Genomic DNA, 47,729 nt, shown 5'->3' with positions numbered 1-47,729 from the left:
ATACTGTACGGATCAGACAAGCAGATATTCTGGTACTGCGATCCATACATGAGAGCCCAGATCAACATGGATCAGGGCGGTGCGATCGTTGACCTCAGACCATACGCTGCAAAGCTCAACTGGCCTGTAGGTATCGGAACTCCACATGTTCAGGATGCTTCATATCCATTCCTGATCCAGGAGAAGTACAGAGCAGGATATTTCACACACTATGCTGGAGAGGGTACTGTAAGAAGTGCCAAGATCAGCTACAAGGGTGAAGAGGTCGACCTCTGTCTGTGCAGAACAAAGGCAACATTCTCGCAGGAGGGAAGCACAAGAATCCTTACACTTGACCCGGTTGACATCGAGTTCTACGATCTGACAGTTAAACTTCAGACAAAGATATATTTTGAGGAGGGTTCATCCAAGATAAGACATGAAAGAACTATCCTCGAGATGAGCAACCCTGATGCAGAGGTTGAGATCAATGAGTACATGGTGGCATGCTACGGTACAACAGAGTACCCAGAGGACATGACAGGAATCACTCTCACAGCAAAGAATGCTTCAGAGAGCAAGTCACTCACATATGAGTACAAGTGCAGAGAAGAGGATCTCGCAGGCGCCGATGAGGTGTCAGCAGTTATACCTGCGATCGAGACAAAGGCTGCCATGGGAGCATCAGGCAGTGACGCAACAGGATATTTCAAAGAGGGATATGCGTTCTCGCCAATGTTCACTCTCGGGTTTACAAAGACACTTAAGGATAAGGAGGTATTTTCAACATGGCTCAGTCTGGAAAAGGCAAATTAAATTACAGATGTCCAATGTGTTTTATGAGAGATCTGGATATAGATATGTTCTATGATAAGGACAAGAAGGAATACTACTGTATCCGTTGTCAGTATGTTGGACCAGAGGAGGACGTTCTGGCAAAGAACGAGCTCATCAGAATAAAATATGGAAGAATGTATGACAGGATTACATTTGACGACTAGGTGACAGATGTCATCTTGATAGAAGGCCGCCGACAGATGAAGATGAACTGGTACATCAGGGGTATGCAGAACATTTTTCTTCGGCGGCTGTTCTTGGTTATAACAGGTAGTAAAATAAATGCAGGTGAAGGAGACAAAAATATGGCAGATTATATAAAGGGCGTGGATCTCTCCGCTGTTGCCGAGGTTGAAGAGCTGGGTGCGAAATATTATGACAATGGTGTGCAGGGAGATATATTTGACATACTTAAGAACTATGGTGTGAATTCTGTGAGACTTCGTCTGTGGAATGATCCGTACACGGAGGACGGCGTACCTTATGGTGCGGGCACAAATGACCTTGAGGTATACAAGAAACTCGCGAAGCGCGCTATGGATCATGGAATGAGCATTCTGCTTGATTATCACTACAGTGATTTCTGGGCTGACCCGGGCAAGCAGAGGGTGCCCAAGGCGTGGAGAGGCATGGATGCGGATCAGCTTGAGCAGGCTGTGTACGACTACACAAGGGAGACTCTTTTAGAGATGAAAGATGCGGGCGTTTTACCTCAGCTTGTTCAGGTTGGAAACGAGCTTACAAACGGACTGATGTGGCCGCTGGGACAGAAGCCGGAGTATGACAATATCGCGAAGTTTGTGAGCGCAGGAATAAGGGCGGTCAGATCGGTTGGCTCTGATATTCCGGTCATGATACATCTCGACAATGGTGGCAACAATCCTATGTATGTGGACTGGTTTGACCACTACATGGAAAGAGGAGAAAATTTTGATATAATTGGAATGTCGTATTATCCGTTCTGGCATGGAACCATGAAGGATCTGGAGGCAAATATGCGGGATATGGCGGATAGATATGGCAAAAAGATAGTTATTGCTGAGGTTTCCATGGGATTTACCATGGAGGACTATGCTGACTATGAGAAACTGGGGCCTGACGATAGAAAGGGCTATGCCACAAAACCTTCACTGGTGGAGAATCTTGACTACTCTATGACACCTGAGGGACAGGCGGAATTTATGAACGACATAATGAAACTGATAGATGATGTTCCTGGTGGCGATGGCTTTTATTATTGGGAGGCAGGCTGGATACCAGTACCGGGAAGCGGCTGGGCTACGGAAGGTGCTCTGTCATATATAGAGGAGTCTGGACCATGCGGAAATGAATGGGCAAATCAGGCACTTTTTGATTATGACGGACATGCTCTGCCGGCACTTAAGACTATACGTGATTACAAGCCGCTGCACAGCGACTATCCACTTAAGTAAATTATGGGGACGGAGGTGTCTGTCCCCTCCGTCCCCGTGGTTTCTGATAGTAAAGTACATATTTTTGATACATTTGGATATGTTTTGGTTGGGCGGGTCTGTGTATAATATATACAGATGCGCCCTTTTAATATATTTGGCAAATTTACAGATGGGGGACAGGACGGGTTGTTCTGATTGATCAGGAGGTAAGGTATGAAAAAAGTAGCATTGTTCATGGATGGCTGGAAGAGGTATTTCACCTATGCCTGGCCGCTTGGATTTATGCAGAAGATAAAGGAAGCCAGGGCTGATGTGAATTTGTACATATTCAACAGCAATGGCAATTGGAACAGGGACGACGGTTACAGCTATGGAGAATACAATATATACAATCTTCCGGAGCTGACAGACTTTGATGGGATCATAATATCTGTCAACAATATCAAATATCCGGAAGTCACGGCGGAACTGCTGGACAGGATAAGGAAGAGCGGAGTTCCGGCTATAAGCCTCGAGACTGCTTTTGACGGTCTGCATTTTGTGGGTATAGACAATTATGATGCCATGTATGACATGACTCGGCATATGATAGAGAAACACGGTGCGAAGAAGGTGTGGTATCTTGCCGGACCGAAGGACAACTATGAGGCTCAGGAGAGATGTCGGGCATTCAGGGACTGTATGGATGAATATGGCCTGACTGTGGATGATGAGGATGTCCTGTTTGGAGATTTTGGTTTCAATGACGGTGTGACGGGCTTTGAGGAGCTGCTCAGAGCACATGGACATACGTGTATAAAACACGAGAAGGACGGACCGGATTACGGCGGCCCTGCGGAGGTGTACGGTGAGATAACCAGTGGCAGTTTTGCGGATTCTGCTCCGGATGCCGAGGCTTCGAATAATGAGGAGATGGATGATAGAAGGCTGGAAGAACGAGAGATAGTGAGGAAGATCCTTCCAGATGCAATAATCTGTGCAAATGACAACCTGGCTGTGGGTGTGTGCAACAGAGCTGAAGCACTTGGACTTTCAGTGCCAAATGATTTTAAGGTTACAGGATTCGACAACTTTGATAAAGCAGCGTACTATACGCCGCGTATAACAACGGTGAGCAGGATCCGTGAGAAGATCGGAGCTGCGGCTGCAGAGATCATGCTGAATATCTGGGCGAGAAACAATCCGGATACCAGCTCTTATATAGATTATAATTGTATATTTACGGAGAGCTGTGGCTGTGGCGCGGATGCTATGCTGAACGGCAGACAGTACCTGAAGAATTATATAATGGGAGTTGTGGAACGCGAGGAGATAGATGAGAGCACACTGGATTTCACGCATTTGCTCAGCAAATGCAAGGATTACAGTGAACTGTATCCGTGCGTTCAGTCCTCATATTCACAGGCAGAGTGTAAGAAATGCGTTATGGTTGTCGACAGATCTCTTGTGGAGATGGGGGGAGCTGGACCGACTCTCTCAGCAGCATACGATGAGGATGTATTTGCTGTGAAAGGCTATCCTCAGAGAATGCAGATCGTGTACAGGCAGGGCATAGCGGATGACGGTGACGATACATACCATAGTATGTTTCCTCTTTTGGATGATGAGACAGGCGGCAATATATTTTTATTTGCGCCATTTCATTTCGGAGAAAAGGCAGTTGGGTTCTGCTGTGTCGAAAATGGATATTACCTCATGGATAAGCAGCTTTGGTCAACTGTAATGAGCGAAGTGAATGTAGCCATGATAAACCTGTTCAACAAATGGAGGCTAGAGCAGATCAATCAGGAGCTTACGGCGATATCCATAAAGGATCCACTTACCCAGATATATAACAGGGAAGGTATGAGACAGATCGCCGCAAAGGCATTTGACAAGGCTGCGGGTCAGGGCAGGGCACTTCTCATAATGTTTGCCGATATGGACAAGCTCAAATATATAAATGACACTTATGGTCACGAGTACGGAGACAAAGCCATAAGGAGTGCCGCAAGAGCCGTAGCAGGCGGAGGCGGAATAAGCAGTATTCCGGTTAGATATGGCGGAGATGAATTTGTATCCATATCTATATACGATGAGGCGGAACCTCCTGAGGAAAGAAAGACGGCAATCCTTGAGAAAGCCAGGGAGATAGCGTCGCAGGAGAAACTTCCATTTGCCCTGGAGTTTAGTATAGGTTATGTTATAACAGCCCCGGATGGTGATAAAACCCTTGAGGAGTATGTGAGGGAAGCGGATCACAGCATGTATCAGGAGAAGATACAGAGAAGGGTAAGCAGATAATAATAAAAAATTATCAAAAAATGGAGAATCAGGTCTTATGTGCTGATTCTCTATTTTCATTTAGTATGTTATAATTAACTGTCATTATGATAGTTTGCGCAAGCACAGCTGTCGCAATGCTCATTATATCATGATTCGCACCTACGGTGCTTTTCGTTGCTGTCGCAACTATCATGATCCAATTCGCCGCTCGCCAATCATGCAAGCATGTTGGCTCACTTGCGCTCATTATATCATGTGGACACAACGTGGATTATTTATATTAGATAATTAGGATCAAAAGGAGGATATACAATGCTTAAGAATGTAACAGACACAGTATTTTATGTGGGTGTGGATGACAAGAACATAGACCTGTTCGAGAATCAGTACATCGTGCCAAACGGAATAGCGTACAACTCATATGTCATCATGGACGAGAAGATCGCTATCATGGACATGGTGGATGCAAAGTGTGCAGACCAGTGGTTTGCAAATGTGGCAGAGGTGCTTGGCGACAGAAAGCCGGATTATCTCATCATATCCCATCTTGAGCCGGATCATTCCGCCAATCTTGGTGATGTGCTTGCGAAGTATCCGGATATCAAGATCGTATCAAATGCCAAGCTTTTCGGAATGCTTCCAAATTTCTTCGAGGTTCCTGTGGCTGACAGAAGCGTGACAGTTGCGGAGGGACAGACACTCTCACTTGGAAGCCATACGCTCCAGTTCTTCATGGCTCCTATGGTCCACTGGCCTGAGGTTATGGTCACATATGAACAGAGTGAGAAGATACTCTTCTCAGCGGATGCATTTGGCAAGTTCGGCACTCTGGATACCGACGAGGACTGGGCATGCGAGGCGAGAAGATATTACTTCAATATAGTAGGAAAGTATGGAATGCCTGTACAGGCACTTCTGAAGAAGGCAGCAGGACTGGATATCCAGAAGATATGTGCACTCCACGGACCAATCCTCACAGAGAATCTTGAATATTACATCGGAAAATATCAGTTGTGGTCAACATACACACCTGAGGATGAGGGAATCTTCATCGCATACTGCAGTCTCCATGGCAACACAGAGAAGGCTGCAAAGAAACTGGCGGAGATACTTGAGGCAAAGGGTGCGCCAAAGGTTGCGATATCAGACCTCTCAAGGGATGATATGGCAGAGTGTATAGAGGATGCGTTCAGATACGACAGACTGGTTCTGGCAGCCCCAACATATGATGGCGGTGTGATGCCTGTCATGGCGGATTTCATCAACCACCTGAAGATGAAGGCGTACCAGAAGAGAAAAGTGGCATTCATTGAGAATGGTTCGTGGGCTCCAATGGCAGCCAAGCTCATGAAGGAACAGATGTCAGCGATGAAGGATATAGAGATCGTGGACGAGCACGTGACCATAAGGTCTGCGTTCAAGCAGTCGGATGTGGCAGCACTCGAGGCTTTGGCTGGAAAACTGTTATAAGAGATAAGGATAATAAACATAAAGTAAGTCTGAAACCGACTTACATACGTAGTTATTATTCATCTAACAGGTGAGTTGTCACAATAAAGTTGTTACACAGAGTTGCTATACATATCGTGAGCAGGGAATTTGAACCCGCCGGTCCTTAGGTGGCGCTGTGAGGCGGCACCTTAGTACCGCTGCAGGGCGAAATAAGCGGAAGCGACCCAGCGAATGATATGTATAGTAGCTCTGTGTTCAAAGATAGAATTGGCAACTCACCGTCCTATCAATAATGTAAGGAAGGTGTAAGACATGGCTAAGTCCATGGTTTCCGGTAAGCCCCTCAGTCTGATGCTGCAGTTTGCCACCCCGCTCTTGCTCGGCAATCTGCTCCAGCAGACGTACAACATAATAGATGCGGCTATTGTGGGGCAGATACTGGGAGATAAGGCTCTGGCGGGAGTTGGAGCAAGCAGCAGTATACAGTTTCTGGTTCTGGGATTCTGTATGGGCTGTTGCACAGGATTTGGTGTTCCTGTTGCAAAGTTTTTTGGTGCAAATAATCTGCACAAGATGAGAAAGTATATATTTAACGGCGCGGTGCTGACGGGCATCATAGCGTTGATGGTCACGATTGTATGTTCGGTGTGCTGTAATCAGATACTTCATCTGCTTTCGGTTCCGCAGGATATATATGACAAGGCATATGCTTATCTTATAGTTATATTCCTAGGAATTCCGTTCACACTCATGTACAACTATCTGTCAAGTGTGCTCAGGTCTCTGGGAGACAGCAGAACGCCGTTCGTGTTTCTGGCGTTCTCGGCAATACTCAACATATTCCTTGACCTGTTCTGTATAGTTGTCCTCAAATGGGACTGCGCCGGTGCGGCTATAGCAACCATCACGGCACAGGCGGTGAGTGGAATATTGTGTCTTGTATATATCTTCAAGAAGGTTCAGATCATGCATCTTGAGGCGGAGGACAGGGAGATAGAGGGCTCTGCAGTGAAGGAACTTCTTGTCATGGGAATTCCGACAGGCCTGCAGTTTTCCATAACCGCCATAGGAAGTATGGTCATGCAGTCTGCAAATAACAAGCTGGGAAGTGTGTATGTGTCAGGCTTCACAGCCGGTATGAGGATAAAGCAGTTCACTATGTGTCCATTTGATGCGTTTGCAACGGCGGCATCTGTGTTCTGCAGCCAGAACCTTGGCGCCGGACAGGCAAAGCGTATAAAGCAGGGCTTGTGGCAGGCGATTGCTGTTGCAGTTGGATACGGTATAGTCGCAGGACTTGTGATGATAATATTTGGAAGACCGCTCTCCATGATATTTGTCAAGAAGAGCGCAGTGGATGTGCTTGACGCATCTGCGAAATACCTCAGATGTATGGGATTTTTCTACTGGAGTCTCGGTATATTGAACGTGGCGCGTATGGTGACACAGGGACTTGGATATTCCGGTCGGGCTATATTTTCAGGTGTTACAGAGATGGCGGCCAGGATCATAGTGAGCCTGGGATTTGTCGGAACATTTGGATTCACGGCCATCTGCTTTGCTGATCAGACGGCATGGGTCACCGCGACTATTTACATATTGCCGACATGCCTTTACTGTGTGAAGAAGTCTACGGCGAAGATTGCGGCGGCGACGTAGTTGTATATTGTTATGGATAATTGGAAGTAAGAAAAAACACCTCGGTTTGAGGTGTTTTTTTAAGTATTCTTAAAACTAATAAATATAAAGTTCAGTTGGTGACGATAGGTCACCAACTGGTAATATTTTGTAACCGTTTTATTTGTGCCAGTGCAATGAGAAGGTTGATATCGAGATTACTATAATATACAACAATACATTAAATCATAAATTTGTTGACTTCATCATTTATCTCAAATTTAGTTTCTTTGTCTGAAAGTCCAATATCTATCATGCCACGGCCGTCAAGTTCATCGCCAGGAAATAATATCTCTAAGTGCTTACCTTGTAACAGGCATCCGAGATCCTCTTTTGAAATCGATATATTGACGTATCTCTTGCTTTCCTTTGCAACTTCAGCATTTGCCATGAAACTTCCGTCGTTTGAATTTTTTATATTATATTCAGGTTTGCTCATATTGATCGTCTCCTTGCTGTTATGTAATAATGCCATATTTAGGTATATCACTTCTTATTGTTATCATCAAGCAGTTTGGGAGCGTTTTACATATTGCTTTGAGTCAAAACTATCGGTCAAACCGTCAAATGTGTCAACTCTCAACAGGAACAGTGGAGGAAGTATTCCCACTTTGACATATCCATATATTCATTATAAAATTAACCTGATTTTAATTTTTCTCATATTTTAGATTAATCATCGGTTGGTATAGTAACAACATCAGTTGATGATATCAGCAACAAACGATAAGAAAGATGACAGATCATCGGAAGACGATGAAAATAAGATAATGAGAAAGGGTGTAAAGATCATGGATAAACTGGAAAAGGTAGAAAAGTTAAGAGAAAAAACAGGTGTAAGTTACGAAGATGCGAAGAATGCGCTTGAGGCGTGTGATTACGATCTGCTGGATGCGATCATTTATCTGGAGAAGCTGGACAAGGTGAAAGCCCCTGAGGTGGAGAGCTTTACCACAGGCGCAGAGCAGCAGACATCAACAGAGTTCGAGCAGGCACAGCAGAAATATACAAATGACTGCAATAAAGTGACGTTTGGACAGATGATGGACAAATTTTTCAAATGGTGCGGCAAGGTGTTAAAGAAGAGTGTGGACAGCACATTCATAGTAGAACGCAGAGGCCAGACCATGATAAACGTTCCGGTTCTGGTGCTTGTGATCGCACTCATACTTGCATTCTGGGTAGTGCTTCCACTTCTTGTTGTAGGTCTCTTCTGTGAGTGCAGGTACCATTTTGAAGGAATTGGTGACATCAACGTAAACCTTAATAGCGCATGTGACAAAGTAGCCGACTCAGTAGACAACCTTAAGTCCGACGTCAATAACAAGTAATCAGAAAGATATATAAAAACAATATCAACACAGAATAAAAAGCTATATGTAATAAAAACAACATATATATCAAGTTGGTATAAACTGAAAAAGAAAAATATTAAAAGTAAAAACAGACATAAAAAAGATGAAAACAGGAATATCTTTTACCGATATTCTGTTAATTACCAGCTGATATAGTTTGGTTTTGAGAATGTAATGTCTGTGAAATATACCTCTGCAATGGGTAGCCGTGGCGACTGAGCTTTGGTGCTTCTTGCCGAGGCATATTTCACAGGCTTACTTCAAAACCAAACTATATCAGCGTCCGTCATAAAAGAAAGGAAAAAGATATGGCACAGAAGATTCTCATTGTGGAGGATGAAGAGAAAATTGCAAGATTTGTGGAGCTGGAGCTGCTGCATGAGGGATACGAGGCGGAGAAGGTATTTGATGGAAGAACAGGGTTGGACAAAGCTCTGTCCGGTGGCTTCGACCTCGTGGTGCTGGATGTGATGCTTCCGGGACTCAACGGTCTGGAGGTGCTTCGAAGAATCCGCAAGGAGAGTGATGTGCCGGTCATCATGCTGACCGCGAGAGATGCGGTCATGGACAAGGTATCTGGTCTTGATGCCGGTGCAGACGATTATCTCACCAAGCCATTTGCCATAGAGGAGCTGCTTGCCAGGATAAGGGTTGCGTTGAAGAGACGCGGAGTTGCGGAGGTTCACACACACAGGATAGAGATCCGTGGAGTGTGCATGGACACCGACAGACATGAGGTCACAGTGTGCGGCGAGATAGTTGAGCTGACAAACAGGGAATTTGAGCTGCTCAGGACGCTCATGGAAAACAAGGACATCGTGATGGACAGGGAGAAATTGCTCAGTGCAGTGTGCGGATACGATTACCTTGGAGAGACAAACATCATAGATGTGTATGTGAGGTATCTGAGAACAAAGATAGATGACAGATTTGGAGTTAAGCTGATCACCACCGTCAGAGGTGTCGGATATGTTATCAGAGAATGACCATTTTGGATGCCAGGATAGAGCAGATAGATATGTGACAAGCCAGCAACGCATGGCACGGATACGCACAGATAGAGAGAAAATACATGGGAAAGAAAACTAACGAAAACAAAAGAATGTCATCGATAGCCAGAAGGATAAATATGAGCTTCTGGCTAAAAGAACTGGGCAATGTGATACTTATAGATATCGTCATTGCCTTTCTTATTGTAAGCGCATTTGCCGTGTGGGGAAGAAAGCAGCTTCCACAGGGCGTGGGCGGAATGAGATATTACGTTGAGAAAAATGAAGATGGCGGAGCGTATGAATATATAATAGAAGGGTCAGATGAGAAGAAGTACAGATATGACGTTAAGATCCTTTGGGATATCATAGAGCTTCCGGGCATTATATTGCTGGGGATGGAGACTATAGTGTTGTTTGCTGCGTTGTTCAGGACAGCGGATGTCAGAAGGAGATTAAAGCCGTTGAACGATCTGGCAGTTACGGCGGAAAAGCTCAGCAAAGAGCCGATGGATCACAATAAGATAGACGATCTGGAGAAAGCCATATCACACCTGTCTGCGGATGATGACGAGCAGGTTATACACACCGGAGACAAGGATCTCCAGAGCATAGAGATCGCGCTCAACAATCTGCTCAGAAATATGAAGGAAAATGAGAAACGTCAGATGAGATTCGTGTCGGATGCTTCCCACGAGCTCAGGACGCCTATTGCGGTGATCCAGGGATATGTGAATATGCTCGACCGATGGGGTAAGGAGGACGAACAGGTTCTGGAAGAGTCCATAGAGGCGCTGAAAAATGAATCCCAGCACATGAAGGAGCTTGTGGAACAGTTGTTATTCCTTGCAAGGGGCGACAGTGGAAGGCAGCACCTGAACATGGAGAAAACCGATCTCAACCGCATGGTAAGTGAAGTGTGGGAGGAGTCCATGATGATAGACGAGAGCCACAGATATGAGTTCCGTGGTACTGAGAATGAGGCGTGTGTGCTCGGCGATGTGGCGATGATCAAGCAGTCCGTCAGGATATTTGTCCAGAACGCGGCGAAGTATTCTGAACCCGGCACGGCCATAATACTCGGTGTAAAAGAGGAGCCCGGTTATGTCAGTTATATGATAGAGGACGAGGGAACCGGAATGAATCCGGGCGATCTGGCTCATATATTTGACAGATTTTACCGCTCGGATGAGGCCCGGAATAATGAGACCGGAGGCTCAGGTCTTGGCTTGTCCATCGCTAAATGGATAGTTGATGCCCACGGAGGTACCATACAGGTAATATCCAGAGCGGATATAGGATCAAGATTTGTTGTGAGGTTTCCTAAAATTGCTTAAAAAGAGAGGTTGCATATATTTATTGGTAATCTGAGTATCTGTGGTTGCTGAACAATCCCAGAATACAGCCTGCACTTCCTAAAATTATGTATTCTTTCATAAAAGAGGCGAGAGTCTTAACTGAGTGAACATCAATATACCATGGTATGATAGCATTAAAGAGATTTCCTCCGCTAAGAGACAGGATGATCAGTGTAAATGATAAAATGATGGCTATGGTGATGTTCTTCGCTGTATATACTGTGCCGTAATATAAACCGCAGAAGCAATATATTATAATAAGATTTTTGGCTATAAATCTTTCTGGGTAGAGAATTGTCCTGAAGAACAACAACGATGTTATGGCACACATTAATAAAGACAGGTATAAAAATGGAATAATTGTTTCTACCCATTTTATTCTGTGGGCTATGTAAAAAAGTTCCCGGCTTGGGCTATATACAAACGGCATAAAGGTTATTGTATATAGCAGCATAACGCACACAGGATATGCTATGCAGTAACACTGTTGCAGTGCGTTTTCTTTATCCTGCAGATCAAGGGGTTTCATCATCATAAAGCCCGTAATAGCAGCTAAAACAGCTATAATTACACAGAGTATCATTCCCTTACGCAATATAAATAGTGAGTTATGTATTCTTTGCACCATAGTTACACTCCGTTCCTGTAAGACTTAAGAATATACATGTATCCATCTTCCAAAGTGGGATCAGCTGATGCAGGCTCTGAGGTATCAATAGAAGGGGAAGCCAAAAGCCTGGTCATGGCTGTTTTGATTCCGTCTGTAGTGTCTTTTGCAATTATATAGCCTTGATCGATAATTTCTATATAATCACACAAAAACTCCGCATCGTCTACGATGTGTGTGGATATAATAATTATCTTGTCATCACAATTGGTTTGTTTTATAAGATCCCTGAATCTGAGTCTTTCCTCAGGATCAAGACCTGCTGTCGGTTCATCGCATATTATTATAGGGGGATTGCCAAGAAAAGCCTGGGCGATTCCAACACGTCTCACCATTCCGCCAGACAGAGTATGAGCCTTTTTGTCAATATAACTTGATAAATTGACACTTTCTATAACTGATTCGATGTCTTCATCAAGACTACATGATGAAATACCCTTGGAAAATGCAATATAACGCATACATTCTCTTACGGTCATTCCGGGAAAAAGACCAAATTTCTGAGGCAGATACCCGATATCAACAGAATGTATATTTGCTCCGTTCAGGAGAATGCTTCCGGTAGCTGATGGATATAACCCAATAAGGGATCTCATGAATGTGGTTTTGCCGGCACCATTAGGACCGAGTAGTCCGTGTACTCCTGATTCAAAATTACAGTTTAAATTGTGAAGAATTGTGTTCCCTCCCAAAGTAGTTGTCATATTTTTTATTTCCAGCATAATAATCCCCCTTTATCTGAACGGATACAAGTTACTTTATTCTGTTGTTTCAGTGATGCCAAGTTCGTCGTATACATCTTCCTGAATCTTTTGAAGTTCCTCATCGGTGAGAATTGAATCAATATTGTACCAATTACCTGTCTGTATATAATTGGTGTAGTAAATATCCAAATTACCTGCAGCATCAAACATCACCATGTCAGAACCGTACATATATGCATTTCTGTGTATTGGTTGTATCAGGATTGTTTTCCCGATAAGGGAATAATCAGTTGCCTTTTCTTCAGGTGTATAGTTTATATATTTTTTTATCTGGCTTGTTATGTAGTGGTTTCGACTCGGATCGGTGTCCGCGCCAATATATGGGAAAATGTATCGCACATTATCAATAATCTGTTCTCTCCAAAATATGCCGGAAACAATGCTTAGCTGATCACTGAAACCACTGAACGTGTCACCGGACAAGCTGAGATTGCTATACGTAGTAAAATCAGAGTATATGGATACTGTGAACCTGCTCAGATCCTTAGGAAGCTGGCAATATCCGTTTTGAAATAAGTCTCCATTTCCAGCAATTGGGTAATACGGGAAGTTCCCAGGAAGATATGCACCATTTTCCCCTGTGTAGCAAATATTGTAGGATTTTCCTGTATACTTTATGTATATGGATGAGAGATTGCCGGCTTCGTTGTATATGCATAGCTTATTCCCATTTCTGCTATAGCGGATAGCATTATCCTTATCATCTGCTATATAGTCGATATTGTAATCTTTACAGAGTATAAAATGGTATTCAGGGAGACTGGTGTCTGATAGCTGCATATACATATCTGCGATCAAATTCTTCCTTATGTCAAAATGTATGTTATACTCTGTAACATAAAAATCTATTTCCTTTGTTGGAGTAAGTAATTCCTGTTCATTTGCAAATAAATCCGAGGAATCGTCTGCGTATCCAGGGTTACTACCATTATATGGGATGTTGCAGATATAAATAAAGGAAAACGAGCATAACACTGAAAATATGGTGGCAAAAATCAAAGATAACTTCTTGTATCTGAAGAAATTTGTGATCAAATATACGGAGATCACGCCAAATACTATATACAAAGGTTTGGACAGAAAATGTATATTTACAGGAATTAAAGCTGCTTCATCTGGAATATAAGTAAGAGAAGCACAGAATATATTGGATATTTCCTGTATACTGCCGATTTTATCTTCCGCAGGAAAGGTGAACTTACCCGATTGCAATATGGCAACTATAGTGAACCCAAATAATGCAAGATAGGCAAGGATAGTATTGTTGATATACGATATGATGAGCCCAGTCATAACCGCACAAGTGTTAACCATAAATACATGTGTGAAAATAGCCTTAATTGTATATATATAAAAGTCTGCAGAGGAAGAACCTGACAGTATACAAAGGCATATACATATAACTAACATGCACATACATAATAAGACATTTATGATAGAGAGAATAAGCAGTTGCTGTGATTCTCTTTTAATTGATGACATAGTGTATGTGCTTATGCTCTCTACCACATTGGTTTTTTTTACGATAGATGTGTATTCAAAGGACAAGTACAAAAACAGAATATAATAATATATGGAATTTCCAAGCATCATATCTGTATGTTCAACTATATCAATGTAGTTAAATTCTCTAAGCAGACTGTCTTCAATGAATTTGTATACTGAGTATAAAATACAAAATATGATAGCAGCGATGGAAGGCCAAAAGCATTGTGGAGTTTTCCTGAATAGTATGTAATTCTGTTTAAGCATTGCTTTACCTCCTATCAATAATAAATTATAATTAGAAAAACTTAGTTGTACTAAGATTTACTCAAGATGTATTAATTGGTAAATGAAAGGCGGAAGATGTTAAAAGTTGCTATATGTGATGATGAGCAGAAGGATATAGACATTGCAGAAAAATGCATATTGGAGTATTCGTTTAAACACAATCTGGATATTGAATGCGCCAACTACAGGACGGGGCAGGAATTGCTGGACAAGCTGGAATCTGGTGAACATTATGATTTTTTTGTCTTTGATGTGGAAATGGAGAAGGAGGATGGAATATATATCGCCTCAATTATCCGAAAAAGATACGACAAAAATGCAATTATCATTTTTGTAAGCAATTACCCGGGACATATGGGACGGAGCTTTTCTGTGCATGCATATAATTATATTCAGAAACCTCTTAAATATATAGAGTTGGAACAAGTATTATCTCAGGTTTTGCGTGAGATAAGGGACATGGAGTTTAATAAGTTGATTGTGCCAGCGGCAGATGGAGAAAGAGTTGTTAATATATCTGATATTATGTATATAGAAACCTCGAGAAAATTTCAAAAGAGTGTAGATATTCATTCTGCAAAAGAGATTATACAGGTTACAGGAAATTTAAAAAAATGGTTTAACTTGTTAAAGGACAAAAGGTTTGTATACAGCTTTAAGGGGTATATTGTAAATATAGATCACATAGTTACCTTGAGAGGCGGGGAGCTTGTTTTGGATAATAACGAGATTATTCCGTTGTCAAGGAAATATGAGGAAGAGGTAAGGAAGAGTCTTATTAATACGGTTATATCAGATGTGGGGAGCATCAGAGGTTAAAGGGTGAGTTATTTAGTATTAATTTTTATATCAGCAATTATGGATGCTGTGACTGTAAAAGTTTATGTAGAGAAATGGCTTGGAAAGCCTACGCTTAGAATATCGACAATAGCATATTGGGGTATATTTATTTTAACAGAGCTGGCTTCAAGAGGCGGACAGCTTTTCATGATAGACGTGTCACAGGAGAAAGCAATGGTCAGCCAGGTGTCCGCACATATAGTTATCATGCTCGTATTTATTTGCCTATATGATTCCCGTATAGCTGAATGTATATCTGCGTTTATTATATGGGTATTGGGTTATCTGGTGAGCATCGGTTTATCTGATGTAGTGGTAATTACAACGGATCAGATGCTGTATGACGGTGGAATAACTCATCTGATCTCGGTGATGGATATGTATGCACAGTTTATTATGCTGCCTGTCCTGATCATAATACTGGTAGTGAGAAATTATGTATCAGGTAGATATTCATTTAAACAGTTGGTCATAGTGCTTATAACTCCAATGATAAGTTGTTATCTATACTTGATAATACCAGAACAGATCGTGCTTTTGTCAGGGTATGGATTTATATTTGTGCTGATAATTGTGCTGGTCTTAAATGTTTTGAATTATTATCTGTTTGATAACATGGTGGATAATTATAAATTGAAAAATCAGGTAACAATGCTTGGTTATCAGTTGGAGCATCAGTCGGATAAATATGACCAATTGGTTCTTTCTTATAAGAAAATTGGCAGTATGGTTCATGATACCCAAAAGCATATAAGCTATATAAGGTCATGCATAGAAGAGAAAGAATATGACAGGATAAGAACAGTATGTGATAGATATGAGGAAGAATTAAAAAATAAATATGTTGTTTCAAAAACAGGAAATCTTGTTATTGATACATTTGTGAACAGTGCGTATACATTTGCCCAAAACAATGGCGTGAAATTTCATACGGATTTTAAGTTCGATAAAAATTCAATAATGGTCTCTGACTATGATATGTGTATAATAATAGGAAATCTGCTGGATAACAGTATCAATGCATGTAAGAAACAGAAGGAAAAAGAGGGGGTATATATAAAGCTGGCAATAGTGCAGACAGATCGGCATTTGGTAATAGATGTGAAAAATAGCAGTACACAGTCTGACGTGGGCGGCAGTAAGGATATGACTCATGGATATGGTATACAAAATGTGAAAAATACCATGGACAAGTACAATGGAATAATGGAGATAAAGAATACATATGGGGAATATGAAACACTTGTGCTGATCCCCATAAATCAGGATTAAATGTACATAAACCGCATGCCCCCGCATAAACTGTAAAAACAGAATATGCGGGGGCTTTTTCTTTGAAGGATTACATAGAAGAGCGGGCAATCGAAGCGGCAAATTATATCATAGACACAAGGGCGACTGTGAGACAGACAGCGGACAAGATGGGTATAAGCAAATCAACGGTGCACAAGGATATAACGGAACGGCTGGTCCGTATAAGACCCATGCTGGCGGCCCAGGCCAGGGTGGTGCTGGACGCCAACAAGGCGGAGAGACATATAAGAGGAGGGCTTGCCACGAGGGAGAAGTATCTGCATGTCACAAAGTTTTAACATAGCTTATGTTGTATTTTTCTCTGATTTGGGTTAAACTTTTGATGATTATATAATAGTGGACTAAGTGTGGGCTATTAGAAAATGGCAGTTTAACTATAGATTAGAGGTTAGGATATGAGATTTATTCATGTTTCGGATGTGCATTTGGGGATGATTCCTGACAAGGGAAAGCCTTGGAGCGATGTCCGTGCGAAAGAGATAGAAGAGACATTTGACAGGATCCTGGATATTGCGGAGGAGAGAAAGGTAGATCTGCTCCTCATTGCCGGCAATCTGTATCACAGTGCGCCGAAGGCAGCGGATCTTGCAAAGCTTGATGCCAGACTTGCAAAACTTACAAATACAAGAACGGTGATCATTGCGGGTAGTAGTGATTACATTGAAAGTGGATCTCCATCGGAGAATTATGAGTTCACATCGAACACAGTGCTTCTTCCGGCTGGGGAGTTCAGCAATGCGTATTTTGAAGATATAAATACCTGTGTGACCGGTTTCAGCTATGGACAGGCGGAATACACGGAGGATTTCTCAGAGGGGATAGATGCCCAGACGGAAGGCGCTGTCAATATACTTCTCATGCATGGAGGAGATGCCAGCCACAGTCCATTTAATTTCCGAAAGCTGGCTGACACAGGATTTGACTATGTGGCACTCGGACACCTGAGAAAGCCGAAGCACATGGTGAAGAACCGTATGGCATATCCGGGATCGCCGGAGCCTTTGTCACCTTCTGACACAGGAAAGCATGGCTTTATTTATGGACAGATAATAAACGGAGAGACAAGGATAAAGTGGGAGCCTGTTGCCTGCAGGAATTACATCAACCTTGGACTTGAGATAAAGCCGGAATATACTGACAGACAGATCGAGCATGCTGTTCTGAAACAGATCGATAAGATGGGAACGCAGAACATATATCGGGTTATCCTGAAGGGTCAGAAGGGGCGCGGAGTGAGACCTCAGTTTGATGATGTGTCTCAGGATTACAAGATATATGAGGTTGTGGATAATACGATGTTCGAGTACAATGCTGATGGTCTCAAGAGGGACAATGAGCACAATGTACTTGGAAGATTTATCGCTGAGTTGTCCGGTGAGGATGACGAGGTCAGCAAAAAGGCACTTGAATATGGTCTTGAGGCGATCATAGCAACTGGAGAAAAGTAATGTATATAAATAAACTTTTTTTGAAAGAATTTGGAAAATTCAATAACAAAGAAATAAAGCTGGACAAAGGCTTGAATGTGCTCTATGGAGAGCCCGGAGCCGGCAAGAGTACGATCAGGGATTTTGTGTCCGGTATACTGTATGGTATGAATAAAACCAAGGGTCTTGGAACCCGGGGAGACAATTTTGCATTAAGAAAGCCATCCGGTGGAAATGGATATGCCGGAAAGGCACAGGTGACAAATGCCGGAAAGAGTCATCTTATGGAGAGAAATTTCAACATGTCCACGGACGGTGCAACGCTCACTGATATAGAGAGTGGTAAGGATGAGAGACTTGTGTCTAAGAATTCCTACAGAGGTGTCCTGTTTGATATGGACAAGAGCACATTTGTGGATGCAATGTGTGTTGATCCGCCGGAGGAGATGGGCGGAGATGACAAAGCTTTGTGTGACAGACTCGAGAAGTATCTTCAGAATATGAAGGAGACGGGCTGCAGCGGAATAAACAGAGCAGACGCAGTGGCGTATCTTGAGAACGAAAAGAAGAAATATGACAATCAGAAGTATCTGGTTCAGATAGAAGAGCTGGAAGCCCAGATGGATGAGCTGGGTGAAGTTGATAAGGAGCTTGAAGACATCCGAACTGCCAGACGTGAGGAGCTTGATGCTTATAATATGGAGATCGCACGTTTGAAGAGAGAGGCAAGGCAGCTCGTGAATGAAAAGGATGCTGGGATCCCTGACGAGGATGAGGACAGGGAGCGAAGCAGAATATTCCTCGAGGTTGAAGCTATAGATGATGAGGATGAGCTGAAGGAGAAAAAGAAGCAGGAGAAGAAGGACAAGAAGCTGACGGACAATATATTTGTCATAATGGCAACAGGAATACTGGTTGTTGCGGTGGTCATGCTAGTGGTTCACCTTGTTGGTTTTCAGAAGTCCATACAGCAGCTATTCACGATATGTACGATTGCGTTTGTTGCTATAACCATCATAGATGGATTGTTCAGGAAAGGCGCATTTGACAGTGATAAGCTTCCGTCTGAGGAGGAGTTCAGGAGAACCATATATGAGATGGGAAGAGCAACTGAGTCGAGGACGGTTCGCGTTGAGATAGACAGAGCTTTTCAGGAGGAGCATGACAGGAAGCTTGATATGTTCAAGTTCCAGGAGCATGATGCCATAGAGAAGAGGGATGCCTACTATGAACTCAAGGAGAAGAGAGACGCCATATTTGCCGATTATGATGTGCTTGAGACTGAGAAGAAGGCCATAGATAAGGCTATCAATACCATAATGGACATATCGGAGGAGTTCTCAGGACTGTTTGCCGGTATGGACGGCAGAGTATCGGATATTCTTAGCGCACTCTCCGGTGGACAGTATCAGGAGGCAAAGCTCGATGATGAGATGCATGTTGCAGTGAAAAAGGATGACCATTTCTTCCGGGCGGAGTTCCTGGGACATGAGGTCGTTCGGCAGGTGTATCTGGCTGTGCGGCTGGCTGTTGCAGAGATACTTAACAACGAGAAAATGCCACTTGTGCTGGACGATGTGATAGATGTAACCGATGAGAGTCAGCTCACGGGAGTGCTCAAGGCGATGAGTATGGTGAACACGGAGCAGACGATATTGCTTACATCCGATAAGGATCTGGTTAACAGACTTGAGGATATGCATATAGCATGCAATGTGGTGACATTGTAGAAAGTTTCTAATAATAAATAATTAAAAGACCTGCGGAAGCTTGCGATACATGGTATGTATCAGGTGAGCTTACGTAGGTCTTTTTTGTAAGTCTATAATTGTATATTAGTAATTCTCGTAGTTATCTGAGATAGTGTGCTTCTCCTTGTACTCAGCAATTCTCGCACTGATTCTCTCTGATGGATCAAGAAGATCGCTGAGAGATGCATCGTGGTTGAGGTGATCGATAATGAGTGCAATGTACTTGCTCATGTCGGCTGATACATACCAGTCGCGGTCTGCAAGCTCAGGAAGCTGATAAGTGAGGTTGGTTGTGATGACCTTCTCAATGAGACCTTCCTCGTGACACTTGTCAAATACCTCAAGACCCTTGGTGAAGAGACCAAATGTAGCAAGTGCAAATACTCTCTTAGCCTTTCTTGCCTTGAGTTGCTTGGCAACATCTATCATACTCTCGCCTGATGCGATCATGTCGTCGATGATGATAACATCCTTGCCTTCAACTGAATCACCGAGAAACTCATGGGCAACGATAGGATTACGTCCGTCCACAACTCTTGAGTAATCTCTTCTCTTGTAGAACATACCTACATCTACACCGAGAAGGTTAGCGAAGTAGATAGCTCTGTGCATAGCACCCTCGTCAGGTGATATAACCATCATGTGGTCGTTATCTATCTCAAGATCAGGAGTTGATCTAAGAAGTGCCTTTACAAACTGGTAAGTAGGCTTTACGTTCTCGAAACCGCTCTTTGGAATAGCATTTACAACACGTGGGTCGTGAGCGTCAAATGTAACGATGTTGTCTACACCATACTGCTGAAGCTCCTGGAGCATAACTGCACAGTCGAGGGACTCGCGTCCTGATCTCTTGTGCTGACGGCTCTCATACAGGAAAGGCATGATGACAGTGATCTTTCTAGGCTTGTCTGTCATGGCAGAGATGATTCTCTTCAGATCAGCATAGTGATCGTCAGGAGACATTCTCTGAGTCTGGCCACCCATGGTGTATGTGCAGCTATAGTTTCCTACATCAAGCATGATATATATGTCTTTACCGCGGACTGACTCGTTGACAATACCCTTTGCCTCACCTGAACCAAATCTAGGGCAGTCTGCCTTGATAAGGTAAGAGTCCTTCTCGTAACCGTGGAATACGATGCTTGACTTGTTCTCGTTCTGACGGTTCTTTCTCCATTTTACGATATAAGAATCGACCTTCTCTCCGAGAGGTACAATGCTCTTATGAGCAATGATTCCTAAGCTTCCTACAGGTATTGTTTCCAACTTGCTATCGTCTGGCATAATAAAAATCCTCCTAATTTGCTTTCGTTGTCTACCTTTTGTTCCTGGCTATGCTTTTCATTCTTTTTACATAGCGGATGTTATCTCCGTAGAGATTGAAGATGAGATAGCTATCAACTATTCGTGACATGATACGCTCTGTATACCTGTTCTTGAATTCCTGCAGATCAAGATTGGTAGAAATGAGAGTAGACTGTCTCTTGATAGTTCTCGTATTTATAATCTCAAATAACTGAGACAGGACAAATGAGTTGGTGTACTCTGTGCCCAGATCGTCAATTATAAGAAAATCGCAGTTATATATGTAGTCATACAGCATCTTCTGATGCGGTTCATGACCACCCTTTATTATAATGTCCTGTAAGATATTATCAAATAAATTTATCGCCGACAAGTATAAAACTGTATAACCTTTGTCTAAAAGTTCCTTAGCGATACAATTTGTCAGGAAGGTCTTGCCTGTTCCGGTCTCTCCATATATAAGAATGCCCGGTCTGCTGTCCTGAAAATTCTCTGTGAACTGTCTTGATGCAGACAATATGCTCTGTGCATTCTGGTAAGGAGTGTAATTGTAGCCAGCAATGTGTTCATCTCTGTAGAAATCAGGATTGAAGCTGGCAAAATTCTCCGTCTCCAGCACCTTCTCTATGGTGGACTGCTGGTACAACTGGCTGATGACCATGTGTTTCAGACATGAACATGGCTTACCATCTACATATCCGCTGTCTCTGCATGCGGGGCAGTTGTATATCGGTGCCAGATAATCGTCAGGGTATCCGGTCTGTGCCATGAGCTGATGCTTCTCATCGCGGAGAGCGTGGTTCTTCATGGAGAGTGCTTCTTCATCCACTTCCTGATGCAGTATCCTTGCCCTTGATGCCTGGACGGCACTGTGGGCGATGGCATCGTCGATCTCCTTTATACGAGGGATCCTGGCATATACCTCAGCTTTTCTGTTGTCCTGTCTGCGAAGATTGTCCTGTCTGATCCTGCTCAGTCGGGACAAAATATCATCATAATTTATATTGCCCATAATATGTATATATTACCTCTTGTCAAGATTGAGTTCATCTGCAAGCATCTGTTCCAGCTTGTCCAACTGGTTGGACATGTCTGTCTGCTTGAAGTTCGCAAATCCATTCGGATTCCTGGTGGCTGCAGGCTGCGCTGTGGCCGCTGATTTCTTCTTGAGGAACTCCTGATCGAGCAGTTCGACATCCCTAATGGATTGTACACCATTCTTATGCCAGTTTTCAAGAATTCCATTGACATATGCGAAGTTGGCGGACTGTGGCTTGGAGATTATGGCCTTCTCACATGCCAGAAGGATAAGATCCTCTGAGAAATTCATCTCACCTGTCCACGCGTCAATGTATGCGGTCTCTATGCTGGTAGGATTGCTTCTGCGTATTCCGAGTGCAGAGAAGACCTTTCTGTAAAATGGGTTGTAGGCGGAGCTGTCTGCCTTGGCCTTGTCGACCGTGTCGATTCCTTTTTCATACCATGCTATGGCTACGGTCTCCGCATATCTGAAGCTTGCCTTGCCCATGGTCAGACAGTATTCGATCAGATATTCGATGAGCTCCTGGGAGAAGCCAAGCTGGTCGTATATGTATATGAGACTTTCTGATTCAGGCATGGAAAGCGGTCTGCCAAAATATGCCTCTGTCTCAAACATAATATCAGAGAGAACCTCGTCCTCCTGTTTCTTCCTAAGAAATTCTGGTGTAACTGTTATCTTGTCAGGCAGAGTGCGCTCCGGCACCTCGGCCTTGTCTTCGTCTGCGATCGTCGCCGTGATCTCGCTGTTGTTATCGTCATCTCCGGTGGAATAATCCACGCCGAGAATAGAGAGGTCGTCAACTCCGCTGTCGGAGGAGCTGCCCTTGTCGTGAAGAGGGAGAAGAGTTATTCCTGTAAGCTCCTTCTTCTTGTTGTAGTTGAGCTTCATAACATCCTGGCTTATCCAGTATTTTATGGCTCTGCAAATATCCTTCTCTGTGAGATTAAAATGATCTGCTATGTTGGCGACAGACACGGGTTTACTGGAAGACATAAGTCTGACCAGATACAGATATACCTTAACAAATTCTCCGCTGGCGGAGGTCATGTAATAGTCTATAAAAAAGTTTGATATAGAGGAATATGTTTCGTTTTTTTCTGTTGTAATAGTAATGTAGCTCATGTCAAAAAACTCCTTGATCATACTCCTGAAATAGCGCATTTCCCTTAGCGCAAATGCATTATAACATGAACTTTTTGGAATGCAAACAGAACATATAGTCGGTTGGGAAAAATGGTGGGGATGTGGATAATGTGGATAATGTGGACGAAAAAGTGACATAAAAATACAAAAGTCATAGTTTAACAGGGCTTTGTAATATTTCTGTAAAAATTATGTCAACAAAAAAATATAAGCTCTGTGGGGAAAACTTTCCCACAGAGCTGTGTGGATAATGTGGATAACTAATTTTTTATCAGGTCATTTCCGATAGAATAGACGTTTCCGGCGCCCATAGTTATCAACAAATCATTTTTTTTGCAATTTTTTAAGAGATAATTTTCTATATCGTCGAAAGATGGAAGATAGAACGCATCAGTACCCGTCTCGGCGATCTTCTCGGCGAGTTGCTTTGCTGAGACAAGTCCGGTATCCTTCTCTCGGGCTGCATAAATATCTGCCACGATGACGTGGTCACATACCTTGAGTGCGTCTACAAACTCATCGAACAGAGCGTAGGTTCTTGAGTAAGTGTGTGGCTGGAATACGCACCACAGTTCGTTGTAGCTTGTGTTCTTTGCTGCCTTCAGTGTGGCTGCTATCTCAGTTGGATGGTGAGCGTAGTCATCCATGACTCTCACGTTGTCGAGGATGGTTCCTTTGTACTCAAAACGTCTCTCGGCACCGACACACTCTGACAGTCCCTGTTTGATGACATCTATGGAGATTCCAAGTTCAAGGGATGCCGCTATGGCTGACAGTGAGTTGTATACGTTGTGCTCACCGAATACCTTGAGTGTTATGTCAGTGATCTCTTTGCCGTCCACAACCAGTGTATAGGTTGGATGGCCGAAGTCATCAAATCGTATATTGTGTGCTGAATATTTGTTCTGTGCGCCCTTTCCAAATGTTACCACGCGGCACTCGAGGTCTCTGACAACGGTATCATAATACTTCATATCGCCGTTCACGATGACCAGGCCCTCCTTTGGAGTCTTGGTGGCAAATACATGGAATGACTCAGCGATCTCATCTATATCCTTGAAGAAGTCAAGGTGGTCGGCATCCACGTTCAGTATGATACTGATAAAAGGCTTAAATGCGTGATAGCTGTTGGTGTACTCACATGCCTCTGTTACAAAGTATTCAGATTTGCCTACACGGATATTGCCGCCGATGCTGTCGAGGATTCCTCCGACTGATATGGTAGGATCAGTGTCTGCATCTATGAGGATGTAGGACAGCATGGAAGTCGTTGTTGTCTTGCCGTGGGTTCCACTGACGGCTATGGAATATTTGTAATTCTCCATGATCTGGCCGAGAAGCTGGGCTCTGGTGAGCATAGGAATGTTCTTCTCCACTGCGGCCTTGAACTCTTCATTGTCAGGATGTATGGCTGCTGTGTATACGACCAGATCTATGTTGTCTGTTATGTTAGATGCACACTGACCGATGTTGATAAGCGCTCCCATGTCGGCAAGCTGATCGGTGATTTCGGATGCTTTCATATCTGATCCGGTAACCTTGAATCCGGCCTTCAGAAGTATCTCTGCGAGACCGCTCATGCTTATTCCGCCTATTCCCATGAAATGGACGTTGATTGGCTTTGAAAAATTGATCTTGTACATTTGTATTTCGCCTTCCTTATATAAAAGATTGATTACTATATTTAAAAGTGTTTTTTATTATAGCATAACTGCCCTCAAATGAAAATAAATGGTTTTGGTCAATTGCATAGATTGTTATTGAACGAAAATTATGTTATAAATGGAGGTAGTGTGATGGAAGCTGAGGAGAAAACTGCAAAACTCATGCGTATCGTAGAGGGCGCAGAAGAGGTAGAGAAGATGGATGCATTGCTCAGCCTGGCTATAACGGGCGGAGATTATAACTGGATCTAAGAGGTATACATATTAGGTATACAGGGGCAAAGATCAATATAATATGAGTAGAGGTTAACATATGATTACAAATGACGCTACATTATTAAAGGTAAAGCACGAGGTGCTTTATGAGGTGGCAAAGCTTGCGTATGAAGGCAGGCTGGATGATGAGAGGGACAATCTTCCATATAAGATGGTTCCCGGTCCACAGCCATTTTTCAGATGTTGTATATACAGAGAGAGGGAGGTTATCAGACAGAGGATCAGACTTGCCGAGGGCAAAGCCCCTGGAACAGAGGATGATGGGAATGTAGTCCAGATCATCAATTCTGCCTGTGAGGGTTGTCCGATCTCACGTTACGTAGTAACTGATAACTGCCAGAAGTGCATGGGAAGAGCGTGCCAGCAGGCGTGCCGTTTCGGTGCCATCAGCATGGGACGCGACAAGTCCTACATCGACCCATCAAAGTGTAAGGAGTGTGGACAGTGTGCCAAGGCATGTCCGTACAATGCCATTGCAGATCTGATGCGTCCATGTATCAAGAGCTGCCCGGTTGGTGCCATATCTGTGGCTGAGAATGGAACCGGTATTGCGGTCATAGACAAGGACAAATGTATAGACTGTGGTTCATGTATCCACAAGTGCCCATTTGGTGCGATCGGATCAAAGTCTTATATAGTAGATATAATAAATGACATGAGAGCCGGCAAGAAGGTATTTGCCATGTTCGCACCTGCCACATACGGACAGTTCGGTGCGGATATCACCATGGCGAGCTGGAGAACAGCCATGAAGAAGATAGGCTTCTACGATGCGGTGGATGTGGGACTTGGTGCCGACATGACAGCCATGGCAGAGGCAAAGGAATGGATGGAGGCCAAGGCAGAGGGCAGGAAGAAGACAACCTCATGCTGTCCTGCATTCAAGCTTCTGGTGGAGAAGCATTTCCCTGAGCTGGCAGACAGGGTATCTGAGACCGTATCACCTATGTGTGCAGTATCGAGATACATCAAGGAGAATTATGAGGATGCCGTGACAGTATTCATAGGCCCTTGTATCGGCAAGAAGGCGGAGAGCGCAGCCGGAGAGAAGGAATCTGCGGACTATGCGCTGACATACGGAGAGATCAGAGCCATGCTGAGAGCAAAGGATGTCAAGCTTGAGCCAGAGGCTGAAGATAACGACCAGTCCACACTGTTCGGCAAGAAATTTGCAAATGCAGGCGGAGTCACAGCGGCAGTCATAGAGAGCATGAAGGAGCTCGGCTGCGAGGACGAGGTTAAGGTGTGCAAATGCGATGGAATAGATGCATGTAAGAAGGCACTGACTCTCATGAAGTTCAACAGATTCCAGGATGACTTCATGGAAGGTATGGCGTGTGAAGGTGGCTGCGTGGGCGGCCCTTCAAGACACAGGGATCCGAACATGGCGATGCGTGACAGAAAGGCAGCCCTTGATAATTCTACAGATATCAACATCACAGAGAATCTTGAGAAGCAGGGAGCAGACAAGATTGATATGGTGAGAGATTAGTGCATGGAGGACAAAGACATGACAACAGTTTTGATATTTGTGATATGTGTGCTTATATTTGTGTGCGTATCGGTGGTTACGGCGATACTTGTATACAAGTCACAGATGCGTAAGAAGAAGCTTCAGTGGGACAGCCGGCAGCAGACACAGGATTCCAAGCAGGTACAGGATCAGTAGAGACTGTGATATATAATGAAATAATAAGAAAATTAAGACGTGCAGCGATGGAGATGAAACTGGACTTATCCGGGGGGATTCATTGCTGCACGCCTTATTTTTATGGATTGAGGGAAAAAACTGTGCAGTCAAAATGTAATACCAATATGTGAAAATAAATTAAAACTTTTATTTTTCTGTTGACATGACAAAGAGATATGATAATATATGGATGTAGTAATTGAAACTACATGTAAAGTTAATTGAAAACGCACATTAAAGTAATGTTTATTTTGATTGCTAGATAGAAATACGAACTTAGAAGACTTTTTATACTAAGTTAATACATAATGTGATAAAAAACGGCATGTATCGCCGGCGTTAAAAGGCGGAAAAGCCGTTTTACCATATATATTATCAGAACTTATAGTTTATGGAGGAAATTAACATGTCAACAGAAATGAGACCAGAGCAGGGAATAGCAGGAAAGTTTGTGAGGTCAGCTCTTGATGAGAATGGAGTTCTCAGCAAGATTGAGTTCACCAACAGCGAGAATTTCAACTTCGCATACGACGTAATGGATGCTCTGGCAGAGAGAAAGCCTGATCAGACAGCGCTCATCTATGTATCAAAGGATAGAACGATCGAGAAGAAATTCACATTCCAGGATATCAAGGATTATTCCAACAGGGCAGCCAATTACTTCAAGAGCCTGGGCATCAGGAAGGGTGACAAGGTAATGCTCGTGTTAAAGAGACATTATCAGTATTGGTTCACCATGATGGCTCTCCACAAGATCGGTGCCATAGCTATACCGGCGACAAATATATTAAAGGCAACAGATTATCAGTATAGAATTGAGGCAGCAGGCGTATCAGCGGTTGTGTGTACATCAGATGACGGAATCACGGCGTCCATAGATACATTTGCTGATGACAAGCTGACAAAGATCGTTGTAAATCATCCAGTAGAAGGCTGGAACTTCTTCGATGAGGGAATCATGGAGTGCAGCACCGAGTTTCCAAGACCTACAGGCGAGGATGCTGTAGGAGGAAAGGATGATATACTGTTCGTCATGTTCACATCGGGAACAACAGAGCATCCAAAGATGGTTGCACACAATCATCTGTATCCACTTGGACATTACATCACAGCAAAATACTGGCACTGCAACAAACCTGGTGAGGTTCATCTCACAGTTTCAGATACAGGCTGGGGTAAGGCTCTCTGGGGCAAGCTCTACGGACAGTGGCTGTGCGAGGCATGCGTATTCGTATTTGACTTTGATACATTCAGTGCGGACACTATATTCAAGCTTATAGAGAAGTACAATATCTCAACATTCTGTGCACCTCCAACACTGTACAGAATCCTTATCCGTATGGATATGAGTAAGTACAACCTCTCATCCCTCAGATACTGTACAACAGCGGGTGAGGCACTTAACCCTGAGGTATTTGACGTATTCAAGGAGAAGACAGGATTCACTATATATGAAGGATTTGGTCAGACAGAGACGACTCTTACCATTGGTAACCTTGAGAATACTACTCCAAGACCGGGATCAATGGGTAAGGCAAGCCCAATGTATGACGTGAGGATCATGAAGGCAGACGGAACATTTGCTGCACCTGGTGAGACAGGTGAGATCGTCATCAACATCGCAGACGGTGCGCCGGACGGACTGTTCATGGAGTACTACAGGGATCCACAGAGAACAGCCGAGGTTATGCATGACGGCTTCTATCACACAGGTGATACGGCTTACCAGGATGAGGATGGATATTTCTGGTTCGTTGGACGTGTGGATGATATCATCAAGGTTGCAGGCTACAGAGTAGGACCTTTCGAGATAGAGAATGAGATCATGAGAATACCTTATGTCCTTGAGTGTGCAGTTACATCAGTACCTGACAGCACAAGAGGTCAGGCAATAAAGGCCACTATCGTTCTCACAGAGGGTACAGTTGGCGATGAGAACCTCAAGAAGGAGCTCAAGAGATACTTTAAAGAGAACATCGCAAGCTACAAGAGACCTAGAGTTATCGAGTTCGTTGATGAGATGCCAAAGACCATCAGCGGCAAGGTAAGACGTGTTGAGATCAAGGAAAAGGACTGGAAGTAAGTCAGAAATCAGGTGAAGAAAAATGATAGATATGAGTAAGATCAAGCCATATGATAGATCGGTTTATTATTATGAGACGGACAGGATGCAGATAGTACACCACTCCAATTACATTAGATGGATCGAGGAGGCAAGGCTGGACTGGATGAAGCAGATAGGCTGGGATTACAAGTCTATAGAGGATGACGGATATATAATTCCTGTGCTTGGTGTGACGGCTGAGTATAAGAGTATGTGCCACTTCGGCGATGATGTGCTGATACATGTCAGTCTTTCGGAGTATACAGGTGTCCGTGTAGGGTTTTCATATGAGATCGTGGACAAGAAGACAGGCGAGCTTAGAACACTTTGCACAAGCTCACATTGTCTGCTGGATGGCAACAACAAGCTTGTGTTCATCAGAAAGGCATATCCTGAGCATGATAAGCTGTTTAAGGAGCTGCTTGAGGATTACAAGAAAAGTCAGAGCAAATAAACAGAGCTGTTGTCTGGTGTATAAATAATTTAATATTGTATTAATTGATGGTTATTAATAGCTGGTAAAATTGTTTGTGTAACTTTTTTATCAGCTATTTTTATCTATTTAGACATGTAATTAGTTAAAACATCCTTTTTATATTATGGCGTAAATGCTATAATGGAAACGGTTGCGTGGGAATATATGGCAGGCTGGATGCTGCTGCAAGGAGGGATCTTTTGAAAGAAGTATCACTTGATAAACAATACTACAAAGAACATATACAGAACATATTATATGATAATTATGTGAAACTGGCGCTGGTCAACATTGATACTGGGGAGTATGTGAGTGTTATCAGTGTGGACAAGAATGCAGATAATTATAAAAGTACCTCTGACGTATCTTCCTATTTTAAAGATAACAAGGGACTGGACTGCTGTCATCCTGATGAAGTCAGAGAATTTGCATATATGTGTGATATGAAGCATGTCAAAGCACTCATAGAAGCCGGAGCCAGATCCATCGTGCGTAATTTCAGGTTCAGATTGAGACTTGGCGAGGACTATGAGTGGGTTTCCATGGATATAGAAGCTGAGAAAGAGCCGAGAGAGGACGGACAATGGGTTGTGTTCGGCATGAGGGCAGTCAGCCTTGACACCCTGGTGCTGGAGGATAGTCTCAGGACACTGACAAGGGTATACAGGCGTATATTCAGGATTGATGTGACGCACAATATTTGCGAGACATTGAGAGGCGGATATATAAGAAGCAGAGATGAGGTTAAGCATGACTGCCTTGGAGATTACATGAAAGACATGACTATGGGTGGTGAGATATTCCCTGACGATGTGGACAGGGTAAGAAAGTGCCTGTCTCCTGAGTTCCTCATAAAATATTTTGCAAATGGACATGACAGATTTACCATTAGATATAAGCGTAAAATGGATATGGTGTACAGATGGGTGATGACAGAGGTCATACCTACTGCTGACTATAGAGATGACAATAAGGTATTCTATCTTTATACGAGGGATATACATGAGGAGTATTCTGAGAGCATAGAGAAACAGGAGCTGTTGGAATTTTACAGTTACAAGGATACACTCACTCGTCTCGGCAATAGAAATGCATTTAACATTCTGTGCGACGCGTATGCAGACCGAAATGATAAGCGGTCGGTCGGATTCGTATTCAACGATGTGAACAAATTGAAGTATGTGAATGATCATTATGGACATAAAGAAGGAGATCTATATCTTCAGAGGGTATCGCAGATGTTGGCACAGCATTTTGGCGAAAATGCATGTTACAGGATAAGTGGCGATGAATTTGTTGTCATCATTATGGATATTGCTGAGCAGTCGTTTAACTCAATGATCGCCAGATATAAAGAGGTAATTGATGAGCAGGAGGAGGCTCCGGTTGCGTTCGGCGCAGTCTGGAAGGCTGAGGCTGATTCCATAGACAAGATAATGAACGAAGCCGAAAGACTGATGTATGAGGATAAGAAGAGATTCTATTCGAAGCATCCTGAGGTCAAGAGGCGCGAGAGCGTGGAGAATGAGGCGAATATAGCTGTAGGAACTACAAAGGATGGAGTCCCGCATTACAGGAATCTTGGAAAGACAGACAGGATATTTGATGCCCTTGCAGCTACAACACTCAGAAATTATATATTTATGGATGATCTCGATACGAATGTTACAAAATGGTCTGCAAGTGCGGTGGATTACTTTGGGCTTCCGGGGCAATACATATATGATACACAGAAAGTGTGGGAGAAGCTTATACATCCAGATGACAGAGCAATATTTGAACAGGATATTACAGAGGTATTTGCGGGGCGCAAAAAGTATCATGATGTAGAATATAGAATGAGAAACAAAAAGGGTGAATATGTGGTCTGCACCTGCAGAGGTTTCATCACCAAAAAAGAAAATGGTGATCCGGAGTTCTTTGTGGGCACTGTCATAAACCACGGTGTCATAGATGGGGTTGATCCGGTGACTAACCTGCACAATCAGCATGAGTATACCAAGTATATATCAATACATTTGAGAAACAAGCAGACGATGAGCATTCTGGCAATAGGAATATCCATGTTCAACAGTATCAATATGATGTATGGATATGCATATGGCAATGCTGTTCTTAAGGATTTTGCCACAAAGCTCAAAAATGTCGTCGGTGGAAAGGGACTCGTGTTCAGACTTGACGGTGCAAAATTTGCGATTTGTTCAAACGTGTATACCAAACAGGAACTCAAAGAGGTATACAGACATGTACAGAATCTTGCACTTGACAATGTGGGTCTGAGCGGCACATCGATCCCGCTTAAATTGTACGGAGGTGGTCTGATATATGACCATGTAGGAGCCGATGAGGACGTGATAAAGAGCAGTGTGGAATATGCCCTGGAGAGATCCAAGGAGGATCATCATGGTGAACTTGTATTCTTCAATGAGGAGATCAAGGACAATGATAGAATGAGACTGCAGCTGTACAGCACAATACACAAATGTGTGGCAAACAACATGGAAGGCTTTTTCATGTGCTATCAGCCTATAGCAAATTCCGAGACGGGACACATAATAGGTATGGAGGCTCTTCTCAGATGGAAACACAAGGAATTTGGAGTGGTTCCACCGGGAATATTTATACCGTGGCTTGAGATGGAGCCGTGTTTCTTTGAACTTGGCAACTGGATAATAGAGCAGGCACTCACGGATGGTATGGAGATCCGCAAGATCAGACCTGATTTTGTGGTGAATGTCAATATATCAGCGACTCAGCTTGAGAATCATGGATTTAGGCAGGCTGTTGTGGATATATTAAAAAAGACGAAGTTCCCTCCTGAGTATTTGTGCATAGAGCTCACAGAGAGATGTAAGAATATGGATATAGCATTTCTGAAAAATGAGCTGGAATATTTCAGGAAACTTGGAATAAAGATCGCTATCGATGATTTTGGAACGGGAAATGCTACCCTAAATCTGCTCACGGAATTACCGATAGATGAGCTTAAGGTCGATATGTCATTTGTCAGGGGAATACAGGAGAGCAAGCCTAATCAGGTCCTTGTACAGGCGGTTGTGTCCTGTGCACATCAACTCGGATACAAGAGCTGCATTGAAGGTGTCGAGGACAAGGCACTGTTCGATTACCTTCATAGGTATGGTTCCACTTACTATCAGGGATATCATTTCTCCAGACCGGTTTGCCTGGAGGATTTTAAGAAGCTTTTGTGACAGACGACCCGCTTGGTAATATATACATCCGCAATCACGCTTGACTTACTGCACTTCGATTGGGTGCTATCTGCATGGTGCTCCGACCGCCAAAAGGGCGTCGGCGGATCTGCGCACCAGCAAGCACCATCGAAGCACAGACGTCTGCGCTACCGATTGCCGGATATATATATTACCAAGCGGGTCTTACGTTGTGGCCGGCTTTGAGAATTGTATTTTGAAAAAATTTAAAATTGTGTTCTTTTTGGTGGATTTTGGCTTGTTTGGGAGAAAATTGTATCTAAATGAGTTTTAAAATGGTTAAAAGATACAATTTCTGGGAATTGGTGTTATTTTAGGTGCTTTTTTTCAAAAAAGATAAAATTTTGTGCTATTTGACTTGATTGCTTCAGGTTGACATAGAACATGGGCGTTGATAAGATTGGGGTAATTGTGACAATATAATATGTTGGGTGTATAGTCCCGGAGAATTCCGGCGAATGAGACATACCACACACATTGCGGACTGTGCGTATAAGGAAGCTTATGGTGCCTGGAGGATGTTGTAAACGAGGTGTGCTCAGTAAGAAGAGAAGTGCGGTGAGAATCCGTCGCAACAGCCATTACTGTATGCAGAGCATAGACTCTGGCAAGTCAGATCGCTTGCTATATATCCACTCGGAATAATGTGAAAGGAGACACGATTATGAAGAGAAGAATTTTTGCTGTGTGTATGGCGATGTGCACGATGGCAATGGTTATGTTCACGGAAACAACAGGAAATGCTGTGAACGTGTATGCGGCGGCTGATGTAACGGATTCTACGATATATGCAGAGTCGGATGGTGTAACAGATTCTACGATATACACAGTGCCAGACGATATGACGAATCCAGCAGTATCTACAGCGACGAATGACGAGACGGATCCGGTGACAGGAACTGCGACAGAGGAAACTGCAGATGTGGCTATGGTTGATTACACTCAGGCCCTTGGCAATACTCTTGTATATCTGAGGAAGACTGCGGATGATCCACAGTATGAGGCTGAGTGGAATGTGATGACTCTTGCCAGATGCGGTTATGAGGATGAGGCATGGTATGGAGAATACTATGACAATATTGTGAAATATGTTCAGTCATGTGTTGAGGAGACAGGTTCTCTGAAGCTCGATAAAAAGCAGTATAAGGGTACGGATAATTCCAGGGTAATACTGGCCTTAACTGCGATTGGCGCTGATGCCACAGATGTTGGTGGATACAATCTGCTTGAGCCATTGGCCGATATGAATTATGTAACAACACAGGGAATCAATGGCCCGGTGTTTGCGTTGATTGCATTTGACACGGCAGGTTATGATATTCCGAAGCTTCCGGATGGAAGTGACGGTGTTCAGACGACAAGAGAAGGACTTGTTGAATATATCCTTGGACGGGAGCTTTCTAGTGGTGGTTGGGCATTTTCTGGTAGTAATGCTGACCCGGATATGACAGGTATGACAATTCAGGCACTTGCGCCGTATTACAAGTCTAACACAGAGGTTAAGACGGCGGTTGACAGGGCGCTTGATGTAATGTCGGGGCTGCAGAAGGCTGATGGTGGATTTGCTTCATGGGGAACTGTGAATTCTGAGAGCTGTGCGCAGGTGATATGTGGATTGCTTGATATAGGCAGGGATGCCGGAACAGATGAGGCATTTGTCAAAAATGGACATTCTGTGATGGATGCTTTGATGGAATTCTATGTTGCAAGTGCCGGTGGATTTGCGCATGCGGCAAATCAGAATGGAGAACTGGTTGTAAATGGAATGGCTTCGCAGCAGGCAGGATATGCTCTGGCTGCCTATGACAGATTCAAAAAAGGAAAGAACACACTGTATGATATGTCTGATGCAGAGTCATTATATATCCGATCCGTGGCGACAGCGGATGTGAAACTCAGCACCAGCACGTATGTGTACGACGGCAAGGCCAAGAAGCCGGGCGTGACGGTGAAGCTTGGTGACAGAGTGCTTAAGGATGGCGTGGATTACACCATTTCATATCAGAACAATGTCAATATTGGCAATTCGGCAAAGGTAGTGGTGACCGGCAAGGGAATATTCAAGGGCTCAGCCAGCAAGACATTTGTCATAAAGATGGCTGCGCCGGCTAAGACGAGTGTGTCGGCGGGTAATGGAGCAGCAGGCATAACAGTAAAGTGGAAGAAAGCGGCACGGGCTGACAGATATGTGGTGCTCAGAAAGGTTGGAAATGCAAAGAATTGGACGACTGTGGCCACCACAAAATCTCTGAGCTACACTGACCGGAAGGTCGCAAATGGCAAGAAATATATCTATGCAGTTAAGCCTGTTGGAAGTGGCGGGGAGGCTGCGTATACGACCCAGACAATATACAGGGTCAATCAGGAAAAGATAACAAAGATAAAGTCAACGGTGAAGAAAAAGTGCACTGTGACTTATAAAAAAAATGCGAGTGCTTCGGGTTACAGGGTGATGTATTCCACGGATAAGACATTTAAAAAGAATGTCAAGGTGTACAGGGCATCGGTAAACAAGAAGACAAATGTGACGTTGAGCGGACTCAAGGCGGGAAAGCGGTATTATGTCAGAGTTCAGGGATTCAAGAAGGTTGGAAAGACTTATTATTACGGAGCATGGAGCAAGACTGTAAACGTTGTGATCCGAAAGAAGTAGGCATATGGATAAGATCAAAGAATTTGTAAAAAAATATAAGAAACACATAGGTGGAGCTGTGATTGTTCTGCTGATCCTGATGTGGGCTTTCTGGTACGGGGGAAATGCGCCGGGAGCCAGAGGTTTCAAGCTGGAAAAGACCGAAGAGGGAGTCACAACTGAAGCTGTAGGCGGTGCGGAACTGACGGAGACAACGAAGAGTGCGACAGAGGAAAATACTGATGCAGGGAATGACAGGAAAAAGAAATCAGACAGTTCTGTAACCGATACCTCCTCAGGAACTCATTCGGATTCTGATACATCGGAAACAGAATATCAGACTTCCGCTGAGAGCACATCGGAGAATGTGATGGAGCGAAATACTGAGACAACCACGGAGAAGAAGACGGAGGCTACTACAAAGAAGAATACCACCACGGAGTCTCAAAAAACAACGGAGAATAAGCCGGGGACCACGGCGACTACGGAAAAGCGGAAACCGGATAAGACAACTGCTGATTCTTCTGCCACGACAAAGGCAACCACAGAGAATACAACTGAGGCGCCGAAGAAAACCTACAGCTGCACTATATCAATAGGATGTTCCACAATATTTGACAATCTGGAACTGCTAAGACCGGAGAAAAAGGACTATGTACCTGATGATGGTGTCATTCTGGGAACTGTGACTGCCACATTTGAGGAGGGGGACACAGTATTCGAAGTGCTTAAGTCGGTGTGCAGGGATTATGGTATACAGCTTGAATATTCATGGACGCCTATGTATGGAAGTTATTATATAGAAGGAATTCACAATCTGTATGAATTTGACTGTGGTGATGGCTCAGGCTGGATGTACTCGGTAAATGGCTGGTTCCCGAATTATGGCTGTTCAAGCTATGAACTCAAGCAGGGAGATGTGATAAAATGGCTCTATACATGTGACCTGGGAGCAGATGTTGGATCTGAGATGCATTGACAGATTCGCTGAGACATGGGTACTGAACATAGTGATTGATAGGAGATAAAAATATAATTGTGAAAAGGCAGGATTCATTTTCCACATATCACCCTATAGTCAATCTGGTATACTTTATATTCACTATAGGATATGCCCTGGCATTTACCCATCCGGTTTGCCTGGGCATGTCTTTTATAGGGGCATTTGTGTATTCGGTATTGCTTAGGGGATATGATGGCTTCAGGACTAATATAAAATATATGATCCCACTTATATTGCTGACGGCGCTCATCAACCCGGCGTTCAGCCATCAGGGAGTGACGATACTCACATATTTTCCGTCTGGAAATCCGTTGACATTGGAGTCTATAATGTATGGAATCATGGCTGCGTTTATGCTGGTGACAGTGATATGCTGGTTTTCGTGCTTTAACTGCGTTATATCATCGGACAAGATGGTGTATCTGTTCGGCAAGGCGGCGCCAGTGTTGTCACTGATACTTTCCATGACACTGAGGTTTATTCCGGACATATCAGGACAGTTTGGAAAGGTGTACAGAGCTCAGAGGGCATCTGGATACAAACCAAAAGGTTCGCATTTTGTGAGAATTAGAACGGGCTGCCATGTGTTTTCTGCCGTTGTAACCTGGGCTCTTGAACGGGCGCTTGTCACTGCAGACAGTATGAGATCAAGGGGATATGGACTTTCCGGAAGATCTGCATATTCACTGTATAGATTTAGAAAAAGTGATACTAAAGCGCTTGCATTTATACTTGTGTGTGGATTGTATGTGCTGGCCGGCAGTGTGTGCGGAGGATTTGCGTTCTGGTATTATCCGTCTATAAGAGGAAGTATAAGTGGTACACTTACTGTAAGTATGTATGTAGTGTATGTATGTCTTATATGTGTTCCAATATATATGCAGGCAAAAGAAAATTTTAAGATTCGCAAAATGTGACAAAGGAGAAGCGGTGAATATATTAGATATAAAAGAACTGACATTTGCATATCCCGATAGCAATGATGATTCGGGCGAGAGATATTTGCCTGATGCATTGAAAAATGTGACACTATCAGTGGGGCAGGGGGAATTCGTGGTCATATTGGGAAGTTCCGGATGTGGAAAGACCACACTTCTTAGGCAGTTGAAGACAAGTATCGCTCCTCACGGAAGATCGTCCGGGAAGATAGAGTTCAAAGGAAGAAGCCTGGAGGAGATGGATGACCGGACATCAGCAAGGCAGATCGGATTTGTACAGCAGGATGTCGATGCACAGCTTGTCACTGATAAAGTGTGGCATGAGCTGGCATTTGGATTGGAGAGTCTGGGATACGATAATGGATATATCAGACGACGCGTTGCGGAGATGTGTTCATTCTTCGGGTTATCCGGGATATTCCACAGGCGTGTCGCAGAGCTGTCTGGCGGACAGAAGCAGATGGTGAATCTTGCGTCGGTCATGGCTCTGTCTCCGGAGGTGCTGATACTGGATGAACCAACCAGCCAGCTCGATCCGATAGCTGCGAATGAATTCATAGCATGTCTTGTGAGAATCAACAGGGAGCTTGGCACGACCATCATCATGACTGAGCATAGGCTGGAGGAGGTGCTTCCGGTGTGCAGCAGAGCGGTGGTCATGGATGAAGGCACAGTGCTGTGTCAGGGAACTGTCAAGGAGGTAGCTGCCACCCTGAAAAATGAAGGACAGAGGTTAAAGGAAAAAGGTATAAACAGAAATGGATTGTATCTCTCCATGCCGGCGGCTGTCCAGGTGTATCTGGGGCTTGATGGCTCGGATGAATCTCCGGTGACCGTAACGGAGGGGCGAAACTGGTTGTCACAGTTTGACAGTAAGTACAGGGAATCGGGGCATGAGGTTGCGCCTGGGTATGTGCTGGTGGATGAAGGGGATGCCAGGGAGGCAGATGGTCAGAAAACTGACCATGGTGCTGTAGAAACTACAAGAAAAATTGCGAATCGTCAGGACAAGTCCTGGGCAGTCAGGATAGATGAGGTTCACTTCAGATACGACAAGGGTTCGCAGGAAGTACTTCGCGGTCTGGATCTTGACATATACGATAATGAGATACTTATGATAAATGGAAGCAACGGATGCGGCAAGTCGACGTTGCTCTCCCTGATAGCGGGGGTAAATAAGCCGTACCGTGGAAGAATAAAGATAAAACAGGGTAAAAGTGTGGGCATGCTCCCACAGAACCCGGAGCTTCTTTTCACAAGACGTTCTGTACGGGAAGAACTGGTGGACGCAAGTGACAGAAAAAAGCTGGTGGACATAGTGAGGTTCTGTAAGCTGGAGCATTTGATGGACAGACATCCTTACGATCTGTCAGGAGGAGAGAAGCAGAGGCTGGCACTTGCAAAGGTACTTCTGTATGATCCTGATATTCTGCTCATGGATGAGCCGACAAAGGGGCTTGATAATGGGTTCAAGGCAGAACTCAAGTGTATGCTCAGAGATCTGCAGCGGCGTGGCAAGACCATAGTGGTGGTGAGCCATGACGTGGAATTTTGCGCTGTGGCGGGAGACCGTATAGCGCTGCTGTTCGATGGGGAGCTTGCCACAGTGAATGGTGTACAGGAATATCTGGCCGGCAATAATTTCTTCACCACTGCGGCGGCAAGGATCTCCCAGGGAATACTTCATGGTGCTGTTACTGTGACCGACATATTGAGGGCATATGGCGTTTCTGACAGCGAAGCCGGAGGGGAAGGCAGCTCTGGTGGTGACTCACGTGAGTCCAGATGTGAAGATGCAGATGTGGATGATGATAACAGGATTCCTGACGCTGAAATAACCAGAGATATTGTGCTGACGAAGGAGCGGGAGACGGACCCCCTGAAATGGTGGCAGATACTCACGATATCTGTCACGTCGGTGATCATCATATTCTGCTTCTGGCAGACCATGGCCCAGTCCAATCTGGCAGATCTTGTGCAGAGAGGGATGACCATCACGTCAAAGGGATGGAAATATCTGGCTATGTATGGAGTGATGATATGTGCCATAGCGGGGCTGCTCCTTGCTATAAGACCTGTCACCAAAAAGAAGAACGAGGATATCGTCATGGAAGCTGCCGGTCACAGATCCGTCAGGAGAACGATATTAAGTATAGTGGCTATGCTCGTTGTGATTCCACTTACGATATGGTTTGGATGCGAGAGATTTGGAGACAAAAAATATTATTTTATATCTCTGCTGATTATAATAGAGGCAATGATCCCGTTCTTCGTATCATTTGAGGGAAGAAAGCCCAAGGTAAGGGATATAGTCATATTGGCGGTTATGTGTGCTCTGGCCGTCACGGGCAGGGCGGCATTCTTCATGCTCCCGAACTTCAGCCCGACCATGGCCATAGTGATCATATCCGGAGTGGCATTTGGCTGCGAAGGAGGATTTGTGGTCGGCGCAATGTCCATGTTCGTGTCTAATTTCCTGATGGGGCAGGGCCCGTGGACTCCGTGGCAGATGTTTGCCATGGGACTGGTGGGGTTCATGGCGGGACTCTTCTTCTCCAAAAGCGGAGTGCGGACAAAGAACACGACAAAGCTTGGACTGTGCATATTCGGTGCACTTATCTGTATCCTGATATACGGCGGAATAATGAATCCGGCGTCGGTGATAATCTGGCAGCCGGCTGTGAACAGGAGCATGATCATAGCGTCATATGTGACGGGATTCCCATTTGACGTGGTGCATGGAACTGCAACGGTGATATTCCTGTGGCTGCTGGCAAGACCATTTCTTGAGAAGCTTGACAGGGTGCGAATCAAGTATGGTGTTCTGTAGACAAATAATAAAATGATTGAGGATTACTGCTATGATAAGAAATGAGAAACTGGAAGATATCTCAGATGGAAGATTATACGATGCGAATGATATGGTGAAGGCGTACTGCGATGAGTGCAAGGGGTGCCATGCCTGCTGCACAGGGATGGGGAGTTCCATCATCCTTGATCCACTGGACGTGATGAGACTTTGTAAGGAGACCGGAAAGAACTTTACACAGCTGCTTGAAAAGGAGCTTGAGGTCAATGTGGTGGATGGTCTGGTGCTTCCAAATATAAGGATGACGGCGGATAAGTGCCCATTCTTAAACGATGAGGGCAGATGCAGCATCCATAGCGCGAGACCTGGCTTTTGCAGACTCTTTCCACTTGGCAGATATTACACCGATGACGGATTCAGATACATCCTGCAGATACATGAGTGTGAGCGCGCGGGCAGGACTAAGGTCAAGGTGTCGAAATGGATAGATACAGAGGACTTGCCGCGGTACACGAAATATATAAATGACTGGCACAAGTTCCAGAAGGACATGCAGAGAAACCTGATCGAGTATATGCGCGCTGGCGAGGATGAGACAGCGAGAAATCAGACCATGCTGGTGCTGCAGGTTATGTATGTGGGAATGTATGATGCGGAGAAGGATTTCTATGATCAGTTTGATGCCAGACTTGCGCACATTAGGAGTCTGCTGTGTATGACGGAGTAGAAAGGGATGGAATGGAGTATCTGGATGTAACTTTGTTTACCTTGTATCGGAAGTCACTTGATCATACAGAGTTATAAATGTAAAAACAGGGTATAGAGTTTATATGGGAAAAGTTAGAGATATCATAGATAAGACATTTGAATATGGACAGGGCAGAGGTGAACTGCCGGGAGTCAATGAGCTGGGTGAAGCTATAAGAATTTTGTCGGATTCAGAGAACCCTCAGAGCTCTCAGGATGATCTCTCTGACTTTGAGTATCTCAGAAGGAAGGCTTACGATCTGGCTCATCAGAGTTTTGGCAACAGGATATATATAAGAGGACTTATCGAGTTTACGAACATTTGCAAGAATGATTGCTACTACTGCGGTATCAGGAAGAGCAACAGCCATGTGGACAGATATCGTCTGACAATGGATCAGATTCTGGCTTGTGCCGATGAGGGATATGTGTTGGGATTTCGCACATTTGTGCTTCAGGGAGGCGAGGACGGAGGCTTTTCGGATGAGGCTATAGCTGACATAGTGAGGTGCATCAAGGAGAGATATCCGGACTGTGCTGTCACGCTGTCATTTGGCGAGCATCCATATGAGACTTACAGGCTGTGGCGGATGGCCGGGGCGGACAGATATCTTCTGAGACATGAGACCGCGGACAGGGTGCATTATGAAAGATTACACCCGGATTCGATGAGCTATGACAACAGAGTCAGATGTCTGTATAATCTTAAAAGTCTTGGGTATCAGGTGGGAAGCGGATTCATGGTGGGATCGCCGTATCAGACGCCGGTGAATCTGGCCGAGGATCTGCATTTCCTTGCGAAGCTGCAACCACAGATGATAGGAATCGGGCCGTATGTTCCTCACAAGGAGACGCCATTTGCGAAGATGAAGCAGGGAACGGTCAGGCAGACGTTGGTGATGATAAGCCTGCTGAGACTGATGTTCCCGAAGGCACTCATACCATCCACCACATCTCTCGGAACGATAGCGGCGGATGGCAGGGAGCGTGGGTTTATGCACGGTGCGAATGTGGTCATGCCGAATCTGTCTCCTGTGTCTGTCCGAAAGAAATACGAGCTCTACGACAACAAGATATGCACGGGGGAGGAATCAGCTCAGTGCCGCGGCTGCCTTGACAGGCGCGCAGAGGCGTTCGGATTCCAGATTGTTGTCGATAGAGGAGACTACTGATCTGCGTCTGCTCCTTGAGGACCCGCGTAAGCTCATTTTTACTCTCTCTCTTCCTTGATGAACATGAACAGAAAGCTTACGAACAGCAGACAGCAGGAGAACCAGATGGTCCTCATATCAAATATACGGATGAAGTGACCGCCCACAGCGGCACCGATTCCGAATAGCAGGATGATCGCCCAGTAGCATAGGGATTTGAACAGTGTGTTCCTGTCCTTTGTTCTGAAGTATGCACACAGGGCATCTGTGCCGCTTCGGATATTTCCAATGCACATGGTGCTGGCAAATGCGTAGCCGTTGACCTTCCTGAATGCCTGAACCTGCATGGCACATGAAAATGAAACCATGGCATTTGCGAGAAGATTGAGTTTTATGGGAAGAAATCCCACGATAAGAAGCAGAAAAATCTCACACAATACAACGATCTGTCTCCAGTGAAACTGCTGCATATTCTGAAATTTCTGTTTTATACACTCGGCAGCAGCAATTCCAAGCGCAAAAAATAATAGAGGAACGGCATAGTGTACACACATTCTCCAGTTTCGGTCTACAAGATTCTGACCGAGAAGAACTATGTTGCCTGTCTGTGCATTTGCAAATACCTTTCCTCTGAATATATAGGTATATGCATCCTGCAGGCCTCCTGATACTGACAGGAAGGCCGCGGTGATGAAAGATTCTGACATTTGTCTATGTGGATAAAACTTCATGGTTCATATACTCCTTGGTTGTAGATTTGACATTCAGGCGCTGATCCCATCTGGGGGACGGAGGTGCCTGTCCCCATTTGGGGATCAGGTGCAGTACCTGAAGGTTTTGTCCGTCAGGATCCTTGCAAATATCAGTCCAAGTGGCAGGGCTATGATGATCATGATGGCAGCTGCAAACCAGGACACGGCATCGGAAAGTGACATGATTCCAAAGTTGTATATTGCCCGGTAAAGATAAAGTCCTGGAACCATGATGACTATAGATGGGACTGTCAGTGAGATTCGCGGATAACCATTGGTGCTTTTGATGAATGAAGCGAGCAGTCCGGCTGTGAGGGCTCCGGCAAATGCGGCGGCAGCTGCAGGAATGCCGGCAAGATCTACCAGTTCAAGACGGAGAGTGTTGGCTATGGCACCGATGGCAGCGGCTGTGGCGGCCATGTGTATGGAGCTGTTGAACATGATGGAGAATCCGAACACACCACAGAAGCTGGCAATCAATCTGAATACCAGATGAAGTCCTGGTGTTATGTCGAGTGCTACAAAATCCTGTGGGTGAAGCTTCAGCAGAAGCGCCATGATCCATGCGAACATCGTTGCCACAAGCACAATGATGATCGAGTATGTAAGCCTCTCAAGTCCTGATCTCAGATCCAGCTTTGAAAGGTCTATGCCGCTGGTGATGAATGGAAAACCCGGTATGATGAACAGCATTGAGCAGATATATCCGGCTTCGTGGAAGGCGGGTATATGGAATGCCAGTTCAGCGGCCTTTAGCAGCAGTGCGTACACAAGACAAGCGGCTGACACGGATACCGCTATGTTCATATATAAAGTAAAATGGTGTTTGATAAGCTTTGTCCTTATGAGGTTTCCAATTCCAGCTGCGACAAATGCCAGCATCATTTCTACAGGCCCGCCGCCTAGAAGAAATGTGAAGGCACAGCAAGCGAGGGCAGAGGCAAGTCCGAGACGGAGAGGAGAGTACAAGGTATGTATTTTTTCTATCTCATCAAGTCTCTGATGGATTTCCTCACCGGTCAGATGCGCCTCTTCATTTGGAAAATTGTCAACAAACTGCTCCATTCTGTAGAGTTTTGAGGTGTTCACGCCTGTATTGGCGATGCACAGGGACTGTGATACACAGTCGTGACCGTCAAAACAGTTGAATTCTATGGACATGAGTCCGACATCGACGGTACATGTGACGCCCAGTTCCTTGGAAAGCCTGTTCATGGAAGTACGGACACGCCATGCACCTGTTCCGCATGAGAGCATGATAAGACCGACTCTGCCTATGACAGAAGCCTTTTCAATCAGACCTGCCTTGCATATGAGTACATTGCTGTCGGCACTGGCGTAGTCATGCCATGGGATCTCCATGTGATTTTTCTCCATAATGTCTATGTACGATTCTGCATTTGCGTTTTTTGCATTCTTACTTTTCCGCATATATGATCGCCTCGGCTTTCGCAACGTGTCTTTCCAGATTCTTCATGAGCAGTGAATCCGGCAGGAATATTCCAAGCTCGTCATATCGCATGCCTTGTTTGCCCAAAGTATCCTGACCGTAGAATACAAATGCCATGGGAAGATTCTTCTCCAGTTCAACCATGATATCCCACACAGCACAGTATGCCTCAGCTTCGGTCTCCTTGAGCTTTACCGTGTCCGGCAGCTCCCTGATGAGCAGGACTCCGGTGCACTCTTCAAGGATCTTCTGCCCGACTTCCATGTTGTCAGAAGTGTATTCATGGCTGTATCTGTACGCCTTTGCAAGATACATATTCTCGTTGTGTGTCATATGTGTGTATATATCGTGAAAGTGCTGATAATCCTTTTCTCTTACAGAGTTTCTGAATTCAGGCAGAAGTTCGCCGTGCTCACCGGTCATGATGACAGGATTGGTCTTGCCATCGGCGTTGAAGCGATATGGGATGAGGTAGGAATTTCTTAGCAGATCGAACATTGTATTGTTGCAGATGGACATGAGGAATGCCGACATATCTCTGTCCAGATAAGCTGAGAGCAGTGATTTTGTAAATTCTTCCGGTGAAAGATTGCAGTCGAAGTCATCATTGCAGAACAGGTAATTACAGAATGTGTCCATGAGCTTTTCACATGCCCAGGGATCCCTGAGGATCTTTTCAAATAATATTTCTGATTTTTCTTCCCTTGGGAAAATGGTCTTTCCTTCCATAGATATGCGCATCCTTTCATATGATAAATGCTGTCTTGTCATTTAAATCTGGTTAGATTATACTATTGGAGTAGCAATAAGTGAAAATCATAATTGATATGGCAGCGATAATAAAATGATATGTTGGGGATGCTGCATGGAAAATAATTTTAAGAAAGGGAGTATAGCAGACATGTAATATAGTCTGTGGCTAACAATAGATTATGAACGTTAATTTCGAGTATTATAAGATATTTTATTATGTTGCGAGATATCATAACTTTACCAAAGCCGCAAAGGTTCTTGGAAACAGTCAGCCAAATGTGACCAGGGCGATGAACTGCCTGGAGCAGCAGCTTGGAAGGATACTATTTGTCAGGACAAACAGGGGTGTACAGCTCACAAGAGACGGGGAACAGCTCTATTCATATGTGGAGGCTGCAATGTCACAGCTTCTGACGGCGGAGGATGAGCTGGCAGATGGTGAGAATCTCACTCACGGAAGTATAACGATAGGTGTCAGTGAGACGGCGTTAAATATATATCTGCTGGACAGACTGCGGGCATTTCACATGGCGTATCCGGGTATAAATCTCAAGATATACAACCATTCTACACCTCAGGCTGTGGATGAAGTGAAGAATGGAAGTATAGACTTTGCAGTAGTTACAACTCCGGCTGATGTGGAGGCTCCTCTCAAGAAGATCGTGCTGCAGTCATATCGTGAGATACTTATCGGCGGAACGACATTTTCTTCACTTAAAAAGCAAAAACTGTCCATTGCGGAGATGAGGAACTATCCTATGATCTGTCTAGGCAGGGAGACTATGACATTCAGATTCTACGACAGAATATTCAGGGAGCATGGCGTGGAGCTTGCGCCGGACACGGAGGCGGCCACCACGGATCAGATACTGCCACTTGTGAAGTGTGAGCTTGGACTTGCATTTATACCGGAACTGATGGCGAGGGAGGCAGTAAAGAACAAAGAGGTTGTAAAGCTTTCACTTGAGGAAAAGCTTCCGGACAGGAATGTATGTCTTGTGTATGACTGCCTGCACCCGCTGAATGAGGCAGCAAAGCAGTTCAAGAAAATAATAGTAGAAAGCAGGTGAGAATATGACACTTCAGCAGCTTAGATATGTGGTGATGGTTGCGGATACGGGCACGATCACCGAGGCAGCGAACCGGCTGTATATATCCCAGCCAAGCCTGACAAATGCCATCCATGAGCTGGAAAAAGAGATGGGGATAAATATATTCAACAGGTCAAATAAGGGAATAAGTCCGTCCATAGAGGGCGAGGTCTTCCTCGGCTATGCGAGACAGGTGCTTGAGCAGGCGAAGGTCCTTGAGGACAAATACAAGGGGGACGATGGCGGCAAGAAGAGCTTCTGCGTGTCCACCCAGCATTATTCATTTGCGGTAAATGCATTTGTTGACCTGATAAAGAGGTATGGACAGGACGAATATGATTTCAGCATAAGGGAGACACAGACCTATGAGATCATAGATGATGTCGCCAGGATGAGAAGCGAGATCGGAATATTGTTCATGAATGACTTCAATGAGAAGGTGCTGAACAAGATCCTCCGGGCAAATGACCTGGAATTTCATGAGCTGTTTGTGGCAAAGCCTCACGTGTTCATAAGCAGAAAGCATCCACTGGCGAAGAACGATATCATAACAAATGAAGAGCTGGAGGCGTATCCATATCTGTCATTTGAGCAGGGAGAGCACAACTCTTTTTACTTCTCGGAGGAAATATTCTCTACGACGGAGCGAAAGAAGAATATAAGAGTCAGGGATAGAGCGACACTGTTCAATCTGCTGATAGGTCTGAATGGATATACTGTGTGCAGCGGTGTCATAGATGAAAAGCTGAACGGCAAGGACATTATATCGGTGCCACTTGCGGATGAGAGCGATATGAGGATAGGGTATATCGTCCACAGGAAGGCGATCCTCAGCAGACTTGGAAACACCTATCTCGGTGCGTTGGCAAATTATCTCACGGCTGGCAGTGACGAGCCGGAAGATTCAGTAAAAATTCCTCAGAGAAAGCTCCAGCACAGGGGACGCTTCAACGAGATGAGGGATGACGGAGAGCCTGCCTGTGGAGATGTGACGGAGAAGGCTGCGGAACATATGAGAAGGGTTAAAGCCACATAGCTGACATAGAATACAAGATATAAATATAGCGCGGATATAGCGTAAAACTATATTCACGCTATATTTTTATGTATTATACAAGTGAGGGATGTCTTTATATAATGTGGAGCAGACGCATGAAAGGCGCTTCGCACGGCGTCTGCGTACTACGCAAGGAATCTCCCGCAAGCGGGTCCTCCTTACGAAAATTTGTGGAGCAGACGCATGAAATTACAGGAGGATATGATGAAGACATCGGTTATAGGATTTCCAAGGGTGGGAACATTAAGAGAGTTAAAATTTGCATCTGAAAAATATTTCAGACATGAGATAACGGCGCAGGAGCTTACAGGAATTGCAGCGGATCTCAGACACAGACACTGGATGACACAGGTGGCAGCAGGGATAGGCTTTATTCCGTGCAACGACTTTTCATTTTACGATATAGTGCTTGATACAGCAGTTCTTCTCGGAATAGTGCCAAAGAGATACAGAGAGCTAAATGTCTCAAAGCTTGACACGTACTTTGCCATGGCAAGGGGGTATCAGGGAGAATCCGGGGATGTGAAGGCTCTTGCGATGAAGAAGTGGTT

At 44.3% G+C, this 47,729-nt stretch carries 38 protein-coding genes and 1 pseudogene (1 of these 39 running past the window's edge); 28 read left to right on the top strand and 11 right to left on the bottom strand.

Translation table 11 applies throughout. The features are described 5' to 3' along the window. The 6 genes and pseudogenes from AB5150_RS03910 to AB5150_RS03885 form a co-directional block, all read left to right on the top strand. Window positions 1-795: pseudogene (locus AB5150_RS03910) on the top strand (hypothetical protein); the annotation flags it as partial. Further along, the gene (locus AB5150_RS03905; protein WP_015534553.1) at window positions 768-980 is read left to right on the top strand and encodes a hypothetical protein; all 213 of its coding nucleotides are present in this window, start codon (window positions 768-770) and stop codon (window positions 978-980) included. The pseudogene AB5150_RS03910 and the gene AB5150_RS03905, both read left to right, overlap by 28 nt. A gap of 141 nt (window positions 981-1,121) precedes the next feature. Next, the gene (locus AB5150_RS03900; RefSeq protein ID WP_368291225.1) at window positions 1,122-2,249 is read left to right on the top strand and encodes an arabinogalactan endo-beta-1,4-galactanase; all 1,128 of its coding nucleotides are present in this window, start codon (window positions 1,122-1,124) and stop codon (window positions 2,247-2,249) included. 195 nt (window positions 2,250-2,444) lie between these two features. Further along, window positions 2,445-4,514, top strand: a complete 2,070-nt coding sequence (locus AB5150_RS03895; protein ID WP_368291224.1) for a diguanylate cyclase — start codon at window positions 2,445-2,447, stop codon at window positions 4,512-4,514. A 294-nt stretch (window positions 4,515-4,808) separates the two neighbouring features. Next, window positions 4,809-5,966, top strand: a complete 1,158-nt coding sequence (locus AB5150_RS03890; protein ID WP_022217048.1) for an FprA family A-type flavoprotein — start codon at window positions 4,809-4,811, stop codon at window positions 5,964-5,966. A gap of 294 nt (window positions 5,967-6,260) precedes the next feature. Next, the gene (locus tag AB5150_RS03885) at window positions 6,261-7,607 is read left to right on the top strand and encodes an MATE family efflux transporter (RefSeq protein WP_368291223.1); all 1,347 of its coding nucleotides are present in this window, start codon (window positions 6,261-6,263) and stop codon (window positions 7,605-7,607) included. Between the two features lie 199 nt (window positions 7,608-7,806). Here AB5150_RS03885 and AB5150_RS03880 read toward each other — a convergent pair whose 3' ends face one another. Continuing rightward, complete coding sequence (locus AB5150_RS03880) at window positions 7,807-8,064, bottom strand: hypothetical protein (RefSeq protein ID WP_368291222.1); 258 nt, start codon at window positions 8,062-8,064, stop codon at window positions 7,807-7,809. A gap of 268 nt (window positions 8,065-8,332) precedes the next feature. Here AB5150_RS03880 and AB5150_RS03875 point away from each other — a divergent pair, with 268 nt between their 5' ends. The 3 genes from AB5150_RS03875 to AB5150_RS03865 all read left to right on the top strand — a co-directional run bounded on the left by AB5150_RS03875 (window position 8,333) and on the right by AB5150_RS03865 (window position 11,306). Then, on the top strand, window positions 8,333-8,956 hold the full coding sequence (locus AB5150_RS03875) for a DUF4342 domain-containing protein (protein WP_368291221.1): 624 nt from the start codon (window positions 8,333-8,335) through the stop codon (window positions 8,954-8,956). 332 nt (window positions 8,957-9,288) lie between these two features. Beyond that, entirely contained in the window at window positions 9,289-9,966 is a 678-nt protein-coding gene (locus AB5150_RS03870; RefSeq protein ID WP_055272124.1) for a response regulator transcription factor, read from the top strand. Between the two features lie 86 nt (window positions 9,967-10,052). Continuing rightward, complete coding sequence (locus AB5150_RS03865; protein WP_015534559.1) at window positions 10,053-11,306, top strand: cell wall metabolism sensor histidine kinase WalK; 1,254 nt, start codon at window positions 10,053-10,055, stop codon at window positions 11,304-11,306. Window positions 11,307-11,325: 19 nt separating this feature from the next. On the opposite strand, the gene AB5150_RS03860 is transcribed toward AB5150_RS03865, so the two are convergent. The 3 genes from AB5150_RS03860 to AB5150_RS03850 are packed head-to-tail and all read right to left on the bottom strand — an operon-like array spanning window position 11,326 to window position 13,538. Continuing rightward, complete coding sequence (locus AB5150_RS03860) at window positions 11,326-11,955, bottom strand: hypothetical protein (protein WP_015534560.1); 630 nt, start codon at window positions 11,953-11,955, stop codon at window positions 11,326-11,328. A gap of 2 nt (window positions 11,956-11,957) precedes the next feature. Continuing rightward, window positions 11,958-12,716 carry an ATP-binding cassette domain-containing protein gene (locus AB5150_RS03855; protein ID WP_022217041.1) on the bottom strand — a complete coding sequence of 253 codons (759 nt, stop codon included), beginning with the start codon at window positions 12,714-12,716 and terminating at the stop codon, window positions 11,958-11,960. A 36-nt stretch (window positions 12,717-12,752) separates the two neighbouring features. After that, window positions 12,753-13,538, bottom strand: coding sequence for a hypothetical protein (locus AB5150_RS03850; RefSeq protein ID WP_368291220.1), 786 nt, complete (start codon window positions 13,536-13,538; stop codon window positions 12,753-12,755). Window positions 13,539-14,606: 1,068 nt separating this feature from the next. On the opposite strand from AB5150_RS03850, the gene AB5150_RS03845 reads away from it, so the two are divergent. From AB5150_RS03845 to AB5150_RS03825, 5 genes are all read left to right on the top strand, one after another. After that, a complete protein-coding gene (locus AB5150_RS03845) occupies window positions 14,607-15,350 on the top strand; it encodes a LytR/AlgR family response regulator transcription factor (protein ID WP_368291219.1) in 744 nt (247 codons plus the stop codon). Between the two features lie 3 nt (window positions 15,351-15,353). Then, window positions 15,354-16,643, top strand: coding sequence for a sensor histidine kinase (locus tag AB5150_RS03840; protein WP_022217038.1), 1,290 nt, complete (start codon window positions 15,354-15,356; stop codon window positions 16,641-16,643). A 62-nt stretch (window positions 16,644-16,705) separates the two neighbouring features. Next, window positions 16,706-16,963 (top strand): sporulation transcriptional regulator SpoIIID, encoded by a 258-nt coding sequence (gene spoIIID / locus AB5150_RS03835; protein WP_055222251.1) that lies wholly within the window; start codon window positions 16,706-16,708, stop codon window positions 16,961-16,963. Window positions 16,964-17,080: 117 nt separating this feature from the next. Next, window positions 17,081-18,133 carry a DNA repair exonuclease gene (locus AB5150_RS03830; protein WP_022217036.1) on the top strand — a complete coding sequence of 351 codons (1,053 nt, stop codon included), beginning with the start codon at window positions 17,081-17,083 and terminating at the stop codon, window positions 18,131-18,133. After that, window positions 18,133-19,842, top strand: a complete 1,710-nt coding sequence (locus AB5150_RS03825) for an ATP-binding protein (RefSeq protein WP_368291218.1) — start codon at window positions 18,133-18,135, stop codon at window positions 19,840-19,842. The genes AB5150_RS03830 and AB5150_RS03825 overlap by 1 nt, the downstream gene beginning before the upstream one ends. Window positions 19,843-19,947: 105 nt before the next feature. On the opposite strand, the gene AB5150_RS03820 is transcribed toward AB5150_RS03825, so the two are convergent. From AB5150_RS03820 to murC, 4 genes are all read right to left on the bottom strand, one after another. Next, entirely contained in the window at window positions 19,948-21,147 is a 1,200-nt protein-coding gene (locus AB5150_RS03820; protein WP_015534565.1) for a ribose-phosphate pyrophosphokinase, read from the bottom strand. Between the two features lie 31 nt (window positions 21,148-21,178). Beyond that, window positions 21,179-22,180, bottom strand: a complete 1,002-nt coding sequence (locus tag AB5150_RS03815; RefSeq protein WP_015534566.1) for an ATP-binding protein — start codon at window positions 22,178-22,180, stop codon at window positions 21,179-21,181. A gap of 12 nt (window positions 22,181-22,192) precedes the next feature. After that, window positions 22,193-23,332: a DnaD domain protein gene (locus tag AB5150_RS03810; RefSeq protein WP_055222474.1), complete on the bottom strand. Its 1,140-nt coding sequence runs from the start codon at window positions 23,330-23,332 to the stop codon at window positions 22,193-22,195. A gap of 281 nt (window positions 23,333-23,613) precedes the next feature. Beyond that, the gene (murC, locus tag AB5150_RS03805; protein WP_015534568.1) at window positions 23,614-24,996 is read right to left on the bottom strand and encodes a UDP-N-acetylmuramate--L-alanine ligase; all 1,383 of its coding nucleotides are present in this window, start codon (window positions 24,994-24,996) and stop codon (window positions 23,614-23,616) included. 334 nt (window positions 24,997-25,330) lie between these two features. On the opposite strand from murC, the gene AB5150_RS03800 reads away from it, so the two are divergent. The 11 genes from AB5150_RS03800 (at window position 25,331) to hydE (ending at window position 42,096) form a co-directional block, all read left to right on the top strand. Further along, window positions 25,331-26,785: a 4Fe-4S dicluster domain-containing protein gene (locus AB5150_RS03800; RefSeq protein ID WP_015534570.1), complete on the top strand. Its 1,455-nt coding sequence runs from the start codon at window positions 25,331-25,333 to the stop codon at window positions 26,783-26,785. Window positions 26,786-26,803: 18 nt separating this feature from the next. Further along, window positions 26,804-26,962 (top strand): hypothetical protein, encoded by a 159-nt coding sequence (locus tag AB5150_RS03795; RefSeq protein ID WP_165852775.1) that lies wholly within the window; start codon window positions 26,804-26,806, stop codon window positions 26,960-26,962. Between the two features lie 427 nt (window positions 26,963-27,389). Continuing rightward, window positions 27,390-29,066, top strand: coding sequence for an AMP-binding protein (locus AB5150_RS03790; protein ID WP_015534572.1), 1,677 nt, complete (start codon window positions 27,390-27,392; stop codon window positions 29,064-29,066). A gap of 22 nt (window positions 29,067-29,088) precedes the next feature. Further along, a complete protein-coding gene (locus AB5150_RS03785; protein ID WP_055222247.1) occupies window positions 29,089-29,541 on the top strand; it encodes a thioesterase family protein in 453 nt (150 codons plus the stop codon). 221 nt (window positions 29,542-29,762) lie between these two features. Continuing rightward, window positions 29,763-32,774, top strand: a complete 3,012-nt coding sequence (locus tag AB5150_RS03780; protein WP_368291216.1) for an EAL domain-containing protein — start codon at window positions 29,763-29,765, stop codon at window positions 32,772-32,774. Between the two features lie 685 nt (window positions 32,775-33,459). After that, window positions 33,460-35,448 (top strand): hypothetical protein, encoded by a 1,989-nt coding sequence (locus AB5150_RS03775; protein WP_368291215.1) that lies wholly within the window; start codon window positions 33,460-33,462, stop codon window positions 35,446-35,448. Window positions 35,449-35,452: 4 nt separating this feature from the next. Beyond that, window positions 35,453-36,406, top strand: a complete 954-nt coding sequence (locus tag AB5150_RS03770) for a DUF4430 domain-containing protein (protein ID WP_368291213.1) — start codon at window positions 35,453-35,455, stop codon at window positions 36,404-36,406. A gap of 59 nt (window positions 36,407-36,465) precedes the next feature. Further along, a complete protein-coding gene (locus AB5150_RS03765) occupies window positions 36,466-37,347 on the top strand; it encodes an energy-coupling factor transporter transmembrane component T (protein WP_368291212.1) in 882 nt (293 codons plus the stop codon). 13 nt (window positions 37,348-37,360) lie between these two features. After that, window positions 37,361-40,198, top strand: a complete 2,838-nt coding sequence (locus AB5150_RS03760) for an ATP-binding cassette domain-containing protein (RefSeq protein ID WP_368291211.1) — start codon at window positions 37,361-37,363, stop codon at window positions 40,196-40,198. 31 nt (window positions 40,199-40,229) lie between these two features. Then, window positions 40,230-40,904, top strand: a complete 675-nt coding sequence (locus tag AB5150_RS03755; RefSeq protein ID WP_015534575.1) for a YkgJ family cysteine cluster protein — start codon at window positions 40,230-40,232, stop codon at window positions 40,902-40,904. 103 nt (window positions 40,905-41,007) lie between these two features. Continuing rightward, a complete protein-coding gene (gene hydE, locus AB5150_RS03750) occupies window positions 41,008-42,096 on the top strand; it encodes a [FeFe] hydrogenase H-cluster radical SAM maturase HydE (protein ID WP_055147430.1) in 1,089 nt (362 codons plus the stop codon). A gap of 38 nt (window positions 42,097-42,134) precedes the next feature. Here hydE and AB5150_RS03745 read toward each other — a convergent pair whose 3' ends face one another. The 3 genes from AB5150_RS03745 to AB5150_RS03735 form a co-directional block, all read right to left on the bottom strand. Beyond that, on the bottom strand, window positions 42,135-42,806 hold the full coding sequence (locus AB5150_RS03745; protein ID WP_015534577.1) for a YoaK family protein: 672 nt from the start codon (window positions 42,804-42,806) through the stop codon (window positions 42,135-42,137). 84 nt (window positions 42,807-42,890) lie between these two features. Next, complete coding sequence (locus AB5150_RS03740; protein ID WP_055147433.1) at window positions 42,891-44,258, bottom strand: threonine/serine exporter ThrE family protein; 1,368 nt, start codon at window positions 44,256-44,258, stop codon at window positions 42,891-42,893. Continuing rightward, window positions 44,245-45,006 carry a DUF4866 domain-containing protein gene (locus AB5150_RS03735; protein WP_055147436.1) on the bottom strand — a complete coding sequence of 254 codons (762 nt, stop codon included), beginning with the start codon at window positions 45,004-45,006 and terminating at the stop codon, window positions 44,245-44,247. Before AB5150_RS03735 ends, AB5150_RS03740 begins: the two co-directional genes overlap by 14 nt. Before the next feature lie 203 nt (window positions 45,007-45,209). Here AB5150_RS03735 and AB5150_RS03730 point away from each other — a divergent pair, with 203 nt between their 5' ends. The 3 genes from AB5150_RS03730 to metE all read left to right on the top strand — a co-directional run. Then, entirely contained in the window at window positions 45,210-46,100 is an 891-nt protein-coding gene (locus tag AB5150_RS03730) for a LysR family transcriptional regulator (RefSeq protein WP_015534579.1), read from the top strand. Window positions 46,101-46,104: 4 nt separating this feature from the next. Beyond that, complete coding sequence (locus AB5150_RS03725) at window positions 46,105-47,157, top strand: LysR family transcriptional regulator (protein ID WP_161171355.1); 1,053 nt, start codon at window positions 46,105-46,107, stop codon at window positions 47,155-47,157. Between the two features lie 225 nt (window positions 47,158-47,382). Further along, window positions 47,383-47,729, top strand: partial view of a 5-methyltetrahydropteroyltriglutamate--homocysteine S-methyltransferase gene (gene metE, locus AB5150_RS03720; protein ID WP_368291228.1) — the start only. 1,918 nt of this gene lie beyond the right edge of the window; the window shows 347 of its 2,265 coding nt (coding positions 1-347); it begins with the start codon at window positions 47,383-47,385; the stop codon falls past the right edge of the window.

The sequence above is a fragment of the Coprococcus sp. RTP21281st1_F1_RTP21281_210402 genome (assembly GCF_040915325.1).
In the GTDB taxonomy this organism is placed as follows: domain Bacteria; phylum Bacillota; class Clostridia; order Lachnospirales; family Lachnospiraceae; genus Coprococcus; species Coprococcus aceti.
The sequence above is the reverse complement of the archived record's forward strand: the minus strand, read 5'-3'. Positions and strand labels throughout refer to the sequence as shown.

Bases quoted from the DNA above. Each gene is read 5' to 3' on its own strand.
- hydE (WP_055147430.1), top strand. From the start codon at position 41,008: ATGGGAAAAGTTAGAGATATCATAGATAAGACATTTGAATATGGACAG.
- AB5150_RS03810 (WP_055222474.1), bottom strand. From the start codon at position 23,332: ATGAGCTACATTACTATTACAACAGAAAAAAACGAAACATATTCCTCT.
- AB5150_RS03740 (WP_055147433.1), bottom strand. From the start codon at position 44,258: ATGCGGAAAAGTAAGAATGCAAAAAACGCAAATGCAGAATCGTACATA.
- AB5150_RS03770 (WP_368291213.1), top strand. From the start codon at position 35,453: ATGGATAAGATCAAAGAATTTGTAAAAAAATATAAGAAACACATAGGT.
- AB5150_RS03875 (WP_368291221.1), top strand. From the start codon at position 8,333: ATGATATCAGCAACAAACGATAAGAAAGATGACAGATCATCGGAAGAC.
- AB5150_RS03800 (WP_015534570.1), top strand. From the start codon at position 25,331: ATGATTACAAATGACGCTACATTATTAAAGGTAAAGCACGAGGTGCTT.
- AB5150_RS03755 (WP_015534575.1), top strand. From the start codon at position 40,230: ATGATAAGAAATGAGAAACTGGAAGATATCTCAGATGGAAGATTATAC.
- AB5150_RS03855 (WP_022217041.1), bottom strand. From the start codon at position 12,716: ATGCTGGAAATAAAAAATATGACAACTACTTTGGGAGGGAACACAATT.
- AB5150_RS03725 (WP_161171355.1), top strand. From the start codon at position 46,105: ATGACACTTCAGCAGCTTAGATATGTGGTGATGGTTGCGGATACGGGC.
- AB5150_RS03845 (WP_368291219.1), top strand. From the start codon at position 14,607: ATGTTAAAAGTTGCTATATGTGATGATGAGCAGAAGGATATAGACATT.
- AB5150_RS03820 (WP_015534565.1), bottom strand. From the start codon at position 21,147: ATGCCAGACGATAGCAAGTTGGAAACAATACCTGTAGGAAGCTTAGGA.
- AB5150_RS03890 (WP_022217048.1), top strand. From the start codon at position 4,809: ATGCTTAAGAATGTAACAGACACAGTATTTTATGTGGGTGTGGATGAC.
- AB5150_RS03790 (WP_015534572.1), top strand. From the start codon at position 27,390: ATGTCAACAGAAATGAGACCAGAGCAGGGAATAGCAGGAAAGTTTGTG.
- AB5150_RS03880 (WP_368291222.1), bottom strand. From the start codon at position 8,064: ATGAGCAAACCTGAATATAATATAAAAAATTCAAACGACGGAAGTTTC.
- AB5150_RS03905 (WP_015534553.1), top strand. From the start codon at position 768: ATGGCTCAGTCTGGAAAAGGCAAATTAAATTACAGATGTCCAATGTGT.
- AB5150_RS03730 (WP_015534579.1), top strand. From the start codon at position 45,210: ATGAACGTTAATTTCGAGTATTATAAGATATTTTATTATGTTGCGAGA.
- AB5150_RS03865 (WP_015534559.1), top strand. From the start codon at position 10,053: ATGGGAAAGAAAACTAACGAAAACAAAAGAATGTCATCGATAGCCAGA.
- AB5150_RS03745 (WP_015534577.1), bottom strand. From the start codon at position 42,806: ATGAAGTTTTATCCACATAGACAAATGTCAGAATCTTTCATCACCGCG.
- AB5150_RS03870 (WP_055272124.1), top strand. From the start codon at position 9,289: ATGGCACAGAAGATTCTCATTGTGGAGGATGAAGAGAAAATTGCAAGA.
- AB5150_RS03860 (WP_015534560.1), bottom strand. From the start codon at position 11,955: ATGGTGCAAAGAATACATAACTCACTATTTATATTGCGTAAGGGAATG.
- AB5150_RS03825 (WP_368291218.1), top strand. From the start codon at position 18,133: ATGTATATAAATAAACTTTTTTTGAAAGAATTTGGAAAATTCAATAAC.
- AB5150_RS03885 (WP_368291223.1), top strand. From the start codon at position 6,261: ATGGCTAAGTCCATGGTTTCCGGTAAGCCCCTCAGTCTGATGCTGCAG.
- murC (WP_015534568.1), bottom strand. From the start codon at position 24,996: ATGTACAAGATCAATTTTTCAAAGCCAATCAACGTCCATTTCATGGGA.
- AB5150_RS03775 (WP_368291215.1), top strand. From the start codon at position 33,460: ATGAAGAGAAGAATTTTTGCTGTGTGTATGGCGATGTGCACGATGGCA.
- AB5150_RS03785 (WP_055222247.1), top strand. From the start codon at position 29,089: ATGATAGATATGAGTAAGATCAAGCCATATGATAGATCGGTTTATTAT.
- AB5150_RS03815 (WP_015534566.1), bottom strand. From the start codon at position 22,180: ATGGGCAATATAAATTATGATGATATTTTGTCCCGACTGAGCAGGATC.
- AB5150_RS03895 (WP_368291224.1), top strand. From the start codon at position 2,445: ATGAAAAAAGTAGCATTGTTCATGGATGGCTGGAAGAGGTATTTCACC.
- AB5150_RS03850 (WP_368291220.1), bottom strand. From the start codon at position 13,538: ATGCAGCTATCAGACACCAGTCTCCCTGAATACCATTTTATACTCTGT.
- AB5150_RS03795 (WP_165852775.1), top strand. From the start codon at position 26,804: ATGACAACAGTTTTGATATTTGTGATATGTGTGCTTATATTTGTGTGC.
- AB5150_RS03735 (WP_055147436.1), bottom strand. From the start codon at position 45,006: ATGGAAGGAAAGACCATTTTCCCAAGGGAAGAAAAATCAGAAATATTA.
- AB5150_RS03900 (WP_368291225.1), top strand. From the start codon at position 1,122: ATGGCAGATTATATAAAGGGCGTGGATCTCTCCGCTGTTGCCGAGGTT.
- AB5150_RS03830 (WP_022217036.1), top strand. From the start codon at position 17,081: ATGAGATTTATTCATGTTTCGGATGTGCATTTGGGGATGATTCCTGAC.